The 56,854-nt window shown below is 63.4% G+C and carries 51 protein-coding genes (2 of these 51 only partly in view); 30 read left to right on the top strand and 21 right to left on the bottom strand.

All coding sequences use genetic code 11. The features are described 5' to 3' along the window. Together ACNFBR_RS07960 and ACNFBR_RS07955 are read left to right on the top strand one after the other, a co-directional pair. A protein-coding gene (locus tag ACNFBR_RS07960) for an APC family permease (RefSeq protein ID WP_416734385.1) crosses the window boundary here: on the top strand, positions 1–230 show its end. It extends 1,165 nt beyond the left edge of the window; the window shows 230 of its 1,395 coding nt (coding positions 1,166–1,395); its start codon lies beyond the left edge, outside the window; it ends in the stop codon at positions 228–230. A gap of 118 nt (positions 231–348) precedes the next feature. After that, positions 349–1,929: an aldehyde dehydrogenase (NADP(+)) gene (locus tag ACNFBR_RS07955; RefSeq protein ID WP_416734384.1), complete on the top strand. Its 1,581-nt coding sequence runs from the start codon at positions 349–351 to the stop codon at positions 1,927–1,929. A gap of 31 nt (positions 1,930–1,960) precedes the next feature. On the opposite strand, the gene ACNFBR_RS07950 is transcribed toward ACNFBR_RS07955, so the two are convergent. Further along, entirely contained in the window at positions 1,961–2,827 is an 867-nt protein-coding gene (locus ACNFBR_RS07950) for a LysR substrate-binding domain-containing protein (RefSeq protein WP_416734383.1), read from the bottom strand. A 112-nt stretch (positions 2,828–2,939) separates the two neighbouring features. Between ACNFBR_RS07950 and phnD the strand changes: the two genes are divergently transcribed. The 9 genes from phnD (at position 2,940) to ACNFBR_RS07905 (ending at position 13,121) form a co-directional block, all read left to right on the top strand. Next, a complete protein-coding gene (gene phnD, locus ACNFBR_RS07945; protein WP_416734382.1) occupies positions 2,940–3,809 on the top strand; it encodes a phosphonate ABC transporter substrate-binding protein in 870 nt (289 codons plus the stop codon). After that, on the top strand, positions 3,806–4,606 hold the full coding sequence (gene phnC, locus ACNFBR_RS07940) for a phosphonate ABC transporter ATP-binding protein (RefSeq protein ID WP_416734381.1): 801 nt from the start codon (positions 3,806–3,808) through the stop codon (positions 4,604–4,606). Before phnD ends, phnC begins: the two co-directional genes overlap by 4 nt. Further along, entirely contained in the window at positions 4,603–5,421 is an 819-nt protein-coding gene (gene phnE, locus ACNFBR_RS07935; protein WP_416734380.1) for a phosphonate ABC transporter, permease protein PhnE, read from the top strand. Before phnC ends, phnE begins: the two co-directional genes overlap by 4 nt. A gap of 202 nt (positions 5,422–5,623) precedes the next feature. Next, the gene (gene psrA, locus ACNFBR_RS07930; RefSeq protein ID WP_416734506.1) at positions 5,624–6,712 is read left to right on the top strand and encodes an iron-containing alcohol dehydrogenase PsrA; all 1,089 of its coding nucleotides are present in this window, start codon (positions 5,624–5,626) and stop codon (positions 6,710–6,712) included. Positions 6,713–6,800: 88 nt separating this feature from the next. Further along, positions 6,801–8,096, top strand: coding sequence for an MFS transporter (locus ACNFBR_RS07925; protein WP_416734379.1), 1,296 nt, complete (start codon positions 6,801–6,803; stop codon positions 8,094–8,096). Between the two features lie 42 nt (positions 8,097–8,138). Beyond that, complete coding sequence (locus ACNFBR_RS07920; RefSeq protein ID WP_416734378.1) at positions 8,139–9,005, top strand: LysR substrate-binding domain-containing protein; 867 nt, start codon at positions 8,139–8,141, stop codon at positions 9,003–9,005. Between the two features lie 81 nt (positions 9,006–9,086). Further along, the gene (gene phnX / locus ACNFBR_RS07915; RefSeq protein WP_416734377.1) at positions 9,087–9,914 is read left to right on the top strand and encodes a phosphonoacetaldehyde hydrolase; all 828 of its coding nucleotides are present in this window, start codon (positions 9,087–9,089) and stop codon (positions 9,912–9,914) included. A 205-nt stretch (positions 9,915–10,119) separates the two neighbouring features. Beyond that, positions 10,120–11,493, top strand: a complete 1,374-nt coding sequence (locus ACNFBR_RS07910) for an 8-oxoguanine deaminase (protein WP_416734376.1) — start codon at positions 10,120–10,122, stop codon at positions 11,491–11,493. Positions 11,494–11,615: 122 nt separating this feature from the next. After that, positions 11,616–13,121: a nucleobase:cation symporter-2 family protein gene (locus ACNFBR_RS07905; RefSeq protein WP_416734375.1), complete on the top strand. Its 1,506-nt coding sequence runs from the start codon at positions 11,616–11,618 to the stop codon at positions 13,119–13,121. A gap of 128 nt (positions 13,122–13,249) precedes the next feature. Here the strand turns inward: ACNFBR_RS07905 and ACNFBR_RS07900 are convergent, their stop codons facing one another. Next, positions 13,250–13,981 carry an SDR family oxidoreductase gene (locus tag ACNFBR_RS07900; protein WP_416734374.1) on the bottom strand — a complete coding sequence of 244 codons (732 nt, stop codon included), beginning with the start codon at positions 13,979–13,981 and terminating at the stop codon, positions 13,250–13,252. 122 nt (positions 13,982–14,103) lie between these two features. On the opposite strand from ACNFBR_RS07900, the gene ACNFBR_RS07895 reads away from it, so the two are divergent. Further along, on the top strand, positions 14,104–14,877 hold the full coding sequence (locus ACNFBR_RS07895; protein WP_416734373.1) for a LysR family transcriptional regulator: 774 nt from the start codon (positions 14,104–14,106) through the stop codon (positions 14,875–14,877). 17 nt (positions 14,878–14,894) lie between these two features. Here the strand turns inward: ACNFBR_RS07895 and ACNFBR_RS07890 are convergent, their stop codons facing one another. Continuing rightward, positions 14,895–15,386 carry a GNAT family N-acetyltransferase gene (locus ACNFBR_RS07890; protein ID WP_416734372.1) on the bottom strand — a complete coding sequence of 164 codons (492 nt, stop codon included), beginning with the start codon at positions 15,384–15,386 and terminating at the stop codon, positions 14,895–14,897. A gap of 262 nt (positions 15,387–15,648) precedes the next feature. Between ACNFBR_RS07890 and ACNFBR_RS07885 the strand changes: the two genes are divergently transcribed. The 4 genes from ACNFBR_RS07885 to ACNFBR_RS07870 all read left to right on the top strand — a co-directional run bounded on the left by ACNFBR_RS07885 (position 15,649) and on the right by ACNFBR_RS07870 (position 19,148). Beyond that, positions 15,649–16,719, top strand: coding sequence for an ABC transporter substrate-binding protein (locus ACNFBR_RS07885; protein ID WP_416734371.1), 1,071 nt, complete (start codon positions 15,649–15,651; stop codon positions 16,717–16,719). Continuing rightward, positions 16,700–17,695 (top strand): ABC transporter permease, encoded by a 996-nt coding sequence (locus tag ACNFBR_RS07880; RefSeq protein ID WP_416734370.1) that lies wholly within the window; start codon positions 16,700–16,702, stop codon positions 17,693–17,695. The genes ACNFBR_RS07885 and ACNFBR_RS07880 overlap by 20 nt, the downstream gene beginning before the upstream one ends. Further along, a complete protein-coding gene (locus ACNFBR_RS07875) occupies positions 17,689–18,480 on the top strand; it encodes an ABC transporter ATP-binding protein (RefSeq protein WP_416734369.1) in 792 nt (263 codons plus the stop codon). The genes ACNFBR_RS07880 and ACNFBR_RS07875 overlap by 7 nt, the downstream gene beginning before the upstream one ends. Before the next feature lie 74 nt (positions 18,481–18,554). Further along, complete coding sequence (locus ACNFBR_RS07870) at positions 18,555–19,148, top strand: biliverdin-producing heme oxygenase (protein ID WP_416734368.1); 594 nt, start codon at positions 18,555–18,557, stop codon at positions 19,146–19,148. 94 nt (positions 19,149–19,242) lie between these two features. Here the strand turns inward: ACNFBR_RS07870 and cydB are convergent, their stop codons facing one another. The 4 genes from cydB to ACNFBR_RS07850 are packed head-to-tail and all read right to left on the bottom strand — an operon-like array spanning position 19,243 to position 24,164. After that, positions 19,243–20,250 (bottom strand): cytochrome d ubiquinol oxidase subunit II, encoded by a 1,008-nt coding sequence (gene cydB, locus ACNFBR_RS07865; RefSeq protein WP_416734367.1) that lies wholly within the window; start codon positions 20,248–20,250, stop codon positions 19,243–19,245. 14 nt (positions 20,251–20,264) lie between these two features. Continuing rightward, positions 20,265–21,686: a cytochrome ubiquinol oxidase subunit I gene (locus tag ACNFBR_RS07860; protein ID WP_416734366.1), complete on the bottom strand. Its 1,422-nt coding sequence runs from the start codon at positions 21,684–21,686 to the stop codon at positions 20,265–20,267. A 2-nt stretch (positions 21,687–21,688) separates the two neighbouring features. After that, entirely contained in the window at positions 21,689–22,165 is a 477-nt protein-coding gene (locus ACNFBR_RS07855) for a DUF934 domain-containing protein (protein ID WP_416734365.1), read from the bottom strand. After that, on the bottom strand, positions 22,155–24,164 hold the full coding sequence (locus ACNFBR_RS07850; RefSeq protein WP_416734364.1) for a DUF2849 domain-containing protein: 2,010 nt from the start codon (positions 24,162–24,164) through the stop codon (positions 22,155–22,157). The genes ACNFBR_RS07855 and ACNFBR_RS07850 overlap by 11 nt, the downstream gene beginning before the upstream one ends. A gap of 129 nt (positions 24,165–24,293) precedes the next feature. Here ACNFBR_RS07850 and ACNFBR_RS07845 point away from each other — a divergent pair, with 129 nt between their 5' ends. Further along, positions 24,294–25,739, top strand: coding sequence for a PLP-dependent aminotransferase family protein (locus ACNFBR_RS07845; protein WP_416734363.1), 1,446 nt, complete (start codon positions 24,294–24,296; stop codon positions 25,737–25,739). Positions 25,740–25,900: 161 nt separating this feature from the next. Continuing rightward, positions 25,901–26,275, top strand: coding sequence for a hypothetical protein (locus tag ACNFBR_RS07840; protein WP_416734362.1), 375 nt, complete (start codon positions 25,901–25,903; stop codon positions 26,273–26,275). A 104-nt stretch (positions 26,276–26,379) separates the two neighbouring features. On the opposite strand, the gene ACNFBR_RS07835 is transcribed toward ACNFBR_RS07840, so the two are convergent. The 7 genes from ACNFBR_RS07835 to ACNFBR_RS07805 form a co-directional block, all read right to left on the bottom strand. Next, the gene (locus tag ACNFBR_RS07835; protein ID WP_416734361.1) at positions 26,380–27,108 is read right to left on the bottom strand and encodes a DNA-binding domain-containing protein; all 729 of its coding nucleotides are present in this window, start codon (positions 27,106–27,108) and stop codon (positions 26,380–26,382) included. Beyond that, positions 27,105–27,935, bottom strand: coding sequence for a DUF692 domain-containing protein (locus ACNFBR_RS07830; protein WP_416734360.1), 831 nt, complete (start codon positions 27,933–27,935; stop codon positions 27,105–27,107). Before ACNFBR_RS07830 ends, ACNFBR_RS07835 begins: the two co-directional genes overlap by 4 nt. Positions 27,936–28,004: 69 nt before the next feature. Continuing rightward, on the bottom strand, positions 28,005–28,445 hold the full coding sequence (locus tag ACNFBR_RS07825) for an EF-hand domain-containing protein (RefSeq protein ID WP_416734359.1): 441 nt from the start codon (positions 28,443–28,445) through the stop codon (positions 28,005–28,007). Positions 28,446–28,609: 164 nt separating this feature from the next. Next, positions 28,610–29,161 carry a DUF4174 domain-containing protein gene (locus ACNFBR_RS07820; protein ID WP_416734358.1) on the bottom strand — a complete coding sequence of 184 codons (552 nt, stop codon included), beginning with the start codon at positions 29,159–29,161 and terminating at the stop codon, positions 28,610–28,612. A 229-nt stretch (positions 29,162–29,390) separates the two neighbouring features. Continuing rightward, positions 29,391–33,887 carry an NEL-type E3 ubiquitin ligase domain-containing protein gene (locus ACNFBR_RS07815; RefSeq protein ID WP_416734357.1) on the bottom strand — a complete coding sequence of 1,499 codons (4,497 nt, stop codon included), beginning with the start codon at positions 33,885–33,887 and terminating at the stop codon, positions 29,391–29,393. Between the two features lie 79 nt (positions 33,888–33,966). Then, the gene (locus ACNFBR_RS07810) at positions 33,967–36,327 is read right to left on the bottom strand and encodes a DNA polymerase II (RefSeq protein ID WP_416734356.1); all 2,361 of its coding nucleotides are present in this window, start codon (positions 36,325–36,327) and stop codon (positions 33,967–33,969) included. 34 nt (positions 36,328–36,361) lie between these two features. Then, positions 36,362–37,552: an MFS transporter gene (locus tag ACNFBR_RS07805; RefSeq protein WP_416734355.1), complete on the bottom strand. Its 1,191-nt coding sequence runs from the start codon at positions 37,550–37,552 to the stop codon at positions 36,362–36,364. 117 nt (positions 37,553–37,669) lie between these two features. Here ACNFBR_RS07805 and ACNFBR_RS07800 point away from each other — a divergent pair, with 117 nt between their 5' ends. Beyond that, positions 37,670–38,566 carry a LysR family transcriptional regulator gene (locus tag ACNFBR_RS07800; protein ID WP_416734354.1) on the top strand — a complete coding sequence of 299 codons (897 nt, stop codon included), beginning with the start codon at positions 37,670–37,672 and terminating at the stop codon, positions 38,564–38,566. Here ACNFBR_RS07800 and ACNFBR_RS07795 read toward each other — a convergent pair. Next, the gene (locus tag ACNFBR_RS07795) at positions 38,547–39,467 is read right to left on the bottom strand and encodes a LysR substrate-binding domain-containing protein (RefSeq protein ID WP_416734353.1); all 921 of its coding nucleotides are present in this window, start codon (positions 39,465–39,467) and stop codon (positions 38,547–38,549) included. The two genes, ACNFBR_RS07800 and ACNFBR_RS07795, sit on opposite strands and share 20 nt — an antisense overlap. A 160-nt stretch (positions 39,468–39,627) precedes the next feature. Here ACNFBR_RS07795 and ACNFBR_RS07790 point away from each other — a divergent pair, with 160 nt between their 5' ends. From ACNFBR_RS07790 to ACNFBR_RS07755, 8 genes are all read left to right on the top strand, one after another. Then, positions 39,628–40,416 carry a YqcI/YcgG family protein gene (locus ACNFBR_RS07790; protein ID WP_416734352.1) on the top strand — a complete coding sequence of 263 codons (789 nt, stop codon included), beginning with the start codon at positions 39,628–39,630 and terminating at the stop codon, positions 40,414–40,416. Between the two features lie 2 nt (positions 40,417–40,418). Next, entirely contained in the window at positions 40,419–41,045 is a 627-nt protein-coding gene (locus ACNFBR_RS07785) for a LysE family translocator (protein ID WP_416734351.1), read from the top strand. Positions 41,046–41,083: 38 nt separating this feature from the next. Beyond that, positions 41,084–42,166, top strand: a complete 1,083-nt coding sequence (locus ACNFBR_RS07780) for a hypothetical protein (protein ID WP_416734350.1) — start codon at positions 41,084–41,086, stop codon at positions 42,164–42,166. Positions 42,167–42,304: 138 nt separating this feature from the next. Next, complete coding sequence (locus tag ACNFBR_RS07775) at positions 42,305–43,000, top strand: sel1 repeat family protein (protein WP_416734349.1); 696 nt, start codon at positions 42,305–42,307, stop codon at positions 42,998–43,000. A gap of 208 nt (positions 43,001–43,208) precedes the next feature. Beyond that, the gene (locus ACNFBR_RS07770; protein WP_416734348.1) at positions 43,209–43,901 is read left to right on the top strand and encodes an AzlC family ABC transporter permease; all 693 of its coding nucleotides are present in this window, start codon (positions 43,209–43,211) and stop codon (positions 43,899–43,901) included. Beyond that, a complete protein-coding gene (locus tag ACNFBR_RS07765; RefSeq protein WP_104835140.1) occupies positions 43,898–44,212 on the top strand; it encodes an AzlD domain-containing protein in 315 nt (104 codons plus the stop codon). Before ACNFBR_RS07770 ends, ACNFBR_RS07765 begins: the two co-directional genes overlap by 4 nt. Beyond that, positions 44,209–45,042: an AraC family ligand binding domain-containing protein gene (locus tag ACNFBR_RS07760; RefSeq protein WP_416734347.1), complete on the top strand. Its 834-nt coding sequence runs from the start codon at positions 44,209–44,211 to the stop codon at positions 45,040–45,042. The genes ACNFBR_RS07765 and ACNFBR_RS07760 overlap by 4 nt, the downstream gene beginning before the upstream one ends. A 72-nt stretch (positions 45,043–45,114) precedes the next feature. Continuing rightward, the gene (locus ACNFBR_RS07755) at positions 45,115–45,342 is read left to right on the top strand and encodes a hypothetical protein (protein ID WP_012271642.1); all 228 of its coding nucleotides are present in this window, start codon (positions 45,115–45,117) and stop codon (positions 45,340–45,342) included. 47 nt (positions 45,343–45,389) lie between these two features. On the opposite strand, the gene ACNFBR_RS07750 is transcribed toward ACNFBR_RS07755, so the two are convergent. The 5 genes from ACNFBR_RS07750 to ACNFBR_RS07730 form a co-directional block, all read right to left on the bottom strand. After that, entirely contained in the window at positions 45,390–45,872 is a 483-nt protein-coding gene (locus ACNFBR_RS07750) for a copper chaperone PCu(A)C (RefSeq protein ID WP_416734346.1), read from the bottom strand. Next, positions 45,873–46,481 (bottom strand): SCO family protein, encoded by a 609-nt coding sequence (locus ACNFBR_RS07745; protein ID WP_416734345.1) that lies wholly within the window; start codon positions 46,479–46,481, stop codon positions 45,873–45,875. Positions 46,482–46,665: 184 nt separating this feature from the next. Beyond that, a complete protein-coding gene (gene nfuA / locus ACNFBR_RS07740; protein ID WP_012271640.1) occupies positions 46,666–47,250 on the bottom strand; it encodes a Fe-S biogenesis protein NfuA in 585 nt (194 codons plus the stop codon). A 58-nt stretch (positions 47,251–47,308) separates the two neighbouring features. Further along, positions 47,309–48,343, bottom strand: coding sequence for an acyltransferase family protein (locus ACNFBR_RS07735; protein WP_416734344.1), 1,035 nt, complete (start codon positions 48,341–48,343; stop codon positions 47,309–47,311). Positions 48,344–48,552: 209 nt separating this feature from the next. Further along, a complete protein-coding gene (locus ACNFBR_RS07730; RefSeq protein WP_416734343.1) occupies positions 48,553–50,853 on the bottom strand; it encodes a fatty acid cis/trans isomerase in 2,301 nt (766 codons plus the stop codon). Positions 50,854–51,035: 182 nt separating this feature from the next. Between ACNFBR_RS07730 and metH the strand changes: the two genes are divergently transcribed. Both metH and ACNFBR_RS07720 read left to right on the top strand, forming a co-directional pair. Continuing rightward, positions 51,036–54,743, top strand: coding sequence for a methionine synthase (gene metH / locus ACNFBR_RS07725; protein WP_416734342.1), 3,708 nt, complete (start codon positions 51,036–51,038; stop codon positions 54,741–54,743). Positions 54,744–54,913: 170 nt separating this feature from the next. Next, a complete protein-coding gene (locus tag ACNFBR_RS07720; RefSeq protein WP_012271636.1) occupies positions 54,914–55,132 on the top strand; it encodes a DUF2970 domain-containing protein in 219 nt (72 codons plus the stop codon). A gap of 268 nt (positions 55,133–55,400) precedes the next feature. Here the strand turns inward: ACNFBR_RS07720 and ACNFBR_RS07715 are convergent, their stop codons facing one another. After that, on the bottom strand, positions 55,401–56,477 hold the full coding sequence (locus tag ACNFBR_RS07715) for an ABC transporter substrate-binding protein (RefSeq protein ID WP_416734341.1): 1,077 nt from the start codon (positions 56,475–56,477) through the stop codon (positions 55,401–55,403). A gap of 213 nt (positions 56,478–56,690) precedes the next feature. On the opposite strand from ACNFBR_RS07715, the gene ACNFBR_RS07710 reads away from it, so the two are divergent. Continuing rightward, positions 56,691–56,854: the start of a nitrite/sulfite reductase gene (locus tag ACNFBR_RS07710; protein WP_416734340.1), read on the top strand. Its footprint extends 1,489 nt past the window's final position; 164 of the gene's 1,653 nt are visible here — the first part of the coding sequence; its start codon is at positions 56,691–56,693; the stop codon falls past the right edge of the window.

The following is a 56,854-nucleotide window of genomic DNA, read 5'->3' as shown; positions in this document are numbered from 1 at the left end:
CGGTGGTCAAGCACTACCTGGTCGACCAGAAACTGCGCGGCGGCCGCAACTACCTGCTGTACGGTGCCATTCCTGGGCTGGGTTTTCTCAGCACGCTGTGGCTGTGGAGCAGCCTGACCAGCTTGTCGTTCACCATTGGCCTGTGCTGGCTGGGCATGGGCCTGGTGGTGCTGATGGGCCTGACTCGCGCCTTCCGGGTGAAATTGCCGGAGTTGCAGATGGCCGAGTGACGCCATACACCGGGTGATAACTAAACGTTATCACCTGATCCGCATTAATCATTATTCAGCCTCCCGTTCGCCCCCTACAGTCCAACCCCAACGACTGTCATTGCCAACGGGAGACGAAATGTCCATCGAACACCGCCTGAACCACATCGCCGGCCAACTCAGCGGCAACGGCGACGTGCTGCTGAACAGCGTCGACGCCCACACCGGCGAGCCGCTGCCCTACGCCTTCCATCAGGCCACCGGCGATGAGGTCGAGGCCGCCGTGCAGGCCGCCGAGGCCGCCTACCCGGCCTACCGCAGCACCAGCCCCGCCCAGCGTGCCGAATTCCTCGAGGCCATCGCCAACCAACTGGACGCACTGGGCGATGACTTCATCCAGCATGTGATGCGCGAAACCGCGCTGCCAGAAGCCCGTATCCGCGGCGAACGCGCCCGCACCAGCAACCAGCTGCGCCTGTTTGCCGAGGTGGTACGCCGTGGCGACTTCTACGCCGCTCGCATCGACCGCGCCCTGCCCCAACGCACCCCGCTGCCGCGCCCGGACCTGCGCCAGTACCGCATCGGCGTGGGCCCGGTGGCCGTGTTCGGCGCCAGCAACTTCCCACTGGCCTTCTCCACAGCCGGTGGTGACACGGCTTCGGCGCTGGCCGCCGGCTGCCCGGTGGTGTTCAAGGCACACAGCGGGCACATGCTCACGGCCGCCCACGTGGCCGCCGCCATCGACCGCGCGGTGGCCAGCAGCGGCATGCCGGCAGGCGTGTTCAACATGATCTACGGGTCTGGTGTGGGCGAAGCACTGGTCAAGCACCCGGCCATTCAAGCGGTCGGTTTCACCGGCTCGCTGCGCGGTGGCCGTGCCCTGTGCGACATGGCGGCGGCACGCCCGCAGCCGATCCCGGTGTTTGCCGAAATGAGCAGCATCAACCCGGTGATCGTGCTGCCCCAGGCGCTGCAAGCCCGTGGCGAGCAAGTGGCTGGCGAGCTGGCCGCCTCGGTGGTGCTGGGTTGCGGGCAGTTCTGCACCAACCCGGGCCTGGTGGTGGGCATCCAGTCACCGCAGTTCGAGCGTTTCGTGAACACGCTGGTGGCACGCATGGCCGACCAGGGTCCGCAAACCATGCTCAACGCCGGCACCCTGCGCAGCTACCAGAACGGTGTGCAGCACCTGCTGGCGCACCCAGGCGTCCAGCAGCTGGCCGGGCAGCCGCAAACGGGTAACCAGGCTCAGCCGCAGCTGTTCAAGGCCGACGTAAGCCTGCTGCTCAACGGTGACCCGCTGCTGCAGGAAGAAGTCTTCGGTCCGACCACCGTAGTGGTCGAAGTGGCCGATGCCCAGCAACTGGCCGAAGCACTGCGCCACCTGCAAGGCCAGCTGACGGCCACCCTGATTGCCGAGCCCGACGACCTGGAGGCCTTCGCCACGCTGGTACCGCTGCTGGAACGCAAGGCCGGGCGCCTGCTGCTCAATGGCTACCCGACCGGTGTGGAAGTGTCCGATGCCATGGTGCATGGCGGGCCTTACCCAGCCACTTCCGACGCACGCGGTACATCGGTGGGTACCTTGGCCATCGACCGCTTCCTGCGCCCCGTGTGTTTCCAGAACTACCCGGATGCGCTGCTGCCGGACGCACTGAAAAGTGCCAACCCACTGGGGATTGCGCGTTTGCTCGATGGCGTGAGCAGCCGCGACGCGGTGTAATACCGCATCGGCTGAACTGGCACGGCGCCCTTTAGCCGTGCCAGTCTCGAAGGCAGCGCTGAAACGAGGCAATGACCTGGCTACCCTGTCGCTCGGCCAGGTAATACAGGTAAGTCTCTGTGTACACCGGGTCCCGCGCAATGCGGACCACTTTCAAGCAGGGGTCGGCGATGTATTCCGCCTCGGACACCGCACCAATGCCAATGCCACGGATCACCGCCTCGCGCAGTGCCTCGCGGCTGCCGATCTCCATGACGATGCGCGGTGTTACCTGCGCAGCATCCAGCGCATTGTCCAACGCCAGTCGCGTGGTTGAACCCTGCTCACGGCGCAGCAACGGCTGCCCCTGCAGCGCCTGCAGCGCAACCTGGTCATGGCGGGCGAACGGGTGATCGGCGCGGACGAACAGGATCACCGCGTGCCTGGCATAGCGTTGAGCGACGAACGCCGGGTCATCATGCAGCCCTGCCAACACGCCGATATCGGTCACGTAGCCCTGAAGGTCGGCCAGCACCGACGCCGAGTTGCCCACACGGATCGACACATCGATTTGTGGATACGCCTGCCGGTAGCGGTCGACCATCTCGATCACATGGAACGGCCCCACTGCGCCGATCTTCAGTTCCCCCCGGTTAAGCTGGCCACTGTCGCGCAACAGGCTGGTGGCCTCCGCCTCGAGCATCGACATGCGCTGGGCAATCGGCAACAAGGCGCGGCCAACGGCGGTCAGCTCGATGCGCCGGCCACGACGATGGAACAGCTCGACGTTGAATTCGCGCTCCAGCCCCTGGATCTGGTTGGTCGCAGTCGGCTGGCTGAGGCCGATGGCCCTGGCGCCAGCACTGAAGCTGGCATGCCGGGCCACGGCAAGGAACGTACGCAGGCGAGCGGTGGACATCCATAGATCCTTTGAATGGTTGGCTGGCGAAACCCATATTGAATTGATGGCGTGACTGTCACATGACAGCCCTAGTTTTGGCACTACCGACAACAACCACTCCGGTAACGCCATGACGCCCCTCCCGAAACTGTTGCGCTATGCCCGCCTCGCCCTGCTGCCACTGCTGCTCACCCCCGCCGTGCAAGCCCAGCAGGCGCTTACCGTCGGCCTGATCCCGTCGGAAGACTCCCAGGCCATGATCAAGAGCAGCCAGCAGGTGCTCGACCAGTTGCAAGCGCGCCTGGGCATGCCGGTCAAGCCGTTCGTTGCCACCGACTACAACGGCGTGATCGAAGCCCTGCGCGCCGGCAAGCTGGACGTCGCCTACCTCGGCCCGTTCTCCTATGTCCTAGCCAACCAGGTAGCGGGCGCCGAAGCCTTTGCCGTGGCCGTGACCAGGAAGACCGCCAGCAGTGCCTACCACAGCCTGATCATTGCCCGCCAGGACAGCGGCATCCGCACGCTCGACGACCTCAAGGGGCATACCTTTGCCTTCGTCGACCCCAGCTCCGCCTCCGGCCACCTGTTCCCCAAGGCCGGCCTGGAACACGCCGGGCACGACCCGAAAACCCTGTTCTCGCGGGTGATCTTCTCAGGCTCGCACGACGCCAGCATCCTCGCCGTGGAAAACCGCAAGGTCGATGCCGCCGCCGTGGCCGATCGCATCCTGGCCGGCGCCGTGAACAGTGGTCAGGTCAGGCAGCAGGACTTCCAGGTGGTGTGGACCTCGCCAGACATTCCCGAATCACCGATGGTCTGGCGCAAGAACCTCGCCCCCCAACTGCAGGCCAAGCTGCGCAGCGCCTTTGCCGAGATCAAGGATGTCCCGTGGGGCGACCAGGGCATGCTCAATGGCTTCCAGCCAACCACCGATGCCAGCTACAACGTGGTGCGTGACACGGCCAAGGTGCTCGACCTCGACCTGCGGAGCCTGAAATGATCCGCATCCGCCAACTGGCCAAGCGCTACGCCGACAACCCAGTGCTGCGCGGCATCGACCTGGACGTTCAAGCCGGTGAATTCGTGGTGATCCTCGGCCAGTCCGGCGCTGGCAAGTCGACCTTGCTGCGCTGCATGAACCGCCTGGCCCAGGCCGACAGCGGCGAGCTGCAGGTGGCCGGGGTAAACGCCATGCGCGCAGCCGACCAACGCGCCCTGCGCCGGCAGGTGGCGATGATCTTCCAGCATCACAACGTGGTGCCGCGCCTGTCGGTGCTGAAGAACGTGCTAACCGGGCGCCTGGGCCATTGCAGCACCCTCGCCTCGCTGTTGCAGCTGTTCCGCCGCGACGACGTGGCACTGGCGCGTGACTGCCTGCGCCGGGTGGAGCTGGAGCACAAGGCCGACTCACGCACCGATGCACTGTCTGGCGGGCAGATGCAGCGGGTGGGCATCGCCCGGGCGCTGGCCCAGCGGCCCCAGGTGATCCTGGCCGACGAGCCGGTCGCCAGCCTCGACCCGAACACGGCGCAGGTGGTGATGCATTACCTGCGCGAAGCCAGCCGCACGCTGGGCATTACCGTGGTGTGCAACCTGCACCAGGTCGATCTGGCCCGGGCCTTCGCCGACCGCATCATCGGCCTGGCCAGCGGGCGCCTGGTGTTCGATGGCCCGCCCGGGCAACTGGACGAAGCGGCGCTGCAGCGTATCTATCACACAGCATCCGCCCTTGAGCCAGCGCTACCACTGGCCGTACCCCAGCCGATGCTGGCCACTGGCACAGGAGCCTCGGCATGAACTCACGAAGCCATCAATGGCTGGTCGATACACCCACCCGCGCTCGTGGCTGGCTGGGCACTGCCGCGCTGCTACTGGCAGTGCTCCTGGTGTTGCAGTGGAGCGCCGAAGGGGCACAACTAAGCTGGGGCGAGTTGGCCAACGGGCTGCCGCAGATCGGCGATTTTCTCGGTCGCTCGCTGCCGCCCGACCTGAGCATCCTGCCCAGCCTGTGGCGTCCGGCCCTGGAAACCCTGCAAATCGCCTTGTGGGGCACCCTGCTGGGGATCATCCTCGCCGTGCCACTGGGCTTTCTGGCGGCGCGCAACCTGCACGGCAACCGCTGGCTGTACCAGGCCACCCGGCAGGTGCTGAACGTGATCCGCAGCATCAACGAACTGATCCTGGCGCTGGTGTTCGTCTCGGCGGTGGGGTTGGGGCCCTTCCCGGGCGTACTGGCCCTGGCGCTGCATGGCGTGGGCATGCTCGGCAAGTTCTTCGCCGAAAGCATCGAGGAGATCGACCAAGGGCCGATTGAAGCACTGCAGGCGACCGGCGCACGGCCATTGCAGGTAATCGCTTTCGGCGTGCTGCCGCAGGTGATCACGGCCTGGATCGCCGTGGTGCTGTACCGCTTCGAGGTGAACCTGCGTTCGGCCACGGTACTCGGCATGGTTGGCGCCGGTGGCCTGGGCTTCGAGCTGGTCAGCAGCCTGAAGCTGTTCAAGTACCAGGAAACCGCCACGTGCATCCTGGTCATCACCGTGATGGTGGTACTGGCCGACCTGGCCTCCAACCGCCTGCGCCACGCGATCCAGGGCAACGCCCGCCACTGATTCGCGGCCCAGCCCTCAACACAAGCAACCTGCCACGTGCGCCCGCTGGGCGCGCGACGGGCAAACCATGCCTGGAGTTCACGCCATGCACGCACTTCCCGTTATCGGCCTGGCCGATAGCACCCTGCAATCAATCGATTGGAACGAAAACCGCCAGCCGTCGAGCATGGCCGCACCTTCCAACAACAATAAGGAACTGCCCATGCCTGCCTGCTTCCACAACCCGGTCACCACCGTTTTCGGCGGTGGCAGCCTGGACCAGATCGCCGAACACTGCCCCGGCAAAGTCGCCTTGGTCACCTTCCCCGAAGCCGCGCAGCTCGGCCTGCTGGCCAGGGTGCGCAGCCTGTTGGGCGAGCGCCTGGTGTGCGTGATCGACAACGTGCAACCCAACCCTGACGTGGCCTGGTTGCGCGGCGTGCACGAAGCGTTCTGGGCCGAGCATGGCGATTGCGACACCGTGCTGGCACTGGGCGGTGGCAGCGCGATCGATACCGCCAAGGCGCTGATTGTCGGTACCGACTCTGGCCGCTTCGACGAACTGCTTGAGCTACTGGCCAGTGGCAAGCCGTTCACGCCACCCCGGCACAAGACCTTGGTGGCCGCGCCGACCACGGCCGGCACCGGCAGCGAGGTGACGCCGTGGGCCACCCTGTGGGACGCTGGCCAGCAGAAAAAGTACTCCCTGCACCTGCCCTGCACCTGGCCCAGCGTGGCAGTGATCGACCCACAGCTGATGCTCAGTGTGCCGGCTGCCGTAACCGTGTCCACCGGGCTGGATGCCTTGTCCCACGCGCTGGAGTCGATCTGGAACCACAACGCCAACCCACTCTCCGATACCTTCGCACTGTCGGCCATCGAGGACATTCTCGACTGCCTGCCACGCCTGCAGCAGGACCTTGGCAACCCCGAACTGCGTGCACGCATGGCCTTGGCCGCGCTGAAGGCCGGGCTGGCTTTTTCCAACACCAAGACCGCGCTGGCCCACTCCATTTCCTACGAAATGACCTTGCGCCATGGCCTGCCCCACGGCATTGCCTGCTCGTTCACCCTGCCGCTGGTGCTGGGCCTGGCCTGGGGCCGTGATGCCGGGCGCGACCAGACCCTGCAGAAGGCCTTCGGCCACGACCTGGCGGCGGCGCAACAGCGCTTGCGGGCGTTTCTCCACCGCCTGGGCGTGCGCACCGAATTCGAAGATTACGGCGTGACAGCCGCCGAAGCCGAGGCGATGATCGACGCCGCCATGCAGGGCGCCCGCGGGCGCAATTTCATCGGCGCGCAAGCCGCCTGATTTTCTGCGTTTTTCCTGTAGCACCTTTCAAGAGTGCCGACTCGCCGAGCCCCATGGGCTGGCGCCAGAGAACAAAAAGGAAACCGTCATGAACCGCGCACAAACCCTGACTGGCACAATGCCCAGCACCCTGCCGTTTCGCCTTGCGCAATGGCGCATGCTGCTGGCCGCCATGTTCTGCTATTTGTTCTTCTACACCGGGCGGCAAACCTTCGGCTTCGCCATCCCTGGGATTCAGGCCGAGTTCGGCCTGAGCAAGGAAACCCTGGGCTGGGCCTCCACCGCCATGCTGTGGATGTATGCCGTTGGCCAAGCCATCAATGGCAACCTCGCCGACAAGTTCGGCGGCCGTAAAATCATGAGCATCGGTGCCGTGTTGTCGTGCGGCGCCAACTGGGTCACCAGCTTTGCCGGCGGTTTTCTCAGCCTGATCCTGCCTTGGGGCGTCAACGGCTACTTCCAGGCCCTGGGCTGGGCGCCCGGCAGCCGCCTGCTGTCGAACTGGTGGAGCGCAGCCGAGCGCGGCAAGGTCTATGGCTTCTATGTGTTCGCCGCCGGCTGTGCCTCGGTGCTGTCGTATGTCACCTCGGTGGTGGTGATCGATGTGCTGCACCTGGAGTGGCGCTGGATCTTCCGCCTGCCGGTGCTGTTGATGCTGGCCGGGGGCATCGTCTTCTATCTGGTAGCGCGGGAGCGCCCGCAGGACATGGGTTACCCGGCGCTGGACGACACCGGCGTGGCCAATGCCGAAGACCGTGCCAACGAGGCCAGCCTGGGCGGCGAAGAAACTTCGCGCCAGCGTTACCTGGCAGTGCTGAAGAACCCGCGCCTGCTGGTGGCGGCGGTGTCGCTGGGCTTCCAGAACGCTGCACGCTACGGCCTGATCGTCTGGGTGCCCGTGCATTTCCTTGGCGCCAACTGGCAGAAAGGTGACAGCTTCATCGACCCGAAATGGATCACCATCGCCTTGCCGGTAGGCATGGCCGTGGGCGCGCTGAGCAATGGCTGGGTGTCGGACAAGCTGTTCGGCAGCAAACGCTACCTGGCGATCATGCTGTACATGGTGCTGGGCGCGCTCACCAGCCTGTGGATGTGGAGCTTGCCGGCACACAGCGCGGTCGGCCTGCTGGCGCTGTTCCTCTGCGGCTTCTTCGTCTACGGCCCGGCATCGAGCTTCTGGGCGCTGTGCCCGGACCTGGTCGGCGCGCGCCGCGCCGGTACCGCCACCGGGATCATGAACTTCGCCTCGTACCTGTTCGCCGGGCTGGCAGAGCCGCTGATCGGACGTATGCTCGACACCACCGGCAACACCTCGCTGATTTTCGTCGTGGTCACCAGTGCCTGCGCCTGCAGTGCCCTGGTCGCCCTGTTCGTGCGCCGCTGAGGGTGCCTGCCATGTCGTCCATGCCATTGCCAAAGAGGTGTCATGTACCAGTACCACAAGTGGTTGCGCTCGTTTCATGCGGTGGCGCGCACCGGCAGCTTCACCCAGGCCGCCGAGTTGCTGAGCATCGGCCAGCCAACCATCAGCGAGCAGGTCAGCGGCCTGGAAAAGCGCTTTTGCGTGGAGCTGTTCCACCGCCGAGGGCGCTTTATCGAGCTCAGCCCGGCAGGCCGCCAGCTGTACGAAATTACCCAGGGCCTGTTCGGCCAGGAGGACGAAGCGCTGCAGCTGTTGCAGAGCTTCCAGCAGCGCAAGCAAGGCATGTTGCGCATCGGTGCGGTGTCGCCGCCGATTGCCATGAGCCTGACCTACGAGCTGATGCAGCGCTACCCGCAGATCGAGCTGGAAACCTCGTTCAGCAGCGAAGCCGGCACGCTGGAGCGGCTGTACAACTTCGACATCGACCTGGCCATCCTCGCCTTGTCGGAGTTCGACCAGCGCTTGAGCACGCGGCTGTACCGCACCTGCCCGATTCTGGCGGTGGTGCGCGACGACCACCCGTGGGCACGGCAAGCGAGTGTCAGCGTCAAAGACATCGCCGGTCAGCGGGTGGTGTTGCGCGAAGCGGCATCGCGCACCCGTCAACTGGTAGAAGAAGGCTGTCGCCAGCATGGCGTGACACTGGACTGCGCGATGCAGCTGAACAGCCGCGAGGCCATCGTGCATGCGGTGGTGCACGGTATTGGCGTGGGCTTCGTTTCGGCGGTGGAGTACGCCGACCGCCCCGGCACGCGCTCCATCGCCTTTGCCGAAGACCCGTTCCACATCAGCTACTACCTGTGCTGCCTGGGCATCCGCCGTAACCGGGCGATCATCGCTGAGCTGTTCGACGCGCTCAACGCGCACTGATACCTCCATGACCACCGCGAGCCTGCCCATGCGCCGGGCGGGCCGCACTCACCTTGCGTTTTCATCCACTGGAGTTTTGCCATGCACTATCAGCAACCCAAGCAACTGCAAGCCGCCATTCTCGACTGGGCCGGCACCGTGGTGGATTTTGGCTCGTTCGCCCCCACCCAGATCTTTGTCGAGGCCTTTGCCGAGTTCGGCGTGCAGGTCAGCCTGGAAGAAGCCCGCGGGCCCATGGGGATGGGCAAGTGGGACCACATTCGCACCCTGTGCAATGTGCCGGCCATCGCCGCGCGTTACCAGGCCGCCTTCGGCCACCTGCCAAGCGACGACGATGTGACAGCCATCTATGAGCGCTTCATGCCCTTGCAGATCGAGAAGATCGCCGACCATTCGGCGCTGATCCCCGGGGCGCTGGAGGCCATCGCCCAGATCCGTCAACAAGGGCTGAAAATCGGCTCGTGCTCCGGTTACCCGGCGGTGGTGATGGAAAAGGTGGTGGCCCTGGCTTTGCGCAACGGCTACAGCGCCGACCACGTGGTGGCAACCGACGAGGTACCCAACGGCCGCCCCTACCCAGCGCAGGCGCTGGCCAACGTGATTGCCCTGGGGGTAAGCGATGTGGCGGCTTGCGTCAAGGTCGACGACACCTGGCCGGGCATTCTCGAAGGCCGCAGCGCCGGCATGTGGACGGTTGCCCTGACCTGCTCGGGCAACGCGCTTGGGCTCACCTATGACCAGTACAAGGCACTGCCCGAAGCGGAACTGGACCAACAACGCCAGCGCATCGGCAACCTGTTCGAAGGCTCGCGGCCGCATTACCTGATCGACACCATCGCCGAGCTACCCGGGGTAATCGCCGATATCAACGCCCGCCTGGCACGTGGGGAAATGCCCCAGAGCAGTTGATACCTAAGCTGCACGGTCAAACCCGCACTCACAAGGATTGCGCCGACTTTCAAGGTTGTGCGACGCCCTTGTGGGAGCGGGCTTGCCCGCGAAGAGAACGGCACGGGCCTAGCAAAGCTGTATACAATCGGCAAAAACCTTGATTACAATGCCCTGCGCCTATGACATCGGTCATCGCCGATGCGTATTGCGACAGGCTTGCGCCATGTCATCTACAAACCCTGCAAAAACCCTACTCGTCAAAAACGCCGCACTGCTGGTCACCATGGACGGCGAACGCCGCGAGATCAAGAACGGCGGCCTGTTCATCGAAGACAACCTGATCAAACAGGTCGGCCCCAGCGATACCCTCCCGCAACACGCCGACGTGATTCTGGACATGGCCGGCAAAGTGGTCATCCCTGGCCTGGTCAACACCCACCACCACATGTACCAGAGCCTCACCCGCGTGGTACCCGCGGCCCAGGACGGCGAACTGTTCAACTGGTTGACCAACCTGTATCCGATCTGGGCGCGCCTGACCCCCGAAATGATCGCGGTGTCGACCCAGACCGCCATGGCCGAACTGATCCTTTCTGGCTGCACCACCTCCAGCGACCACCTGTACATCTACCCCAACGGTTGCAAGCTCGACGACAGCATCCACGCTGCCGCCGAGATCGGCATGCGCTTCCACGCCGCGCGCGGCAGCATGAGCGTGGGCCAGAGCCAGGGCGGCTTGCCACCTGACTCGGTGGTGGAAAAAGAAGCCGACATCCTCAAAGAGTCGCAACGCCTGATCGAGGACTATCACGATGCCAGCCACGGCTCGATGCGCCGCATCGTGGTGGCGCCGTGCTCGCCGTTTTCGGTGAGCCGCGACCTGATGCGCGAAGCTGCCGTGCTGGCGCGTCAGTACGGGGTATCGCTGCACACCCACCTGGCCGAGAACGTCAACGACATCGCCTACAGCCGCGAGAAATTCGGCATGACCCCTGCCGAGTACGCCGAAGACCTCGGCTGGGTCGGCCACGATGTCTGGCATGCGCACTGCGTGCAGCTCGACCAGCACGGCATCGAGCTGTTCGCCCGCACGGGCACCGGTGTCGCCCACTGCCCATGCTCGAACATGCGCCTGGCCTCGGGGATCGCCCCGGTGCGCAAGATGCGCGACCACGGCGTACCGGTTGGCCTGGGCGTCGACGGTTCGGCCTCCAACGACGGCGCCAGCATGATCGGTGAAGTGCGCCAGGCCCTGCTACTGCAGCGGGTGGGTTTCAGCCCCGACGCCATGACCGCCCGCGAAGCACTGGAAATCGCCACGCTTGGCGGCGCCAAGGTGCTCAACCGCAATGACATCGGCGCCCTGGCCCCGGGCATGGTCGCCGACTTCGTCGCCTTCGACCTGGGCCATGTGGCCTATGCCGGCGGCCACCACGACCCACTGGCGGCGCTGGTGTTCTGCACCCCGACCCAAGTGCACACCAGCGTGATCAATGGCCGCGTGGTGGTGAAGGATGGCCAGCTGGCCACCGTCGACCTGCCACGCGTGCTGGAGCGCCACAACCAGCTGGCACACCAGTTGGTCAGCGGCGCGTGATACCCCCGGGCCGCTGCGCCCCACACCGGGCGCAGCGGCGCACTCCTGCCTGTTGTTTTCTCAACGAATGCGACTGAGACCGTGCTGTTAGACGCATAAAATAAAAAAGCGAGCTACTCACCATGACTTCTCCCGCTTCAACTCGTCCAGAAGACGAGAACCTCGGCGTGGGCGCCAACCTTGCCTATGGCCTGCAGCATGTATTGACCATGTACGGCGGCATGATCGCCGTGCCGCTGATCATTGGCCAGGCAGCCGGCCTCAGCGCTGGCGACGTTGGGCTGCTGATCGCCGCCTCGCTGTTCGCCGGCGGCTTGGCGACACTGCTGCAGACCCTGGGCATCCCCTTCTTCGGTTGCCAACTGCCGCTGGTGCAAGGTGTGTCGTTTGCCAGCGTCGCCACCATGGTCGCGATCATCGGCAATGACGGCACCGGTGGCATGCAAGTGGTGTTCGGCGCGGTGATCGTGTCGTCGCTGGTCGGCTTGCTGATCACGCCGCTGTTCTCACGCATCATCAAGTACTTCCCACCGCTGGTGACGGGTATCGTCATCACCACCATCGGCCTGACTCTGATGCCGGTTACCGCGCGCTGGGCCATGGGTGGCAACAGCCAGGCCGCCGACTTCGGCAGCCCGGCGAACATTGGCCTGGCGGCCTTCACCCTGGCCTCGGTGTTGCTGCTGAGCAAGCTGGGCAGTGCCAGCCTGTCGCGCCTGTCGATTCTGCTGGCGATCGTGATCGGCACGCTGGCGGCGATGGCCACCGGCATGGCCGACTTCTCCCAGGCGTTGCAGGGGCCGTGGATGGCCATGCCCGAAGTGCTGCACTTTGGCGCGCCGCAGTTCCAGGTGGCGGCGATCCTGTCGATGCTCATCGTCATCGTGGTGACCATGGTCGAAACCTCGGCCGACATCCTGGCTGTGGGTGAAATCATCGGTACCCCGGTCGACTCCAAGCGGCTGGGCAACGGCCTGCGTGCCGACATGATCTCCAGCGCCCTGGCGCCACTGTTCGGCTCGTTCACGCAAAGTGCCTTTGCGCAGAACGTCGGCCTGGTGGCGGTGACCGGGGTGAAGAGCCGCTACGTGGTGGCCAGCGCCGGGCTGATCCTGGTGACCCTGGGGTTGCTGCCGGTGATGGGCCGGCTGGTCGCCGCAGTGCCTACCGCGGTGCTCGGTGGTGCCGGGCTGGTGCTGTTCGGCACGGTCGCGGCCAGTGGCATCCGCACCCTGGCGCAGGTGGACTACCGCAACAACATGAACCTGATCATCGTCGCCACCTCGATCGGTTTTGGCATGATCCCGATCGCGGCACCGGGCTTCTATCACCACTTCCCGGCCTGGTTCGAGACCATTTTCCACTCGGGCATCAGCTCGGCGGCGATCATGGCGATTCTGCTGAACCTGCTGTTCAACCACCTGCGCGCTGGCAACTCCGACCAGCAGTCGGTGTTCGTCGCGGCCAGCGAACGCACCCTGCGCTACCGGGATATCGCCGGCTTGAATGACGGCGATGTGTTCCGTGATGGCAAGCTGTACGACCGGGATGGCAACGAGGTGCCGATCATGGAGGTAGACGAGGGGCATTTGAAACCGGCCAAGGCGCCTGTGGCGCAGCTTCACTGACAGCGGGCTACCGCTGTAGGAGCAGCCTTGCGCTGCGAAGAGGCCAGTAAGGTAAAAGATTTTCTCCGCCTGTCAGGGCCTCTTCGCAGCACAAGGCTGCTCCTACACACAAATCGATGCGCGGCCGGTTATTGCTGCTGACGGGTGGCACACACCACGATTTCGCGGATGCACACCGATTGCGGTTGGCCATAGGCAAAGCCGATGGTCTCGGCAATGGTCTGCGCCGTCAGCACCCCGCCCATTTCCTGTTTCCATTCGTTGTAGCCCGCCTTGATGGCGTCATCGGTCGTGTGGCTGAGCAATTCGGTGTCGACTGCGCCCGGCTCGATGGTGATCACCCGCACGTTGCTCGGTGCCAGTTCTTCACGCAGGTTTTCCGACAGGCCGGTAACGGCGAACTTTGTACCGACGTAGGCGACATGGTTGGGGAAGGTCTTGCGCCCGGCCACGGAGCTGACGTTGATGATGGTGCCGTGCTTACGCTCGACCATGCCGCCAGCCACCGCATGTATACCATTGAGCAACCCACGCACATTGACGTCGAGCATGCGGTCCCACTGCTCTGGGTCCTGCGTGGCGATAGCGCCCAGCAGCATCACACCGGCATTGTTGATGATCGCATCGACCGGGCCAAAGCGCGCCTCGGCCTCGGCAACCGCGGCCAGCACAGCCGCGCGGTCAGTCACATCGACCGGCAGCGCCAGCGTGTTGGGCAGTTGCAGTTGTTGCATCGGCGCCAGTCGGCGAGACAGCAGCAACAGCGCATGGCCACGGCTGGACAGCAGCTTGGCGGTGGCCAGGCCAATGCCGGAGCTGGCACCGGTAATTACCACCAGAGGTTTATGGGAGTTGGTCATGGTCGCCATCCTGTTATCCGATTTGCCTATGGGTAAGAAGTAGAGCGAGTATAGAAGCCAGTTTTTCTGCCGAAAAATGGGAAATTCCTTTCGCAGCCATCGGCATCACTTATGGGTAAGCCATGGATTATCGCCAGCTTCGCGCCTTCATCGCCGTGTTCGAAGAGCGCAACATCACCGCCGCCGCGCGTTCGATACACCTTAGCCAACCGGCGCTATCAGGCAGCATCAAGGCACTGGAGGACGCCCTGGGTACCACGCTGTTCGTGCGCCAGGCCCGTGGCGTGGAGGTGACCGAAGATGCCCGCGCACTCTACCCCGAGGCGCAACGGATGGTCGCCGACGCCAACCGCCTGCTTGGGCGTTTCAAGGGCGATCGTGAACGTTCGCCGTTGCAGATTGGCGTCGAGCAGGATGTGAGCAAGGCGGTGCTGGCCAAGGTTGTACTGGCGGCGGCGGCCATCCAGCCCCCGGTGCGCCTGCAATTGGCGACCGGCTGCATGGGCGAGGTGCGGCTGGCCAGCGAAGAGCTGCGCTGTGAAGATGAGTTGTTCTTGCCGCTGCACAGCGACCCGTTCGTGCTGGCCCTCGCAACCCAGGCAAGCGCGGCCGAGCGCTGGATTACCTGCCCTGCGCAGCCGACCCATCAGCGCCTGCTGCCGTTCTACAGTGTGAGCCCGGTAGCAGAAGCCGACAGCTTTGTCTTGGCTCTGGAGTTGGTCGCCGCCGGGCTGGGCGCCGCAATCGTGCCGCAGTCACTGGCCGCCGAGCATCCTGGCGTGCGCTGCGAATCCTTGCCGCAACTGGACCTGCGTCGACGCATCGGCCTGTGCTATTCGGCCCAGGCGCTGGCGCTCGATGGCGTTATGCAGCTGCGCGATGCCTTGCAGCGTTGAATGGCCTGTAACGGCCTTCACAGGCACATGATCATCTCATGCCACGCCATGCCGCCGTGGTCCGATGGCGACGGCTTCACGTACTGGTAGCCCAGCTTCTGGTACAAGGCCACATGCTGCTCCTTGCACATCAGGTGAATGGTCTGCTTGCCCGCCGCCCGCATGCGAGCGATGAACGTGTCCATCAATAGCTTGGCGTAGCCTTTACCCTGGTGCGCCGGGTCTACCACCACCGACATGATCACCACGTTCGGCGCTGCCGGGTCATGGCCGACCAGTTCCTTGAACGCCTCGTCGGACATCACCACTTCGTGGGCGCAGCCGCTGTTGATGAAACCCACGATCACGCCGTCACGCTCCAGCACCAGGAACCCTTGCGGATACTGCGCGATACGCGTGCGGATTTTTTCCAGCGTGGCCGCCTCATCTCCCTCGTAGGCGCCGATTTCGATGGCATAGCAGCGCTCGGCATCTGCAGGGATGGGGGTGCGAAACTGGGGGGCGCTCATGGCAGGTTTCCTAGGGCAAAGTGATGGCAGCCAGCATGATAAATGAGCAGCGACCCTGCGCTCCATCATTGCGAACCGAGCCGGACGCGACAGCGCAGCGCAATAAATGCATTTTTTGCATATTAAGTTATATCTAAATTGAATTTTATTCTTGATCAGAAAGCCTTTACTGTCTAAACCACTCAGCCGGCCTTGAGCTGCCGGTTTCTCGCACGCTACCCGACCACGTGGTGCCTGCCCCCTGATCGCACATGGAGGCGCCATGCCCATCGCTTCATTCAACCGCCGTCAACTGCTGGCGTTGGCCGGCACTGCCACGGCGGCAACCTTGCTCGGCCGCCTGGCCTTCGCCGACAGCGGCCACGCCGGCCACAGCGCGCATGCCGCACAGCCCGTCGGCAGTGGCCTGGACCTGGAAAGCAGCCGCTGGGTGCTGCCCGAACCGCGCAAGGTCAGGCTGGCGACCAACCTCAATGCCGTGTGCCTGGCACCGGTGGCCGTGGCCGACAGCCAAGGCATCTTCAAACGCCACAACCTGGACGTGGAATTCGTCAACTTCGGTAACTCCACCGAGGTACTGCTGGAGTCGATGGCCACCGGCAAGGCCGATGCCGCCACCGGCATGGCACTGCGCTGGCTGAAAGCGCTGGAACAAGGCTTCGATGTCAAACTGACCGCCGGCACCCATGGCGGCTGCCTGCGCCTGTTGACCCTGGACGGCGGCCCGCAGGACTTCGCGGCCTTGAAAGGCACCACCATCGGCGTCACCGACATGGCGGCGGCCGACAAGAACTTCTTCTCGCTGATGCTCAAGCGCCATGGCGTCGACCCGGTGCGCGACGTGACCTGGCGGGTCTACCCGATCGACCTGCTCAGCGTTGCCCTGCAAAAGGGCGAGATCCAGGCGGCCAGCGGTTCGGACCCGCTGATGTATCGGGTCAAGCAGCAGCCAGGTTTCCGCGAGCTGGCGACCAACATGATCGAGGACTACGCCAACATGAGCTGCTGCGTGGTCGGCGTCAGCGGCCAGCTGGCGCGCAATGACACCCCGGTCGCTGCCGCCATCACCCACTCGATCCTGCAGGCCCATGCGTGGGCGTCGCGTAACCCGGACGCGGTGGCCGAAGAATTCCTCAAGTTCGCCATCAACACCTCCAAGGAAGAAGTCCGCGCCATCCTCACCGAGCACACCCACGGGTATTACTCGGTGGGCAACACCTTCGTGAAGGAAATTGCCGTGTACGCCCGTGACCTGAAGAACATCGAGGTGCTGCGCCCACGCACCGACCCGCTGGAATTCGCGGAGAGCATCCATGCCAACGTATTCGCTTGAGCAAGGCCGAACCGCCAAAGCGCCCGCCATCGCCGTATGGCGTGGCGGCCTGCTGGCGGCACTGGCTTGGGTCGCCTTCGCGCTGTTCACCCAGTTCTACCCGGACGGTGGCAAACCTTGGCCATTCACCCGTGAATTGGCATTGGCGGGCGCAGTGACCGGTGGGCTGCTGGCGTTGCTCGCACTGCTGCCGGGCGTGTTTGCCCGCAGCGTCGAGCGGCTCCGGCCAGCCGCTGCCTGGTTGGCCGCCCTGCCCCTGCTGCTTGGCCTGTGGTTGCTGGTCACGGCCAAGGTGGTACTGCTGCCGGTACCGTTTTTCGCACCGCCCCAGGCGCTGATCGAAGTGTTCGTCGATGACTGGTCGCGGCTTGGCGAAAGCCTGCTGCATTCGCTGTGGCTGCTGCTCAACGGTGTGGTCATCGGCGGTGCGGCCGGCTTCATCGCCGGCGTGGCGATTGGCTGGTCGCACCGGATCGGCTACTGGGTACACCCGGTGCTGCGCATCCTCGGGCCGGTGCCGTCCACGGCGCTGCTGCCAATCTGCTTTTTCTTCTTCCCGTCCAGCTGGAGCGCCAGCGTGTTCCTGATCGCCCTGGCCACCTGGTTCCCGGTCACGGTGCTGACCTGGTCCGGGGTGGCCAGCGTGGACAAAGCCTATTACGAAGTGGCGCGCACGCTGGGTGCAAGCGGGCGTTTCCTGGTCTGGCGGGTGGCGATCCCCGCTGCCCTGCCCCATGTGTTCGTCGGCCTGTTCATGGGCCTGGGGGCTTCGTTCTCGGTGCTGGTGGTGGCCGAAATGATGGGGGTCAAGGCCGGCCTTGGCTGGTACCTGCAATGGGCGCAGGGCTGGGCCGCCTACGCCAACATGTATGCGGCGCTGTTGGTGATGGCATTGCTGTGCTCGGGGCTGATCACGCTGTTGTTCCTGGTGCGTGACCGGGTGCTGGCCTGGCAGAAGGGGGCAGTGAAATGGTGAGTGGCGTACAAGCGGCGCTGGCCCAGGACACCGGCATGGCGCTGGATATCCGTGGGCTGAGTCACGCCTTTGAACTGGGCAGCGAGCGCCTTCCGGTACTGGACAAAGTCGACCTGCAACTGGCGCCTGGCGAGAGCGTGGCACTGCTTGGCCCGTCCGGTTGCGGCAAGTCCACCCTGTTGCGCCTGATCGCCGGGCTGGAAGCCGCGCAAAGTGGTAGCGTGCTGGCGGACGGCCAGGCCATTGGCGCCCCACACCACTCGCGCGTGCTGGTGTTCCAGGACCCGACGCTGTACCCATGGCGCAGCGTGTGGGACAACGTCGCCCTCGGCTTGCAAGCCCGTGGCCAGCTGAAGGCCCAGCGCCAGCGGGTGGACGAAACCTTGCACAAGGTCGGCCTGCTGCAGTTTCGTGATGCCTACCCGCGCCAGTTGTCGGGCGGTATGGCGCAGCGTGTGGCATTGGCCCGAGCGCTGATCAACGAACCTCGCCTGCTGCTGCTCGATGAGCCATTGGGCAAGCTTGACTCGCTGACCCGCATTGCCATGCAGGGCGAGCTGATCCGCCTGTGGCAGCAGCAAGGCTACAGTTCGTTGCTGGTGACCCATGATGTCGAAGAGGCGCTGTTGCTGTGCGACCGGGTGCTGGTGTTTTCGCCACGGCCAGCGCGGGTGCTGGCCGAATTGAAGGTCGAGCGGGGTTACCCGCGGCATCGAGATGACCCGCGATTGCTGGAGTTGCGTCAGCATGCGCTGGAATTACTGGGCCAAGGGCGGGATTGGTGAACGAGGTGATACTTGCTGCGTACCCGGGAAGGCAAGCATGATGGGCGCATTGCCTTGTTGCCACGGATACGCCGATGACCGCTGCCCTCTCCCCACTCACGGAGCCAAGCCGCTGCAAACGCCTGAAAGCGGCCAGCAGCCGGGACCATGACAGCGTCGATCAGCTGGTGATGGCGGCGCGGCCTTTTGCAAGCCGCGAGCGGTATGGCCGCTTCCTGCAGGTGCAGCACCGCTTTCATGGCAGCCTGCTGGCGCTGTATCAGGATGAACAGCTCAACCAGCGCTTGCCAGGGCTGATCGAGCTGTCGCGTTTTACGGCGGTAGAGGACGACCTGCGCGACTTGGGCCTACCCCTGCCATCAGCCCCTCGACAAGTCAGTGCCAGCCCGGCTCAAGCCTTGGGCTGGCTGTATTGCAGCGAAGGGTCGAACCTGGGGGCGGCGTTCCTGTTCAAGCACACCCAGCGTCTTGGCCTGGATGGCGAACTGGGCGCCCGCCACCTGGCGCCGCATCCGGATGGCCGAGCGCTGCACTGGCGTGAGTTTGTTGCCATGCTGGATGGGTTGGTACTGGATGAGCGGGAAGAGTCCGAGGTGGTGGCGGGGGTGATCGCTGCGTTCAATAGTTATCGGGGGCATCTGCGTAAAATATTCGCAGAAAACCACTAACGCTCGCTGTAGGAGCAGCCTTGTGCTGCGAAGAGGCCAGGAAGCCTTTCTCCATGCGGGCCTCTTCGCAGCGCAAGGCTGCTCCTACAAGCCCTCAATGATAGGCCTCGCCGTCCTTCACCTTGCCGCGAAACACGTAATAGGACCAGGCCGAATACCCCAGGATGAACGGGATGATCAGCAACGCCCCGACCAGGGCAAAGCCCAGGCTTTGCGGCGGCGCCGCCGCTTCCCAGATCGTCAGGCTAGGCGGCAGTACGTAAGGCCAGATGCTGATGACCAACCCGGTAAAACCGAGGAACACCAGCAGCAGCGACCAGACGAAAGGCCCGGCATGGGGTTCGCCACGCAGCGACTTGAGGATCGCCCAGGTGGCCACCAGCACCAGCACCGGTACCGGCAGGAAGAACCAGAAGTTGGGCAGGCTGAACCAACGGTCGAAAATCGCCGGATGCGTCAGCGGTGTCCAGATGCTGACGATCAGCATCGCCGCCACCGTCGCCAAGGTGATCGGTGAACAGGCTCGAATGATGCTCGCCTGCAGCCGGCCTTCGGTCTTCAGTACCAGCCAGGTGGCGCCCAGCAGCGCATAGGCCACCACCACCCCAACCCCGCAGAACACGTTGAACGGTGTCAGCCAGCTCATCAGGCCATTGGTGGCTACCCCGTCGACAATCGAGTGCCCCTCGATGAACGCGCCCAGCATCACCCCCTGGAAGAACGCCGCAGCGTACGACCCGGCCATGAACGCCCGGTCCCAGAACGGTTTGTGCGCCTCATCGGCCTTGAAGCGAAACTCGAACGACACCCCACGCCAGATCAACCCGGCCAGCAGGCCAAGCGCCGGAATGTACAGCGCACTGAGCAGGATGGCGTACACCTTGGGGAATGCCGCCATCAACCCTGCCCCACCCAGCACCAGCCAGGTTTCGTTGCCGTCCCACACCGGTGCCACGGTGTTGACCATGGTGTCGCGCTGCTCGCGGTCGGTGATGAACGGGAACAGGATGCCGATACCCAGGTCGAAGCCATCCATGATGACGTACATCATCACGCCAAAGCCGATGATCAAAAACCAGATCAGCGGAAGATCAATACCCATGACAGCGTCTCCGGTCAGTCAATGTGGTTGGGCGAATGCGAATACAGCGGCTCGTCCACCGCCGACAACGGGCGGGCCGGCCGCTGGTTGGCAGTCACCGGCTGTTGGTGGTCGTCGTGTACCTCTGGCCCCTTGCGCACCAGGCGCAGCATGTAGACGACACCTGTGCCGAATACCCCGATGTACATCACCACCAGCACCACCAAACCTACCGACAGGGTCAGCGCCGAATGGTCGGAAACCGCATCCTTGGTGCGCATCAGGCCGTACACCACCCACGGCTGGCGGCCAATTTCGGTGACGTACCAGCCGGCCAGCAAAGCCACCAGCCCCGACGGCCCCATCCACAAGGCAAACCGCGCCAGCCCCCGTGAGGTGTACAGCCGCCCGCGCCAGCGCAGCCAGGCACCATACAGGCCCAGTACAACCATCAGCATTCCGAGGCCGACCATTACCCGGAAGCACCAGAACACGATGGTCGAGTTGGGCCGATCTTCTTTGGCGAAATCTTTCAAACCAGGGATCTGCCCGTGCAGGCTGTGGGTCAGGATCAGGCTGGCCAGGTTGGGGATTTCAACCTTGTAGCGGGTGGTTTCCGCTTCCATGTCCGGGATGCCGAACAGAATCAACGGCACGCCCTGGCCCGGCGTGTTGCTCCAGTGCCCCTCCATTGCAGCGACCTTCGCAGGCTGGTACTTGAGCGTGTTCAAGCCGTGCATGTCACCGATCAGCACTTGCAGCGGCGCAGTGAACAAGAGCATCCACAGGGCCATCGAGAACATCCGCCGCACCGCCGGGGTGCGGTTGCCACGCAACAGGTGCCAGGCCGCCGAGGCGCCGACGAACAGCGCGGTCGACAGCATTGCCGCCGTCACCATGTGCGCCAGGCGGTACGGGAACGATGGGTTGAAGATGATGGCGAACCAGTCCACCGGCACCACCACGCCGTTGATCACTTCGTGCCCCTGGGGCGTTTGCATCCAGCTGTTCGACGCCAGGATCCAGGTGGCGGAAATCATCGTGCCCACAGCCACCATCACCGTGGCGAAGAAGTGCAGGCCACGGCCAACCTTGTGCCAACCGAACAGCATCACCCCGAGGAAGCCTGCTTCGAGGAAGAAAGCTGTCAGTACCTCGTAGGTCAACAAGGGGCCGGTGATGCTGCCGGCGAACTGCGAATAGAAGCTCCAGTTGGTGCCGAACTGGTAGGCCATGACCAGCCCGGAGACCACCCCCATGGCGAAGTTGACGGCGAAGATCTTCGACCAGAAGTGGTACAGGTCGAGGTAGGCGTTATCCTTTTTCCACAACCACAGGCCTTCCAGCACCGCCAGGAACGCCGCCAGGCCAATGGTGATGGCGGGGAAGATGATGTGGAAGGTAATGGTGAAACCAAACTGTATACGGGCCAGCTCCAGGGCTGTAAGGCTGAACATGACTATGCCTCGCTCCGTTGGGAAAGACGTTGCAGTAACGTGCGTGGTCGGGCCTGCCGATGGCTGGCCGCAGCATCCTGCCAGCGCTGCGCCGGTACGCTGGGGGAAACCAGTGCGCTGGTGAAGCCGCACTGCAGCAGCATGGCGAATTGGTCCGGCAGCAATGGCCCGGCGGCGCGCAGGTCGCCGGTAAAACCGTGGCGCTCGCGCAGCAGCCTGGCCAGGGTGAAGCCGCGGCCATCGCGTGACTTGGCGAACTCGATGACGATCAATGCCAGCTGGCCGAGTATCGTCAGTAACTGCGCCGGGTCCTGGTCGGCGTCCAGCCAAAGGCCCTCGGCCGGCTGACCGAAACGCATGTGGTAGTCGTCCCACTGCTGCGGCCGCAGCACCGTATGGGCAGCAAAGCTCGGCAGCGCATCGCTGCCCAGGTAATGCCAGGCGTCGTGCTGAACCAGGCCCTCATGATCAACGAGCATCACGCAGCACCTCCTTGAATGGCTCGATACCGACGCGGCGATAGGTGTCGAGGAAGCGCTCGTCGCCTTCACGCATTTGCAGGTAGATACCCACGATCGCCTCGACGATGTCGGGCACCTCCTCGAAGGGCACCGAGCGGCCCAGGATGGTCCCGACCGCGGCGTCCTCTTCGGCACTGCCACCCAGGGTGATTTGGTAGTTTTCGTGGCCAGCTTTATCCAGGCCAAGGATGCCGATATGCGCCACATGGTGGTGCGCACAGGCATTGATGCAGCCGGAGACGTTGAGCTTGAGCTCACCGATTTGCTGTTGCCGGGCGGCGTCGAAACGCTGCGCGATGCGCTGGGCGACCGGCACCGAACGGGCAGTGGCGAGGCTGCAGTAGTCCATGCCCGGGCAGGCGATGGAGTCGGACAACAAGCCTATGTTGCTGGTTGCCAGCCCGGCCTCGCGCAAGGCCTGCCACACGCTGTACAGATCACCCTGGCGAATGTGCGGCAGCACCAGGTTCTGCTCGTGGGAGACGCGAATCTCGTTCAGCGAGTAGGCCTCGGCCAGGTCGGCCACAGTGAGCATTTCTTCGGCGCTGATGTCGCCGGGGATACCACCCGGTGGCTTCAGCGAGATGACCGCACTGATATAGCCACGCTGCTTGTGCGGGTGGGTGTTGGTGCGTACCCAACTGGCGAATGCAGGGTCGTCCGCCCGTGCGCGCAGAAAACCGTCACACAGCCCGGGCAATGCCTCGAAGGCTGGCTGCACGAAGCGAGCACGAATGCCCTGGACGATGGCCGGCTCCAGGTATTGGTGGTGAGCCGGCAGGCTGGCGAACTCCTCTTCGATCATTTCGATGAAGCGCCCTGGCTTGAGTTCGCGCACCAGGATCTTGATACGTGCCTTGTACAGGTTGTCGCGCCGCCCCAGGGCGTTATACACCCGCAGAATGGCCTCCACGTAGCGCAACAATTCACGCTCTGGCAACCATTCGCGCACACGGGTGCCGACGATCGGGGTACGCCCCAGGCCACCGCCAGCATACACCTGGAAGCCCACTTCACCCTGGGCGTTGCACCGCGCCAGTATGCCAATGTCATGGAAGCGCACGGCCGCGCGGTCCTTGGGGCTACCGCTGATGGCGATTTTGAATTTGCGTGGCAGGTAGGTGAATTCCGGGTGGTCGGTGGACCACTGGCGGAGGATTTCGGCATGCACGCGCGGGTCGAGCACTTCGTCCTCGGCGGCACCGGCAAAATGGTCGGTGGTGACGTTGCGGATGCAGTTGCCGCTGGTCTGGATGCAATGCAGGTCGGCATCGGCCAGCACCGACAGAATCTGCGGCGTATCGGCCAGGCGCGGCCAGTTGAACTGGATGTTCTGCCGGGTGGTGAGGTGGCCATAGCCTTTGTCGTAGGTGTGCGCCACATAAGCCAGCTGACGCAGCTGCAGCGCGCTCAGGGTGCCGTAGGGGATCGCCACGCGCAGCATGTAGCCGTGCAATTGCAGGTACAGGCCGTTCATCAGCCGGTAGACCTTGAACGCCTCTTCATCCAGCTCGCCACTCAGGCGACGGGCAACCTGCTGCTCGAACTGGCGGGCACGGTCCTTGAGAAACTCACGCTCGAACGGATCGTAGCGGTACACCCCTGCCTGCCCCGCTTCGACCGGCAACAGCGGTCGCACGCGCTGCATGCGACTTGGCGGCATGCCCGCTGCCTGCTTGCCAAGGTCGCTGCGTACCGAAGGGCCACGGGCGCGCAGCCGTTCACGCAGGCTTTTCGGCTCTGGCCGTCCATTGACCAGCCAGGCTTCACAAGGCGTCGGCGCAACCACCTGGTTGGCCAGCACGGCAGCCTCGGCAGCGAGGGTTGCCGCTATCAGCGCCTGCGTATCGAAGGTGCCGGCTTGTTGCAGTGTCTCTACCCACTCATGCCCGGCATCAAGCCAGACCACAGCCCCATCGTCGAGGCGGTTGGCGCAGATCAGATGACAGTCATTCATCGAACATCTCCATGACTGGCAGCCCGGAAGCGCTTATCGTTGCAACCCTGCCGCGCCGTTCCGGTGCACATCATATAAACCATACGCTTTCCGTATTGTATGGATTTCTTAGTAACTGTATGCCATGATATGCTTATGCGTATGGACTTACAACCGAGAGGAAGACCTATGCCTGTTGCCGGCGAGCCGACGGAAACTGCTCAAATGCGCTGGACAAAGCCTTTCAAGCCAAAATCAGGGCCGCGATACATACAGATTGCAAACATGCTTGAAGAATCCATACAGTCTGGAATCTTGCAGGATGGCCAGCAAATTCCGCCGCAACGTGCACTGGCTGCGCACCTGGGCGTCGACCTGACCACGGTGACCCGCGCCTACGCCGAAGCGCGCGACCGTGGTCTGATTGCCTCCTACAGTGGCCGCGGGTCCTTCATCCTGGGTGCCCGTGAAACGACCCCCTTGGCAGGCATCGACCTGACCATGAACATCCCGCCGCAGCCGGCCAACGGCTCGATGGCTCAGTTGGTGAGCGCCGGGCTGGAACAGGCGCTGCAGCGCAACCGCATCGAAGCCCTGTCGCTTTACCAGGACGAGCCAGCCACCCGCTCGCTGCTGCAGGCCGCACAGGGCTGGCTGCAACCGGCACTGGGTGATCTGGACAGCCGCAACCTCGCGCTGTGCTCGGGGTCGCAGGCGGCCATCTTCGCCATCCTCAGCGCCCATGGCCGCGTGGGTGACGCCATCCTCTGCGACCCGCTGACCTACCCCGGCCTGCTGCTGGCCGCCCGGCAACTGGGGCTGCGCATTGTCGCGGTGGCCGGTGATGCCGACGGCATGCGCCCCGACCACCTGGAGCAGGCTTGCCAAGAAAGCGGTGCGCGCCTGCTGTACCTCAACCCCACCTTCCACAACCCTACCGCGCACACCATGCCCGTAGCCCGGCGTCAGGCAATTGCCGAGGTGCTGCTCAAGCGCGGCATCACGCTGATCGAGGACGACCCCTACCGCTATCTGCTTGACGACGCGCCGGCCCCCATCGCCTGCCTGACCGGGGGTGCCAACACCTACTACCTGGCTTCGCTGTCCAAGTGCCTGTGGCCCAGCCTGCGCACCGCCTTCGTGCTGCCACCGCGTGGCGATGACGGGCAAGGCCTGCTCAACGGCCTGCGTGCGTCGAGCATGGGCTGTTCGGCCCTGCTACTGGCGCTGGTCGAGCAGTGGATTCGCAATGGCACCGCCAAGGAACTGGTACAGGAAATTCAGCGCGAAGCGCGCGCCCGCCAACACCTCGCGCGCACCCTGCTGAGCCATGAGTTCCAGGCGCACCCCACCGGGCTGCACTTGTGGCTGCCGCTACCGGCACATTGGCAACAAGAGCGGTTCACCCATGCGTTGGATGATGTGGGGGTGAGCGTGGCGGGGGCGGACTCGTTCAGCGTGGCGCCACAGGGGCCGGATGCGGTGCGTATCTCGTTGGGTGGGGCGCCGGACCAAGCGGTACTGGGACAGGCCTTGCGCAAGGTTGAAGGGTTGTTGAAGGAAGACCGCCGGCGTGGCGGGCGGGCGTTTGTGTAAGTACCTGTTACCAGCAAAGTCCTACAAGTTGTTGCTGCAGCGAACTTTTTCTCGATTGCCTGTCTATGTGGGAGGCACAGAAAGGTAGCGGAACGCGAAAAAGGTTCGCCGACCACCTGCTGGCCAGATGGCTCAATTGTTATCAGAGGTTGGCTTCGCTCATGAAAATACATGTCGCAAGGTTGATGCTGCTCGGCCTGTTCTCGTTCGCGGCGTTGGGCACGGCATCGGCAACACAAATGAAAGCGGCCGAGGCAGTGGCCCCGGCCGTTCAATCACCGTTGCAGCCAGCCGGCAACCCCTGGTCGAGGGTGGCCAGTGTGGCCGCTCAACAGCCGGCCACGCTGCTGGCACATGATGACGACCGCTGGCATGACCACAGAAGCGACTGGCGCCGCGAACAGTGGCGGCGCGAACAAGCCCGACGGGATTGGGAGCGGCGGCGCGACTGGGAACGGCGCCGTGACTGGGAGCGCCGCCATGAGCGGGCCATGCACCAGCGCCACTACGACGAGCACCGTCACTACCGCCGCTAAGGCCAACGCGGCCTCTGTAGGAGCAGCCTTGCGCTGCGAAGAGGCCGGTACTGGCAACACGAATGCTGTGCCTGTACCGGCCTCTTCGCAGCGCAAGGCTGCTCCTACAAGGTCGGCGATGGCCTCAATACCACGTCTCGACGTGTACCGATGATAACGCCCTGCGCGCGCAGCCCTTCCAGCAATGCCACGCCCTGCTGCAGATCCCCGCTCAACGCCTGCAACCGTTCTTGTCCACTCCCCTGCCCCACCAGCAACTGGTACGCCATCGGTGCCAAGCGTGCAAAGCGCACCTGCAACCCGGCATCGCGATAAACCAGCAGCAAGGTCGGCGTCTGCGGTGCAACGGTTGGCAGATAATCGGCGCCAATACGTTCCACCGGCCAACGATAAGCCAGCACCCGCGCGACACAAGACAACAGCGGCTCCCCATCCAACAGGTCTCCCGCAGGGTCGTGCAGTGGGTCTTCGGCATCGCTCAGGTACAGCTGCGCCTCGACCCACTCATAGTGCGCCAGCTCCAGTTGCCAGGGCGTATCCAGCGCCACCCCTTGCAGGTAATCGACAAACGCTTCGGCAATCTCGGTAAACAACGGCGTTTGGCTACGGTAGTTGGCATAGAAGTCACGCACGCGAGCATGCCAGCGTCGCTCACCCAGGGCCTGGCGCATCACAGGAAAGCTGCCGGCCAGCAAGCCTTCGATGGCGCCATAGAACAACTCGCGGTAGATCTTCAGGCGCCGTGCCTCAACGCCCGGCGGCGGGGCGTTGCGCTGCGGGTCGCGCAGGTGGCGGGCCAGGGCGTATTGCTGTTCGCGCAAGGTCTCATTCATACCTTTGCACTCCCCCAGGCACTCTGCACATTGCGGATACGCGCCGTCTCCTCCAGCAATTGCGCCAGTGGCGGGTAGTTGAAGTCACGTTCGAGTACGGTCGGCTGCACTCCAAAACGTGCACAGGCAAAGGCGTACAGTGCCCATACATCTTCCTTGACGGGCGCCCCATGGGTGTCGACCTTCAGGTCCGGTGCCTCATCGTAATGGCCGGCAACGTGCATGCCGGTCACCCGCGCCTGGGGCAAGCCTTCAAGGAATTGCTGGGCGTCATAGCCGTGGTTGCAGGCATTGACGAATACATTGTTGACGTCCAGCAGCAGGTCACAATCGGCTTCTTCGAGTACCGCACGGATGAATTCGAGTTCGCTCATCGCCTGATAAGGGGCGGCGTAATAGCTGATGTTCTCCACGGCAATACGCCGTTCAAGGTGCGCCTGCGCCTGACGTATGCGTGCCGACACATGGCGCACCGCTTCATCGGTAAACGGGATGGGCATCAGGTCGTACAGGTGCCCGTCATCGCTGCAGTAGCTCAGGTGCTCGCTGTACAAGCGCACCTGATAACGGTCGAGAAACTGCCGGGTCTGGTCGAGAAACCGCAGGTCCAGCGGCGCGCTGCCCCCCAACGACAACGACAACCCATGGCAGGTGATGGGAAAACGCTCCGCCAACTGGGCCAGGCCTTTACCATAGGCACCGCCCACGGCAATCCAGTTTTCCGGTGCGCATTCGAGAAAGTCCACTGCGCCAGGCGCCATCGCCAGCAATTCCGGCATCAGGCCGCGACGCAAGCCTAGCCCGGTATTCAACATTGCAGGAAGCATAAACAGGTCTCCAACAGGCACAACGCCCCGCCTGGCCAGCAGGAGGGGCGTTGCATCGAGGGATCAAGGTCAGGACTTGCCGGTCAGGTGGCTGAACAGCCCTTCAGGCATGGTTTTGCCGTTGGCCTGGTAGATTGCATTCAGGTGATCCGCAGCTTCCTGTTCAGAGATGAAGCCATCATGGTTGCTGTCGATCTTGTCAAAGTCAGCGGCACGGTCCTTGGCCACAACCAGGAATTCCTCTCGCGAAACCTTGCCATCATGGTTACTGTCGGTCTTGGTGAACGAGGCGTCGCCACATTTGCCTTCGCCGCATTTGCCTTCGCCCTGGGTGGCCTTGGCGCTGCCACCGCATTTGCCTTCGCCACACTTGCCCTCGCCGGCCACCTTGGCCGAAGCCAGCTGGTAACCCTGGGCCAAGGGTTCGACGGCAAACGCGCTGCTGCCCAATGCCATGCTGCCGATCAGGGCGGCGCCGAGCAGGCCGAGGGTGGTTTTTGCTTGAGTCATGATGTAGCTCCACTGTGGTTTAAAAGTGGAGCCATTAGGCCGGCGCGGTTTGTCGTGGATGTATCGTGCAAAGCACGCTTTTGTATGGCAGTAGGTCTGCAACGCAGGCAGATACAGTGGGATACACGGTTGGCCCCAAGATGCCTTGGGGCCATGACGCGCGTTCAGTCTTCCAACGGTTTGGGCGGGGCTGCCGGTTTGGCAGGCTTGGCCGGCTTGCTGTCATTGGCCTTGGCTTGCGGAGCCGCCGCTACCGGCTCGGGCGCCGCCACCGCCTTTTCGCTGGCAGGCAGTTCATCGACCGCCTTGAAGATTACCTGCGGATCGATGGCCTCGCCTGTGTCGTCGTCCTTGAGCATGTGCCGTTCACCGTCCTTGCCTACCAGAATCACCTTGGTGCCCTTGCTCGCCCCCAGCTTCAACTCGCGAATCAGGGCCATGGTGGTCTGCTGTTCGAGGTTCTTGTCCTCGCGCTTGCCCATCATGTTGGCGACGCTGTACAGCACCAGGTTGCGCTCCTTGAAGGCGGCCTGGGTGGCCGGGTCCTCAAGTGCCTTGTTCAGCCCGCGCAAGGTCGGGTCGGCACTGCTCGGAGCGATAACCACCAATGGCCTGGCCTTGCCCAGTTCCTTGGCTAAAGGCGCATCACTGTCTGCGGCAAACAGGGGGCCGGCAACAGCAAGCAAGGTTGCGAGGGTCAGTGACCGGACGAGCATGCGTATCTCCTTATTGTCTCGATAAACCAATGACTGCAGATCACGGAGAAAAATCCGACAGGGAGCCTAAACCACTTCACGCAAGAACGGGCTGTGGAAAAGTAACCTACGATTTCCGAACCACCTGAAGCCACGGCAACGGCGCTGTCACGAACCACCGTCACCTTGACTGAGCATAGCCCATAGCCGCCTGGGTCAGGGCCAGCTAACCCCTTGCCCTGAGCTGTCGTCAACGCACCTGCATGCCTGGCGCCTCCGGTCCCACCTCCATCGCTCGAGCCGTCATATCCAGCATCAGCCCTCTACGCGCAGCGCGCTGCGCGTCACGAATGGCATCCGCCTGCTCGAGCCTTGCTGCCTCGGTGAGCGCTTCATCGTCGAGTACCGTTTCAAGCTGTTGCCTGAACGGCAGGTCGACCGCCGCGAACCGGTCAGGATGAGTACGCTCCAGGTGCGTCCGCCAGAATTCACGGTCAACCATCGAGCGGGCGATCTCGTCCATGGTTTCTGCCTCTCTCACCACAGCCTCTACCACTGCCAGGTCAGCCTCTGAAACACCTGAAATCGCAAGGAAGCTCATTTCTCCCACCTGCAGCGGCAAGTCGAGCCGCTCCCTCAGGCCAATCCTGAAAGCCAACCCCACCTCGCTTCCTTCCTGCGCCCGGCTGTGCTGCAGAGCCCATCGGGCAGCGAACCTGTCGACTGCATCCTGGCGCCATAAACGCCTTCCCAGGCTGAGCAAGGCACGTTCGTTGTTTGCCTGGGCGCCATGTTCAACCTGCCAAACGAGCAAATTCAGCTCGAGGTTGCTCAAGCACCAGGTTGCACCGTCCTGACAGCCCCACTCATCATTGGCCACGGACAACAGGTTCTGGCGCAACTCCGGCGTCATGGCCATCGCCTCCATTACCGCCATTACCCGATTGCCCAACGCCCGCGCGTTGATACGAAAATCCTCGGACAACAGCAACTGCGCTAGGACACGGAAAAAACGCTCGGCGTCTTGCCCTGTATCCAGTGAGTCCCAGGCTGCCAGCATCGACCCGCGCTGCTCCGGGGCCACCGCATCGCCCCATTCTTCACGCGCGTGTGCCTGCCGCAGTTGCATTTGCTCCTCGTCGACTACAGGAATGTCACTCCTCAGCGATGCCCGCAAGCGCCGCGCCTGGGCCTCGCCCAAGGGGTTCGCATGCAGACGAATCCGCCGCCGACGCCACACGGGCAACTGGTAGAAATGCTCCGGAATCTGCCTGATCCGGTTTTCCCTCAAGTCGACGGACACCAGTTGAGTACGGTCGAATACGCCCGGTGGCCATTGCGTGATCTGGGTGTCGCGCAGGTTCAGCCAACGCAGCTCGAGCAAACCGGCCAGCGTAAACGGACGCCCCAATGGGTTGTGGGACAGGTCGAGAGATTCGAGGGTCGTACAATTGGCCAGGGTAACGGTTTGCTCGATGTCCAGACGAATCCGGTTGTTGGTCAGACTGAGGTGGCGTAGTTGCGGCAGCTGCAGCACCGGCTGTGGTAGACGCGTCAACAGGTTGCCACCCAGATCGAGGGTTTGCAGGTTGGGAAAGGCCAGCAGGAAGCTGTTGGGCACGTCCGAAAGATCGAGATGCAGCAGTGACAGGCTGGTAACGCCTCTGAAGCTGACCTGCGCCGGGATGCCAGGCAAGCCCCGCAAGCCGAAATTGCAGAATATGGCATGCAGGTTTTCTTGTGCATCGATTCGCAGTTCCCCAACACCAACCGACCGCCTCCAGCAATCGAACAAGGTATGGCGCAGGGCCTCGCGATCCTCCCTGGCATCGGCCTGTCCCTGTGCCACCCATGTATCAAGTGTGTTGCGAAGCACCGTCAGTTCATTGTTCAGGTCGGTCAGTACCTGCTCAAGTTGACGCCCTGAGCCCCGGGCATGATCGGCGAAGGTCTCGATCTGCTCATCACTCAACCAAGGAAAGAGGTCTCGCAAGGTTGCCCTCAGGGCTCCACGTCTCGCCATGAAGCCGCTCACTCCTGCGCCACCCAGCGGGTAGCCCAAACGCCCATCGGCCAGGCGCAGGGGTTTGCGAACAGCACCCGGGCGTAGTGTGCCGAGCAAGCCTGCGATCTCATCACGGCGTCGGGCCGCTTGGCGCCCCAGCAGCACCCTGAGGTTGTGCGAAAACGGGTCGCCAACCCCCATCGCCTCACGCTGCGCATCGGTATAGGCTGGCGCCATGACATCGAACAACTCCCCCGCCTCACCAAGCCTCGCGCCTTGGTCGTCAAACAGTTGGAAGGCGCCGTTCAAATGCACCAGATCGAACGCCCGCTGCCCGTGTTCGACCTGCGCCAGCATCGGCCCTTCCAGGTAGCCTTCGAACAAGCGCCAGCACACGCCTTGCTCGCTGCCAGGCAGGTAGCGCAACAGGCCCAGGACCACCCGTGCCAGGTCGGCATTCTGTGGCGTATCAAGGAACAAGGCTTCAAATACCCTGACCTGACGAAGACCCGACAGACTGCCCCGGGCCGCCTCGGCCAGCCTCAACGCAACCCGGCCGCTGGCCAGCAGGCGCCTGCGATCGGCACCGTTGGCGGCCTGTACCAGCGCTCGCGCGGTGCGCACCTGCAGCCCCGGGAAGACCCGCCGCAGCGCTGCGCTGCCTGGGCTGTCGGTGGGCTGCAACGCTTCGTACAAACCTTGCAACAGTGTGCGGCGCTGCGTCCATGCCAACTCGGCCAGCGCCTGATCTGGCAGGCCATCGGCACCCGGCAACCGCCTTGCGTGATCAAGCACCGTCGTATCTTCCACCGGCTCGCCGCTGCGCAAACGGCCAATCATGCTGCGGATGCGCTGATCGAGCCTGACCCGCTGCACGCTGTCGAGCAGGCCTGGGCTTGGCGCCTGGGCATGTACATGCAAACCACGCACATCGTCGCCATCCAGGCCATGGAACAGCAGAACCTGATCGATCTGTTCGTCACCCAGCCGGCCAAATGCGTCGCCCAGGCGCCGGAACATGCGGTATGTGTCGGGCCATTGAGCCGGTTGCTCACTCCACAACCGCCAAGCGCCTGCACCATTGTGACGCAGTAACGGCCCATGCCCGTCGAGCGGGCACAGTTGCCACTGACCGTCGCCGGCCGGCGCCTCCACGCGATAGTGATGCCCGTCCATTTCGATCCAGGCCTGCCCATCCAGACGCCGAATGCCCAAGGCGTCCCGGCTTGCGGCCGCAACGGGGGCCTGGCTTTGAAACGGGGTCAAGTCTTGTTGCCAGAGTTTGACGGTGCCGTCCTGCAGACGGGCCGGCACCATGGCATCGACCCGCGTGGAACGTGCCCAGATCCGTCGAGCCACACCAACCCCGGCTACCGTGGTCGCAAGCACGGCAAGGTCGGTGGCCACATGGGTCAAATGCTCGAGCGCCTCTTGGCGATCCCCTTCATGCCAGGCCTCGAAGCCATGATAAACCTCGCCCAGCAACTCCCAGGCCGTCACGGCAAGCAATGCCAGGCCAAGGCCCGGTACGAAGAAGCTGGCCAGACTGAGCAGTGCCCATCCTTCGGCTGCCAGGCGCTGGTCATGCTGGCGCTGAACCTCGCGATCTAGCCGCGCCACAGGCACCGCGATCATCGCCGCATCTTCCTTGATCTGGCGGATGCGTGCCTGTGCCAGGCTGTTGAACAATGGGTACGGGTAAGCGTGCAAACGCGGTTCGAGATCGCGAAAAGCCCAACCCGCCAGGTCATCGAACAGCGCCGTGACCTGAACGAAAAACGCCAGGCTGTCGCGGCGTAGCACGAAGCGGCTGAAGAAACGCTGGTAGGCCTTGTCTCGAAAACGACGACCCAGCTCCCGGTTCAGTTGGTCGATGCTCTCGAACGCGCTCCAGGGAGCCTCGGGATCCCCTGGCACGTAGAGCAATACACGGCGCGTGGTGTTGAAAAGAACACCCTGATCAATCACCTCGAACGCTATCACCTGCTCGATAGGGCAACCCAGTAGCTTCAGCTGCCTGGCTTGCACAAGATCGCCCGCCAGGCGCGGCAGTGTGCCATCCGCGCACAAGGTCACCATCAAGCCGAGTTCGCTGTCATCCAGCTTGCCTTCGTGCCTGGCTTTGTAGGCGTCCACCAGCATGGCATTGCGGTTGGCATCCATGAACTGACACTCCACGCGCCGGGCATCATCAGCGGGCTGTAAAATGGAGTCCAGATGACGTTGATAGCACTCCCCCAAGTCCAGCTCGCGACACAGTGTGGCAAGCTCGATGCTTGTGGGCGGCGTAACCCCGCCCTGGCTCGGAACCAGCAGGCGGTTGCCGCGCGGCTGGCCACCCGCCTGGGCCTGCTCGGCAGTGAAGTTGCGCAATGCCACTTCGAGCAGAGGCTTTTCTTCATAGATCACTTCGATGAGGTGCGCGCCGACTGGCTGGCTGTTGATCACAGGCTCTCGACGGCCCTCCATGAACGTGATCGAGCGCGAATTGCAGCCAAGCCCGTAACGCTCACCAAGGGCCTTATCCAAGCTCGATGCAACGAAACTGTCGATGCTCTCGATGCCCCGCAAGGTCGCAGTTACCTGTTCGCGGCTGCGAAGGCTGTTGGCCAATGCCTTGCTGATTTCAGGCAATTGCTCGGAAGAAACCTGACGCAACCAGCGTGGCAGGCGCTTGCCGATGATGCCGTCCTGGAAAGCATCGATGGCTGCTTGTGCGCTTGATGGCGGTGTAGTTTGCATGGCTCGAGGCCTCTTCATGAAAAGAGGCCAGACTAAGGAGCAGGCTTTGCACCATGCGCTAGATAGCTAGCACCTGCGGTCAGAACAGCTGTAGCTGGCGGCCGGTCAAGGTGGCGAAATCATCGCCAACGAACGGCAGGATGGCGTCGGCTACCGGTTGCAACTGCCGGCTGAGGTAATGTTCGTAGTCGATCGGCGATTGCAGGTTCTCCATCGGCTCGGGGCCTGCGGTAGTGATGACGTAACTGATCCAGCCACCGCGCTGGTACTGGCGAGGGCGACCGAGGCGGCTGTTGTATTCATCGGCCTGGCGCGCGGCACGCACATGGGGCGGCACATTGCGCAGGTATTCGGCCAGCGGCCGGCGCAGGCGCTTGCGGTAGACCAGCTGGCTATCCAGCTCGCCCGCCAGGGTCTGCTGCACATAGTGCCGCACATAGTCGCGATACGGCTGGCCGCGAAAGATCCGCCCATACAGCTCCTGCTGAAACTGCTGTGCCAGTGGCGACCAATCGGTGCGCACCGACTCCAGGCCCTTGTAGACCACATCCTCACTGCCGTCGGCGCGCCGCACCAAGCCGGCATAACGCTTCTTGCTCCCCTCATCGGTGCCACGGATGGTCGGCATCAGAAACCGCCGATAATGCACTTCGAACTGCAACTCCAGCGCACTTTCCAGGCTCATCTGCTGACGCAATTGCTCACGCCACCACTGGTTGACCTGAGCCACCAGTTCACGGCCGATCTGCGCTGCAGCCGCTTCGTCATGGGCACCCTTGAGCCAGACGAAGGTGGAGTCGGTATCGCCATAGATGACCTCATAGCCCCTGGCTTCGATCAGTGCGCGGGTCTGGCGCATGATCTGGTGGCCACGCATGGTGATCGACGAGGCCAGGCGCGGGTCGAAGAATCGGCAACCGCTCGACCCCAACACCCCGTAGAAGGCATTCATGATGATCTTCAGCGCCTGCGACAACGGCGCATTGCCCTCACGTTTGGCCGCTTCACGGCCCTGCCAGACGCGCTCGACGATGGCCGGCAGGCAATGCTGGCTGCGCGAGAAACGCCCACCACGAAAGCCCTCCACCGAGTGTTCATCGTCGGGCAGGCGCAGGCCTTCGACCAGCCCCACCGGGTCGATCAGAAAAGTACGGATGATCGACGGGTAGAGGCTCTTGTAGTCCAGCACCAGCACCGAGTCGTACAGGCCTGGGCGCGAATCCATGACAAATCCACCAGGGCTGGCTTCATCGGGACGGCTGCCGAGGTTGGGGGCGACAAAGCCCAAGCGGTGCATCTGCGGGATGTACAGGTGGCAAAAAGCTGCCACCGAGCCACCGCTGCGGTCTACCGCCAGCCCGGTGACCGAAGCGCGCTCCAGCAGGAATTCGAGCAGACGGGTATGGGCGAAGATGCGTGTGACCAGCTCGCAGTCCTTGAGGTTGTAGCGTGCCAAAGCGGGTTTGTCTTCGGCAAAACGGCGGTTGATTTCGTCCATGCGCTGGTAGGGCGTGTCGATGGCCTTGCCTTCACCGAGCAGGGTCTGCGCGACACTCTCCAGGCTGAACGACGGAAAGCTCCAGGTTGCCGAGCGCAACGCTTCGATGCCATCGATCAACAGCCGCCCCGGCGCGTCGGCAAACACATGGCCACCTCCGGAGTGGCTACGCAGCGTCAGGGGGGCGCCGTTACGGCCCAGTACCAGGGGCACCTGCAGCTGCTTGGCATGCTCATGCAACAGGCGCAGGTCGAACTGAATCAGGTTCCAGCCGATGATGGCGTCCGGGTCGTGCGCGGCCATCCACTGGTTCAGGCAAATCAGCATCGCGGCACGGTCATCGCAATACTGCAGATCGAAATCGACGCCATCAGGGTTGCCGTTGGCCGAGCCAAGCATGTACACCTGACGCTGGCCACAGCCTTCCAGGGCAATGCTGTACAGCTCGCCCCGTTCACTGGTCTCGATATCCAGCGACACCAGCCGCAGTGCCGGGCGATAGCCCGGCAAGGGCTTGAGCTGGGCGTCGCAATACACGCCCTGGGCATTCGGCTGCCCCGCGAACTGCACCGGTGCGGTGATGAAGCGCTCCATCAGATAACGCTCGGGCGGGCGGATATCGGCCTCGTACACCTCGATGCCCGCTGCACGCAGGCGCTGTTCCAGTTGCATCAATTGCCGGTGCTGGCGGCAATACAGGCCAAGCACCGGACGTTGGTCGAAGTCCTTCAGCCGCAGTGGCTTGAGCTGTATCCCATCTTCCTTGGACAACAGTACCCGCGCATGCTCGGCCTGCGCCTGGGGAATGAACGCCACCGACTCCTGAGGCGCCAGGCGCAGCTGCCGCGGCCCCTGGTCGGTGGCCAACCAGAACTCCACGCAGGTGCCTTCGGGCGTGTCATGCCAATGCCGGGTCAGGACAAAGCCCTGCTGCAACTCCACTGCGTCGACCTCTGCTCAAAAACGCAATTCTACGCTAGCGCGACCCCGCCACGAAGCCACTTCTGCGTGCTGCCAAGGCCATCAGCCAAGCCACCGCGATCAACGCCAGCACCACCGCGCCAAACCCTTGCACCCCCGCCCCGCTCAACAACAAACCGCCAATGATCCCGCCCAGGGCAATGGCACTGTTCCACACCGTCACCAGCATCGACTGCGCCACATCCCCCCCTTCGCCCGCGGCATCGGCGCACGCGGTCTGCAGCAGGGTCGGCGCGCCGCCGTAGGTCACACCCCACAAAGCGATGCTCAGGTACATCAGCCACGACGAGGCCTGCCCCAATGCCAGCGTAGCCAGGGCAAAACCCGCCAGGCTCAACAGCACCAGCGTGCGCAGATGGCGGTCGACCAGCAACTCCACCAGGCCAATCCCAGCCAGGGCCGACAGGCCAAACACCATCAGCACAGGGCCAATGTCCGCAGCCATGCCGGCCGCTGCCAGCAGAGGCACGATGTAGGTGTAGAGAATGTTATGGCCGAGGATCCAGCAAAGGATCACCAGCAGCACAAGCAACACCCCCGGAGTACGCAGTACCTGCATGGCTGCAGGTCGCTTGCCGGCAGCGTGCCCTGGGTAGTCCGGCACCGACCGCAGTACCCACACCACCAGCAGCAACGCCACCAGGGTGACCACCACGAACGTCGCGCGCCAGCCCAACCCTGCCCCCAGCCAGGTAGCGATCGGCAACCCGAGCGACAAGGCAATCGGTTGGCCGAGCATGGCCAGTGCCATGGCCCGCCCCTGCTGTGCCGCTGGCACCATGCGCCGGGCGTGGCCGGCGATCAACCCCCAGGCCAGCCCGGCCGCGGCGCCGGTGAAAAAGCGCAGCACCAGGGTCAGGCTGTTGGTGCTGGACAGGGCGGTCAGCCCATTGAACAGCACAAAACCGATGATCGCCAGCAACAGCGCCCGGCGTCGATACCAACCTTGGGTCAGGGTTACCAACGGAATGGCGGTCAGCAACGAGCCCAGGGCATACGCCGTGACCCATTGCCCGGCCATGGCCTGGCTGATGTGCATGCCTTCGGCGATCTGGTCGAGCAGGCCGGCCGGCAGGGTTTCGCTGAGGATAGCGATGAAGCCGGTCATGGCCAGCGCCAGCAGCCCGCTGAGGGGTAAACGTTCGTTACTGGCAGCCAGCAACGGGGCGGAAGATGTCTGAGACATTGGATAAGCCTTGGGTGGGGAAACGAGGCGAACAGTCTGCAAGGGAAGGTATTGCGGAAAAAGGCGGTTACAATGCCATTCACCCAGGACAACAGTGTCCGCAATCAGGAATGCAGCATGGACAGCCTCAGCGGCTTCGTGGTCTTCAATCGGGTGGCCGAAACCCGCAGCTTCGTCGCCGCCGGCCAGTCACTGGGGATCAGTGCCTCGGCAGTGGGCAAGCGTGTAGCACGCCTGGAAAGCCGCCTGGGCGTACGCCTGTTCCATCGCAGCACGCGCAGCATCACCCTCACCGCCGAGGGCACGTTGTTCCTTGAGCGCAGCCGGCGCATCCTCGCCGAAATCGAGGCCACCGAACAGGAACTGTCGCAAGCCAGCGAAACCCCGCGCGGGCGCCTGCGGGTGAGCATGCCGCAGGTCACCGGGCTGGTGATGCCGGCGCTGGCCGAGTTCATGGCGCTGTACCCGCAAGTGGAACTGGACCTGGACTTCTCCGACCGCATGGTGGATATCGTCGGCGAAGGCTTCGATGTGGTGATGCGCGGCGGGCAACCGGTGGATTCACGGCTCAATGCCAAGTTCCTGGGGCACTTTCAGCACTGCCTGGTCGCCTCGCCCGATTACCTTCGCGAACGCGGCACACCCCAGCATCCACGCGACCTGGCGGCGCATACCTGCCTGCATTATCGCTTCCCCAGCAACGGCAAGCTGGAAACCTGGCCGCTGCGCCAGGAGCACCCCGAACAAGCCTATGACATCCCCATTTCGATGGTGTGCAACCACGTCGAGACACGCGTCTGCTTTGCCGTGAACCACCGCGGCATCACCTGCCTGCCGGACTTCACCGTAGGCCGTGAGCTGGGCAACGGTTCGCTGGTCAGCGTGCTCGACGACTTCATGGAGCGGCGCGGCAGCTTCTACTTGCTGTGGCCGTCCGGGCGGCATATGCCGCCGAAGTTGCGGGTGTTCATCGACTTCATGCTGGAGCGGGTGTTCAACCGTACAGGTAGTTGATGTCCTTGTAGGCCAGGGGCGGTACCTGGCCTAGCAGGAAGTCGCGCAGCTTGTGCATCTGCCGCGCTTTTGGGCTGGCCTTGAGCCAGGTCATGTAATAACCGTCGCCAGTGGCCACCGCATGCTTGAAGGGTGTGGCCAGGCGCCCGGCCGCCAGGTCGGCACTGGCCAGCACCAGGTCGACCACCGAAATGCCCAAGCCTTGCTGGGCGGCCGAAATGCCTTGGTCGAGGGTATCGAACACCTGCCCCTGGTCGATGCTGATGTCCAGTGCGTCCATGCGCGCCAACCAACGCCGCCAGTCACGCCGGTCGGGCGACGGGTGCAGGAACTCGCATTGGGTCAGGTCGGACAGCTCCGGTTGCGCCGTGGCCAGGTAGTCGGGGTGACACACCGGGATCAGCCACTCATCGAACAGCTTGAAGCTCTCGATATCGGCCGGAAACCGCCCATTGGCCAGGAGGATAGCGCAGTCGTAGGGCTCGGAGTAGAAGTCCACGCTGTCGATGTCCATCCACACGCTCGACAGCTGCACACTGCAGTTGTCTTCGATCTTCTTGAACGCGTCCAGCGCCCGTAGCAGCCAGCGCACGGTCAGTGTGGAGGGGGCCTTCAGGCGCAGGCCATAGCGGTCCTGGCGCAGCAATGCGCAGGCATTTTCGATGATCTTGAAGCCGACTTTCAGCTCCTGCGCCAGCAGGCGACCGTGCTCGGTCAGGCTCAGTTTCGGGCCCCGGCGCTCGAACAGGTCGCAGCCAAACATGGCTTCGAGGGTCTTGATGTGATGGCTGACCGCACCCTGGGTCAGGGCCAGCTCTTCAGCTGCACGGGTGAAAGAGCCGTAGCGAGAGGCCACCTCGAAGGCACGCAGGGCGTGCAAGGCCTGAATCCGTTCCGACATGGCGGCGTCCCGAGCATGAGTGAGACTAATAGTAGGTCATAGTTCCACGCGTTTTACAACGTCAGAAGCGTCTCGGAAAATGCAAGTAAATAACAAACATAACCAAGATCCTGCCTGCATATGACTGGAACGTTCACTTAAATCAACGCCTGGGGAAATCATGTTTACGGGATATGGAAATTGCTATCGCCTGGATGCGCTAGAGCTAGCCGCTGAACATGGTCACAACATGCAACACTGGACGTACAAAACCATAGAACACTTTCGCAGTATTCTCGCCAACCCCGAGTTCCCCTGCCTGTTCGGGCGCAAGGCTGTAAACGGCCAAACCTGCCATATTCTCTTCGCCCGCGCCGAGCAACTGGCCGATGATATCGCACAGGGCTTGGCCGATTATGTGTGCACCGTCGCAGTGATCACAGCCAAGCAGCGCATCGGCAGCCCTTTGGTGGTGTTTCTCGAAACCCCTGCTGGCAGCAACCTCGCCGAGCAGCAGGCGTTGGCCTGGAAGGTACTGCGCGGCGTGCATGCACGCGACCCTCACCCTTGGCCACAGGGCATCCCGACCGACCCCGACGATTCAGGCTGGTCGTTCTGCTACGCCGGCATGCCACTGTTCATCAACATGAACTTCCCCGGTCATCAGCAAATGAAAAGCCGCAATCTGGGCCAGCACATCACCTTCGTCATCAACCCACGAGAAAACTTCGACGAAGTGGCCAACGCCAATACCGAAAGTGGCAAGCGAATCCGCGAGCGCATTCGCGAGCGCGTGCACCATTACAACGACGGCGTCGTGCCCGACACCCTTGGCGCCTTCGGCGATACCGACAACTACGAATGGAAGCAGTACCAACTGCAGGAGGCAGGTTCGCTCAACCCGTCGCGCTGCCCTTTCCACGCCCATGCCGCACACCTGGCGACATCCGACACACTGATCGAGAACTGACCGTGAATACCGCACTCACCGCCACTTATGCCCTCACTGTCCTGCTGCTCATCGCCACCCCCGGGCCGGTGGTGGCTTTGATCGTCAACACTGCGGCAGCCTCCGGCTCACGCAAGGCCATGTTCACCGCCGTCGGCACCAACTGGGCGTCACTGGTGCTGATCGGCGCCGCCGCCTGGATCATCCTCACCAGCGCCGCCATCGACAAGGCATGGCTCAGCACCATGAGCCTGCTGGGCTGCCTGTTCATTGGCTACATTGCCGTGGGCACACTGCGGGACGCCCTGCAGGCGCCTGCCCCGGAAGCGGCGAGCGACACGCCAAAGACCGGGCGTGGCGGGCTGCTACAAGGTTTCATGGTGGGTATTTCCAACCCCAAGGACATCATTTTCTTCATCGCATTCTTCCCCCAGTTCATCCAGATCACCGAGTCGTTCGGCAAGAGCATGGTGGTGCTGTCGCTGCTGTGGGTGGCCATCGACTTCGCCGTGCTCAGCCTGTACATCTTCGCCATCGGCAAGATCGCCTCACAGCGCAGCAACCGCATTATCAGCCTGGCCTCGGGCGTCGCCCTGCTGCTGATTGCCGCCGGTGGCCTGCTGTACAACCTCAAGGAACTGGCGGCCTGAACGTGAAACGCAGCATTCGGCAAAGCGCAGGAGAGAGCATGACCGCAAATGACACGAGCCCGTCTCCTTCGCCGCTGCAACAGGACTACCAGCGATTTCTGCTGCTGGGCAATCGACGTGCCCCGCACACCGTGCATGTGCACGAAACCGGCTACCGCTCCGGCACCATCAATACCGATGCCCTCGGCCTGCGCTACAGCCATTGCGCCGGCAAGCGCTTTTCGCCGGCCGAGCGCGGTGGTGCCTCGCGCATCAACCTGCTGGTCGGCGGCTCCACGGCGCTGGGCATTGGCGCCAGCTCCGACGAACACACCGTGGCCTCGCACCTGTCGATGCTCACCGGCGAAGTCTGGCTGAGCCTGGCCGGCTGCGGGCTCAATGCCAGCCAGGAATTGCTGATGTTCCTCACCCACCAGCACCGCCTTGGCCAGCTCGGCCACGTGGTGGTGCTCAGCGGCCTCAACAGCCTGGCCCACGAGGCCCTGTGCGAAGTCCTCGCCAGCCCCAACGACCCGCAGCACGCCAAGGCCTACCAGGCTTTTCTCAACAGTTTCAGCGAAGGCATGCAGGCCGCCGCACCACCTCGTCGGCAATCGCTGTGGCAGCGCATCGGCCAGGCCCTGACCACGCCAGCGGTCGAAACCCCGGTCAGCTGGCCGCTGTCGCCCCCGGAAAAACGCCTGGCCCGTGCCGCCGACAACATTGGCCGCACCTTGCGCCAATGGGACCGCCTGCTGGCAGACAGCCACGCCACCCTCACCTTCATCCTGCAACCGCTACTGCCCTGGTGCCGGGATACCCTGCCCGCTGGCGAACAGGCCATGCTGGCCGCGCTGCAGCAACAACCGGCGAACTTCGGCCGGCTACTGGAAGGCGCCTTCGACAGCCAGCTGCACTCGGCGTTTTTCCGCCGCATCAAGAGCCAGGCGGACCCGGTGCCCTGCTACGACATGAACTGCATGCTCAACAGCTCGCCCGTGTTCGGTGCCGACCTGTTCATCGACCGCCTGCACCTCAACGATCTGGGCAACAATGCCCTGGCCAAGGTAATCACCGCCAAGCTTGGCCTGGCGCAGGAAAAACACGCCCAGCGCAAGGTCACACCAATCAAGCTCGTCTGACAAATGCCCAGTGGTCTTCCGGCCACCCCCCTTGGGTGGCTAGAATACGCCGTCGTTCCGATTTGCCCGAGGCGTACGCTTGACCGCCATGAACATCGAAGCCGTCCATTCTTGTCTGGCCGCCCCTGGGGCTTGCCTGTGAGCCGCATGCGTCGCTTGCCCCCGCTGTTGATCGCCCTGATGCCGCTGGCCGCGCACGCGCTGGAAGTGCACATCGACCCTCATGCCGACCTGCTCTATCGCCAGGCCTTACCCCTGCTGGAGCAAGCCGACAACCAGGATGACGGCGCCAGCACACTGCGAACCGCCGTGGGCGGCGACCCCGAGCTTAGCCGCCAGGGCCAGGCCATGGCCCACACCTTGCCGACAGCGGTTGCCCTGCTGAAAAAATCGGTGGAGCTGGGCCACCCGGTCGCGCAGTACCGCCTGGCGCTGTACTACATGACATACCTGCCCGCCGGGCAAATTCCAGAGGCGGCCTGCCCGCTGCTCGAAGCCAGCCTGCAGCAGGGATTTGCCGCACCCGCGCCAGCCATTGCCACCTGGTGCCGCCCCTACAACATCAGCAGCGAGTACCGCGCCGCGCTGGAGGCGGTCCCCAGCATGGCCACCGTGTACGCCCCCTACTACCCGCAACCGGCCACCCGCCTGGCCTGCAACCGCAGCCGGCCACAGGGCCTGGAAATGCTGTGGGGCCGCCAGCGTGACTACCAGGCCGAGGTGTACCGCCTGCTCGGCGACCTCGACCCACAGCACCGCGCTGGCCTGCTGCAGAAGGCCGTGGACATCAACGGCTGCGCCACGGCGCAACAGCACCTGAGCAGCCGTCCATAACCCTCAGCCGGACGCGACCCTTGTAGGAGCAGCCTTGTGCTGCGAAGAGGCCCGCAAGACAAAAGTCTACTTTCACCCGTCATGGTCTCTTCGCAGCACAAGGCTGCTCCTACGGAGGTAGGTTGAGTTGTGGGGGCAGCAAGATCGTTCAAGCCATAGCGTGTTCCGTCTGGCATGCTGGCCAGCCACCTACAGCAATGCAGCCATCATGCCCCACATCGCCCGCCAAGCCTTTCTCCACGGCGCCATCGCCATCATGCCGCTGTCCCTGGCCGTCGCCCCCTGGGGCCTGCTGGCAGGGTCCATGGCCATCGAGGCCAACCTCAGCGCCTGGCAGGGGCAAGGGTTGTCGGCCATCGTCTTCGCCGGCGCCGCGCAACTGGTAGCCATCGGCATGCTCAAGGGCGGCGCGAACCTGGCGTCGATCCTGCTCACCACCCTGCTGCTGACCTCGCAGCACCTGCTGTACGGCCTGTCGATGCGCCCGGTACTGTCCAACCAGCCGCTGCGCTGGCGTTTGGGCCTGGGCTTTCTGTTGACCGACGAATTCTTCGCCCTGACCAGCCAGTACGACCAGCAGCAATTCAACCGCTGGTACGCCCTGGGGGTTGGCCTGACGTTCTACATCGCCTGGAACCTGTTCACCTTGGCCGGTATCCTGCTGGGCAAAAATATTCCCCATCTGGACCAGTTCGGCCTGGACTTTTCCATCGTCGCCACCTTCGTCGCCCTGATCGCCCCGCTGGTGCGCAACCTGGCCACCGTGGTGTGCGTAGCCGTGTCGTTGTTCTGCTCGGTGCTGTTCAGTCACTGGCACTGGGAGACCGCCCTGGTGGCCGCAGGCCTGCTGGGTATGAGCGCCGGTTTCATCTGTCAGAAATTCAGCGGAGCGCGAGCATGACCTGGATCTTGATTTTCGCCATGGGCGCCATCGTGTTCCTCAACCGCTACGCGTTCCTGGAGCCGCGCCTGCCCTTGCGCCTGAGCTCCAATGCCCGGCAGTTTCTTGGCTTTGCCGTGCCGGGCATGCTCACGGCCATCTGCGGCCCGATCATCTTCATGCCCGAGCACCAGCTCAACCTGAGCCTGCTCAACCCCTACCTGCTGGGTTCGCTGGTGGCCATCGCCCTGGTGCTGTTGACCCGCAGCGTATTGCTGAGCATGCTGGTGAGCATGTTGATCTTCTTCTTCCTGCGCAGCTGGCTGGCATGAGCACGCCCCTGCGCGAGCAGACACACCTCTGGCAGGCGCCGGCCCTTGGCGACGTCGAGATGCTGCACGCGCGCTACTTCCAGCAGCGCTTTGCCCCGCATGTGCACGAAGGCTATGTGTTCACCGTGATCGAATCCGGCGCCCAGCGCTTCTGGCACCGTGGCAGCGAGCACCTGGCGCCGGTCGGCAGCATGGTGCTGATCAACCCCGACGAGCTGCATACCGGCGCCACCGCCCATGAAGCTGGCTGGCGTTATCGCGGCTTCTACCCCGAGCACGAGCGGGTCACCGGCGTGCTCGACGAGCTGGAACTGGGCCGCCACGGCATGCCCAGCTTCAAGGACAGCGTGATCCACGACCCAGCCCTGGCCCTCGCCTTCAGCCAGCTGCACCAGCTGTCCGAAGCCGGCGCCAGTGCCCTGCAACAACAGACTGCCTGGCGCCAAGCGGTGCTGGCCCTGGTACAACGGCACGGGCAAGGCGCCGAACCCTCGGCCCCAGGCAACGAGCCACTGGCCGTGGCCCGCGCCCGTGAACTGCTGGAAAGCCAGTTGGCCGACCCACCTTCGCTCGAAGCGCTGGCAGCGGCGGTAAACCTGTCACCGTTTCATTTCGCCCGGGTGTTCCGCCAAGCCACCGGCCTGCCGCCGCATGCCTGGTTGAAGCAACGACGCCTAGCCCGCGCCCGGGAAATGCTGAAGCGCGGCCTGGTTGCTTCGCAGGTGGCGTTCGACCTGGGGTTTGCCGACCAGAGCCATTTGAGCCGACAGTTCAAGCAGGCATACGGGGTGACGCCTGGGGTCTATCGCAGCGCTTGCCTGCAAAGCTGAGCTGCGACACCTAGCCTCAGGCAAGCCGGCCAGCCACTGCTACACTGACATGGCTGAATGGAGGATCCTGCCATGTCCGAAAGAGATCTCACCACCCTGCTATCGCTGATGAACCAGCGCCAAGCCTGCCTGAGCAGTGCCTGCAAGGAGATTGCCGACTGGATCGACCGGCAGGGCGATGTGCCCGCAGCCGGCAAGATCCGCGCCAGCCTCAAGGCCCTGGAGGCCGACGAAGCCCAGGTCCGCAAGACCTTGACCTCGCTGACCCTCGACAGGCCACTGCCACGCTTTCGTAGCTGAAAGGCGCAGCTGAAAAAAAGGGCCGCTAAACGCGGCCCTTTGATTTGTCAGTGCTTCATGTGCATGTGGTCATGCCCACCGCCCGCCTCGGCGTTGAGCGCACGCACTTCAGCCTGTACGTCCAAGGTTTCCTTGGCACCCTTGGCATCTTCGATGGTCAGGGTCAGTGGCACTTTCTCGCCTTCCTTCACCTGATCGTTCAAGCCCATCAGCATCACATGCAGGCCATTCGGGTCCAGGGTCACGGCCTTGCCGGCTGGCAATTCAACGGCCTTGACCTCACGCATGCCCATCACGTCGCCGTTCATGGTCATCTCGTGCACCTGTACGGTCTTGGCCACGGGCGAAGCCACACTCACCAGCTTGCTGTCGCTGCTGGCGGTCAGGGTCATGAAGGCACCGGTGGACTGCTGGTGCGGCACGCTGGCACGTACCCAGGCATCGCTCACGGTGGTCTGGGCCAGTGCAGGCAGGGCCAGCCCCATCAGTACCAGGGCAGCCAAACCGCGTTTGATCGGTTGCATCGACATTCAGCAGATCTCCATCAGGGTGACCAGGTCTTCAGCGCATTCCTTGGCGTTCAGGGAATGGCCCAGGCTCAGGCGCAGGGTGCCACGTGTATCGTAGACGTAGCTGGTGGACGAATGAGAAATGGTATAGGTGTCTCCGGCCGGAACCTTCTCGTAGAACACCTTGAACTCCTTGGCCACTGCGGCGATTTCTTCGGGGGTGCCGGTCAGCGCGGTGAACGTCGGGTCGAAGGCCTTTACGTAGGCATCGAGCACCTCGGGGGTGTCGCGCTCCGGGTCCAGGGTGATGAACACCACCTGGAACAGGTCGCGATCACGGCCGCGCAGCAACTTGCGAATTTGCGCCGCGCGCGCCAGTGTCGTCGGGCAAACCGCCGGGCATTGGGTGAAACCGAAGAAGATCATCGGCATGCTGCCGTAGAAGCTCGACAGGGTGCGCACATTGCCTTGGGGGTCCTTGAGGCGGAACTTGCGCCCAAGGATCTCGTTGCTCATGTTCTTGCCGTACTTGAACTCAAGCCCCCGGGCCGGGCTGCAGCCTGCCAGCAGGCCAAGCCCAAGAACGCCCATCCCGGCGACAACTGCGCGCCGGGTAAATAGATCATTCATGAAACCATCCTTTACAGGGAAGGTGCCGGCCCTCGGGACGGACCGGCTGAAAAACCGGGGCATTCTTGCATGACACCCCGTGGGCATCTACCCGACGAAGGCGCTGATGGCCTGCAGCCCTGCAAATACGGGCTGCGGCCTGTTGTCGCAGGGGTTGAAACCGTAACAGTTTGTTGCTAGCGCATCAGTAATACGCGTTTTCTTTCTGGGTGTGGTCAGTCACGTCACGCACGCCCTTCAGCTCCGGAATGCGCTCGAGCAAGGTGCGCTCGATACCTTCCTTCAGGGTGACATCCGCCTGGCCACAACCCTGGCAGCCACCACCGAACTGCAGCACGGCGATGCCGTCGTCGACCACGTCCACCAGGCTCACCTGGCCGCCATGGCTGGCCAGGCCGGGGTTGATCTCGGTCTGCAGGTAGTAGTTGATACGCTCGTTGATCGGGCTGTCTTCGTTGACCATCGGCACCTTGGCGTTCGGTGCCTTGATGGTCAACTGGCCACCCATGCGATCGGTGGCGTAGTCGACCAGCGCGTCTTCCAGGAATGGCACGCTGACGGCGTCCAGGTAAGCGGTGAAGCTCTTCAGACCCACGGCGGTGTCGTCAGGCTTCTCTTCGCCCGGCTTGCAGTAGGCAATGCACGTCTCTGCGTACTGGGTGCCCGGCTGGGTGATGAAAATGCGAATGCCGATGCCAGGCGTATTCTGCTTGGAGAGCAGATCGGCCAGGTAGTCATGGGCGGCGTCGGTAATGGTTATAGCGCTCATGTAGGTTCCTCACAGACTTGCCGCCAAGTGTACGCCAACCCAGCCTTCGAACAAAGTCCTAGTATTTGACTCGGGAAAGCGCATATTTCCCGTTCAGCCCCCGTGGCGTCGCCAGCCAGGCCTGCATGCGCCGGTACAGGCCGCGCTCCAGCCACTGGTAGCTGAACCACGACATTAGTCCAATGGACGGCACGCACAGGGCGAACACCAGGTACGGGTTCAACGGCAGGCGCTGGCTGGCGAACCAGCCGGCGTACAGCACCAGCACATGGATCAGGTACACCGAATAGGAGCAGTCGCCCAGCGCCTTGAGCAGCCGGTTGCCTTGGAACACCGGCTCCAAGGCCACGAAAGCCAGCACGATCATCGCGCTGGGCACGCCCCAGTGCAGCAGCCGCTGCGATGCATCCAGGTGATAGATGGCCAGGCCTGCCACCCCCAGCACGATCAGCGGCAGCCACCGCCCTTGACGGATCAGGCCACGGCGGTACAGCACGCCCAGGCCGATGCCGAGCAGAAACTCGTAGATGATGTCGTTGTTGTAGAAATGGCTCAGCACACCCAGCCGCCCCAGCACTTCGCAGACCAGCAACAATGCACCAGTGACCAGCAGCAGGTGATGCCGTTGGCGCACCAGGAATGCCAGGCCGAACAGCAGGTAGAAGAACATCTCGAAGTTCAGCGTCCAGCCCACGTTCAAGGTCGGGTACAGGCCATAGCCCCCGGGGTTTTCTGCCGGGATGAACAGCAGCGACAGGAACAGGTGGCGCCAGGCGAATGCCTGATGTGGCATCCATTGGCTGAAGGCCAGCAGCAACATGGCCATCAGTGCTGTGTAGAACCAGTAGGCCGGGACGATACGCATAACCCGATTGAGCAGGAATTGGCGCGGCTCGATGGATTTGTCGCGGGTCGACAGGTAGATGACCAGCCCGCTGATGACGAAGAAGATGTCGACGCCTACCGCGCCACGGTCGGTGAGCAGTTGGCCGATGGGGCCTGTGGCATGGAAGTCGAAGAAGATCTGCATGAAATGGTGGCAGACCACCACCCAGGCGGCGAACGCCCGCAGTGCCTGAAGCGAATACAGCATGAAATACCCTGCGATTGCCGGTGCATTGAGGCCCGGCGAGCGCACTGCGCTCGTTCGCGGGCTTGCCCGCTCCCACAGGGTTCATGCCATGCCCGAAAGCACCACATATCCTGTGGGGGCGGGCAAGCCCGCGAATGGGGCTGCAAGACAGCCCCCGGACCACCCACCGTTTCCGACCGCAGGGTATTAGGAAAGATCAGCTGACCCGATCAGAGGTTCTCGTAGCGGTTCATGTCCAGTACACCCGCCTCGACCGGCTGGGTCTCTTTGATGAAGCTGTTCAAGTCATGGAAGTAGCGCCAGAACTCGGGGTGACTGCGGCGCACGCCCCAGCGCATGACAATGCGCTCGAACTTGGCCGGGTCATCTTTGGCATATTCCATATCCTCGACGAACTCCGGCACATCCTTGGTCGGGATATTGAAGATGAAGTTCGGGTAACTGCTGAGCACGCCTGGGTACAGGGTCAACGTGTCCAGCCCCGGTTGGTAGCGGTACGCCTCGCCCAGCAGGAACGCCACGTTGCTATGTGCGCGGTTGCGCAGCAGGCTGTATACCTGGCGCTGGCCGCCCTGCCCTTCGATGCGCAACATGGTCGCCTCGGGCAACTGGTTGATCACCTTCAGCCCGGCAGCCGGGCGCGACACCAGGCGGCTGAGCGACTGCTCGGCATTGCGGAACTCTTCGCTCACCTGCGGCCGTGAGCAGAACGCGCCCTGGCAGCGGTTGATCGGGTCGGGCGCGGCATTCAGGCTGCCGGTGCGCTGCAGCAGCTTCAAGCCAAAGTCACGCTTGGGGTTGTGCGCGTCGAGCGTGATGCCGCTCGGGGTATCGGTGTCGATGTCTTCATAATCCATCCACATCTTCACCTTGCCGCTGTTCTGGTACCAGTCGCCGAGGATCGCCTTGCGCTGGTCGGCCGGCATCAGGCGCAGGAAGTTGACCTCGGCACCATTGCGGATCAGGTCGAAGTACAGGCGCGTCTGCAGTTGGTGCGAGACGTTGCCGAACACATCGAAATTGACCGCCAACTGGTAATAGGTGCGCTCGAACAACGGGTAGTCGAACAGCCACACAGTCAACGGCACATCACCGATCAGGCCCTTGGTCACCGAGGCGCTGTCGAAGTGGCGGAAGATGCTCAGCAACGCGTTGTCGTTACCGGCCCACAAGGTCGACCAGCCCGGTGCCGGCATATCGGCATAGGCTTCACGGCGCAGTTTCTCGTACTCGTTGCGCTTGTCGCGGTAGGCGTGCCACAGGCTCAGCACACTGCCCACGTCATCGATCTGGCCAGGCATGGCCAGCAGCGGCGTGGCCTCACCCCGGTATTTGGCGTCGGTGATGTAGCGATCGAAGGCCGGCTCCTGGAACAGTGCCCAGAAGTTGTCGCGGATCACGTCGGTGGCGATCTGCCCGCGGCACACCGGGCCACGGATGAAGGTACGCACGAAGTACTCGGCGTTATCCAGCATGAACTGGTAACGCGCCACTGCCGGAATCGCCTCGAAGGTTTCGAACGGGTTGGCTCGGTGGCGCGGGCCGTAGCCTGGCAGCGCGGCGGCATGCCAGTCGCCGGCGTAGAACAGCTGCTTCACGCGCTTGAGCTTCTGCGGCCCCATTGGGTAGGTGATGTGCGTCTTGTGCACGATCACGCCCTGCACCGGGACCAACCGGTAGTAGAAGTCGGTACCTGGCGGGTCGTTGGGACGGCGGGTGGCAATGACGTCGACCGGCTTGCCACTGGGTGTGCGCGAGCGCACCCACTGGAAGAAGTGGCCCTGCTCGCCGCCAACGAAGTAGATGTGCGCCAGGAACAGGTGCTCGTACAGCCAGCGACCGACCAGCGCCTCGGTGGAACCCGGGCGGTTGAGCAGCTCTTCCCAGTCAGCGATCTGCCTGGCTTCAGCAGCGCTCGGCTGGATTGGCTGGTACTCCACTGGCGCACCGGCCGCCAGCCAGCGGCGCATGGTGTCGTATTCCTTGTCGGTCAGCCCGGTCACCGCCAGCGGCATGCCCTCTTTGGGGTGGGCGCCAGCATAAGCGTCGAACTCATGGGGCAACGGGCACATGTTGTTGCGGTTCAGGCCCAGGACGATTTCCTCGGGCAGCTTGGCGTTGGGCGTGAGCGGGGTCTTGTGGCCCAGCTCCAGCATGCGCGCCATCAGCGCGGCCTGGCTGCCCTGGTTGTCGAGCACCGAGTAGAAGCCCTTCTTGCGCCATTGCTCTTCGCTGTGGGCGTCGTAGAACAAGCGCGTGGTAGGCACCGCCTTGCTGCGTTCGCCCTGGTACACCGGGACCTTGCTGGCCCCGCGCACCGCGCCTTCGGGGCTTTCCAGCTTCAACTGGCAGGCGGCGTCGTTGCAGGCGTGGCAGGCCACGCACTTCTCGGTGAAGATCGGTTGAATGTCCCGGGTGTAGGAAATGGCCGGGCTCGACTGGGGGGCTTGCCCGAACACCGCGCCACTGATGAGCAGGGCGAAGGCGCCGGCAAGGATACGATGCACCATGTGCGGAAAGTCCTGGTTCTTGAAAGCCATCACGATTTGTTGCCTGGTCGTCCTTGGGTGCTCTGCACTGCCAACGCTGCCCAACATGAGCAGTTTTCATGCAAATGGGCGATGCGCCTAAAAACCGCGCAGCTTTGTTATGATTCCGCACCTTCTGATATTTGCCCGACCAGGTAGTTCCTATGTCCGACCGCAGCGCTCGTCTCCAAGCACTCCAGAACGCACTCCAAGAGCGCATCCTGATCCTCGACGGCGGCATGGGTACTATGATCCAAAGCTACCGTCTCGAGGAACACGACTATCGTGGCACGCGTTTCGCCGATTGGCCAAGCGATGTCAAAGGCAACAACGACCTGTTGCTGCTCAGCCGCCCGGATGTGATCGCCGCCATCGAGAAGGCCTACCTGGATGCCGGTGCCGATATTCTCGAAACCAACACCTTCAACGCCACGCAGATTTCCCAGGCCGACTACGGCATGGAGTCGCTGGTTTACGAGTTGAACGTCGAAGGCGCGCGCATCGCCCGCCAGGTGGCCGACGCCAAGACCCTGGAGACGCCAAACAAGCCACGTTTCGTCGCCGGCGTGCTCGGCCCTACCAGCCGCACCTGCTCGATTTCCCCGGACGTCAACGACCCCGGCTACCGCAACGTCACCTTCGACGAGCTGGTAGAAAACTACATCGAGGCCACCCGTGGCCTGATCGAGGGCGGCGCCGACCTGATCCTGATCGAAACCATCTTCGACACCCTCAACGCCAAGGCGGCCATCTTCGCCGTGCAGCAAGTGTTCGAGGACGACAACGTCGAATTGCCGATCATGATTTCCGGCACCATCACCGACGCCTCCGGCCGTACGCTGTCGGGCCAGACCACCGAAGCGTTCTGGAACTCGGTGCGCCACGCCAAGCCGATTTCCGTGGGCCTGAACTGCGCCCTCGGCGCCAAGGACCTGCGCCCGTACCTGGAAGAGCTGGCGACCAAAGCCGATACCCATGTGTCCGCCCACCCCAACGCCGGCCTGCCGAACGCCTTCGGCGAGTACGACGAAACCCCGGCCGAGATGGCCGCGGTGGTCGAAGAATTTGCGGCCAGCGGCTTCCTCAACATCATCGGCGGTTGCTGCGGCACCACGCCCGGGCACATCCAGGCCATTGCCGAAGCCGTAGCCAAGTACAAGCCGCGCGAGATCCCGGAAATCGCCAAGGCCTGCCGCCTGTCGGGCCTGGAACCGTTCACCATCGACCGCCAGTCGCTGTTCGTCAACGTTGGCGAGCGCACCAACATTACCGGTTCCGCCAAGTTCGCCCGGCTTATCCGTGAAGAGAACTACACCGAAGCCCTGGAAGTCGCCCTGCAGCAGGTCGAGGCCGGCGCCCAGGTGATCGACATCAACATGGACGAAGGGATGCTCGACTCCCAGGCGGCCATGGTCCGCTTCCTCAACCTGATCGCCGGTGAGCCGGACATCTCGCGCGTGCCGATCATGATCGACTCGTCCAAGTGGGAAGTGATCGAGGCGGGCCTCAAGTGCATCCAGGGCAAGGGCATCGTCAACTCCATCTCCATGAAAGAAGGCGTCGAGCAGTTCAAGCACCACGCCCGCCTGTGCAAGCGCTATGGCGCTGCCGTGGTGGTCATGGCCTTCGACGAAGTCGGCCAGGCCGACACCGCCGCGCGCAAGAAGGAAATCTGCCAGCGCAGCTATGACATCCTGGTCAACGAAGTGGGCTTCCCGCCGGAAGACATCATCTTCGACCCGAACATCTTCGCCGTCGCCACCGGCATCGAAGAGCACAACAACTACGCCGTCGACTTCATCGAGGCCTGTGCCTATATCCGCGATCACCTGCCCCACGCCTTGAGCTCGGGCGGTGTGTCCAACGTGTCGTTCTCGTTCCGAGGCAACAACCCGGTGCGTGAGGCGATCCACTCGGTGTTCCTGTATCACGCGATCCAGAACGGCCTGACCATGGGTATCGTCAACGCCGGCCAATTGGAGATCTACGACGAGATCCCGGCCGAGCTGCGCGAAAAGGTCGAGGACGTGGTGCTCAACCGCACCCCGCATGGCACCGATGCCCTGTTGGCCATCGCCGACGACTACAAGGGCGGCGGCGCAACCAAGGAAGTGGAAAACGAAGAGTGGCGCTCGCTGCCGGTGGAAAAGCGCCTGGAGCATGCACTGGTCAAGGGCATCACCGCATTCATCGTTGAAGACACCGAGGAATGCCGCCAGCAGTGCGCACGCCCGATCGAAGTGATCGAAGGCCCGCTGATGAACGGCATGAACGTGGTCGGCGACCTGTTCGGCGCAGGCAAGATGTTCCTGCCGCAGGTGGTCAAATCGGCCCGCGTGATGAAGCAGGCCGTTGCGCACCTGATCCCGTTCATCGAGGCCGAGAAAGGCGACAAGCCGGAAGCCAAGGGCAAGATCCTGATGGCCACGGTAAAAGGCGACGTGCACGACATCGGCAAGAACATCGTCGGCGTGGTACTGGGCTGTAACGGTTACGACATCGTCGACCTGGGTGTGATGGTGCCGGCCGAGAAGATCCTGCAAACCGCCCGCGAGCAGCAGTGCGACATCATCGGCCTTTCCGGCCTGATCACCCCGTCGCTGGACGAAATGGTCCACGTCGCCCGCGAAATGCAGCGCCAGGGCTTCCAGCTGCCGCTGATGATCGGCGGCGCCACCACCTCCAAGGCGCACACTGCAGTCAAGATCGAACCCAAGTACAGCAACGACGCGGTCATCTACGTCACCGACGCCTCGCGTGCGGTCGGCGTGGCCACCCAGCTGCTGTCCAAGGAGCTCAAGCCGGGCTTCGTCGAAAAAACCCGCCTGGAATACGTGGACGTGCGCGAGCGCACCGCCAACCGCAGCGCCCGCACCGAGCGCCTGAGCTACGCCCAGGCCGTCGCCGCCAAACCGCAGTACGACTGGGCCGGCTACCAGCCAGCGGTACCCTCCTTCACCGGCGTCAAAGTGCTGGAAGACATCGACCTGCGCACCCTGGCCGAGTACATCGACTGGACCCCGTTCTTCATCTCCTGGGACCTGGCAGGCAAGTTCCCGCGCATCCTCACCGACGAAGTGGTCGGCGAGGCGGCCACCGCGTTGTACAAGGATGCCCGCGAGATGCTCGACAAGCTGATCGACGAGAAGCTGATCAGCGCCCGTGCCGTGTTCGGCTTCTGGCCGGCCAACCAGGTGGCCGATGACGACATCGAAGTGTACGGTGAAGACGGTCAGGCACTGGCCACCTTGCACCACCTGCGCCAGCAAACCATCAAGCCGGACGGCAAGCCCAACTGGTCGCTGGCCGACTTTGTCGCGCCAAAAGCCAGCGGCGTCACCGACTATGTGGGCGGGTTCATCACCACCGCCGGCATCGGTGCCGAGGAAGTGGCCAAGGCTTACCAGGACAAGGGCGACGACTACAGCTCGATCATGGTCAAGGCCCTGGCCGATCGCCTGGCCGAAGCCTGTGCCGAATGGCTGCACGAGCGGGTGCGCAAAGAGCACTGGGGCTATGCCCGCGACGAGCACCTGGACAACGAGGCGCTGATCAAGGAGCAGTACAGCGGCATTCGACCTGCCCCGGGCTACCCGGCCTGCCCTGACCATACCGAGAAGGAGACCCTGTTCCGCCTGCTCGATGGCACCGCCATCGGTGAAACCGGGCCGAGCGGTGTCTTCCTCACCGAGCATTTCGCGATGTTCCCCGCAGCGGCGGTCAGCGGCTGGTACTTCGCCCACCCACAGGCGCAGTATTTTGCCGTGGGCAAGGTCGACAAGGACCAGATTGAGCGCTACAGCGCGCGCAAAGGCCAGGATGTGAGCGTGAGCGAGCGCTGGTTGGCGCCGAACCTCGGGTACGACAGCTAAGGCCGCGCTACATTCTTCGCGGGCTTGCTCGCTCCCACAGGGACCGCACCGTTTTTGAAACCTGTGCAGTACTTGTGGGAGCGGGCTTGCCCGCGAAGAGGCCAGTCCAGGCAGTCCCTTTTTCATTGCCTACACTGTCCCTGATTGCCTCTGATTTTCCAGGAGCCACCATGGACGATTCCAGCCAGGGCAAACCGCCAACCTTCTGGCAAATGCTGCACAGCATCCTCGCCGCCGCCTTTGGCGTGCAAAGCGGCAAAAACCGCGCCCGCGACTTCACCCACGGCAAGGCCAGCCATTTCATTGCGCTGGGGACGCTGTTCACCCTGGTGTTCATTGCCGTGTTGATCGGCCTGGTGCAACTGGCCCTGCACCTTACCGCCCGATAGAAATGAAAGCGCCTACGGGGATTCCCTCCCCGCAGGCGCTCTGGCTGCATCACGGTCTAAAAGACAAGTCTACTGGTGGCTGACCCAATACACGGCAGTGACCACCACCAGAACGATCAGGCAGAGGATCGCCCAGGCATCGACGCTGCTGTCAGCTTTGCGGACCTTGGTTGAGTTTCCCATTGCATTGCCTCTTGTAGTGGTTATGGGAATGCACTTCACCACCAGCAGTTAAGACGAGCAATGCCCTTCACTCAAGCAGGGTCTTTCAATATTCGACCGGTGACGTCAGAAACGGGTAGCGGTAGCCGGGCGGCCGCCCTTCGGCGCTGTAACGCTGAAAATCGATGCCATAGTCGTCCTGTTCCAGCAGTTTCAGCCAGCGCCGGGCCTTGGCCTGGTCGATCGCCTGCAATACCGGGGCACTGTGCTCGCGCAGGCCGTCGCGGTTCAACGCCAGCCCTTGGGCATCATCGTGCAGCATGACCATGGCCCAACCGCCGAGGGTGAAATGCCCTCCCATCAGCACGCTCAGGCGCCCATCGATACGCGCACGCAGGGCCTCGGGCGAGCTGTTGACGGCACCGAACAGCACGTCGCGCCCCGCTACGTGCCCGGCCTCCTCGAATGCCTGCATGGCGCCAAAGGCCATTTCGTCATTGGCCGACCACACCAGGCGCGTGGCCGGGTAACGTTCCAGCAACTGCTGCGCCTGTTCATAGGCGCGCTGGCGACTCCAGCCACCGTACACCACCTGACGCAAACGTACCTGAGGGAAGTCGGCCAACGCACGGCGCATGCCCTCCTCGCGCAACTGCGAGGCTGGGGTGGTCTTGATTCCGGAAAAGGCCACCAGATCCACAGGAAAGCTGTCGCGAGGCAACTGTGCAACCATCTGATGCAGCATCTGGAAGCCCGCCTGCTCGTCGTTGCCGATCAAGGTGCCCAGTGGCTCGGCATACTTGTCGGACTGGGCCTGAATGCTGCGGACCTGGCTGGCGGTCAGGCCGTTGTTGACCAGCAGCAGCTTCACCCCCGTACCACGCGACAAGCGCAGGATTTCCGGTGCCACGTATTGCTCGTTGACCAGCACCAGGTAATCCGGTGGCTTCGGCCCACTCAGAATCGCCCGGGCCTGGGTCAGCGCCAGATCGGCACGGCGCTCGCTGTATTCCACCCGCAGGGTCATGCCCAGTTCGTTGGCGGCGGCCTGCATGAAGCGGCTGTAGCTGGTCCAGAACGTCTCGGTGGACAGCCCTGGGTTGAGGAACACCACCGAAGCCGGTTGTGCACTTGCCGCCAGTGGCAGGGCAAGACACAAGCTTTGGCACAGGGCCTTGAGCATGGGGTCACATCTCTGCGAAGCAAACGCCGGATTATAAACGCCTGACCAGGACCCGCGCACAAATGGCAGTCAGTCTCACATAGTCCATTTGGTTCTTTTCATATGCAAAAACATCACTTTAGCGCATAACTGCAACCTGATATCGTTCCCCGGCTCCGTACCGGAGTGCGCGGCCGTGCGCGCGAATAGCTGCATGCCTGAGACAGGACTTTTATGTACGTATACGACGAGTACGATCAGCGGATCATCGAGGACCGCGTCAAGCAGTTCCGTGATCAGACCCGCCGCTACCTGGCCGGTGAGCTGAGCGAAGAAGAATTCCGCCCTCTGCGCCTGCAGAACGGCCTCTACATCCAACGTTTCGCGCCGATGCTGCG

Source organism: Pseudomonas sp. NY11955, from assembly GCF_048068035.1.
Taxonomy (GTDB): Bacteria; Pseudomonadota; Gammaproteobacteria; order Pseudomonadales; family Pseudomonadaceae; genus Aquipseudomonas.
Note: the sequence above shows the minus strand (reverse complement) of the source record. Positions and strands in the feature narration are given on the sequence as shown.

Excerpts from the sequence above, each read along its gene's own strand:
- ACNFBR_RS07760 (WP_416734347.1), top strand. The coding sequence starts at position 44,209 with ATGAGCACGCCCCTGCGCGAGCAGACACACCTCTGGCAGGCGCCGGCC.
- ACNFBR_RS07820 (WP_416734358.1), bottom strand. The coding sequence starts at position 29,161 with ATGCTCGTCCGGTCACTGACCCTCGCAACCTTGCTTGCTGTTGCCGGC.
- ACNFBR_RS07715 (WP_416734341.1), bottom strand. The coding sequence starts at position 56,477 with ATGCTCAAGGCCCTGTGCCAAAGCTTGTGTCTTGCCCTGCCACTGGCG.
- ACNFBR_RS07900 (WP_416734374.1), bottom strand. The coding sequence starts at position 13,981 with ATGACCAACTCCCATAAACCTCTGGTGGTAATTACCGGTGCCAGCTCC.
- ACNFBR_RS07755 (WP_012271642.1), top strand. The coding sequence starts at position 45,115 with ATGTCCGAAAGAGATCTCACCACCCTGCTATCGCTGATGAACCAGCGC.
- ACNFBR_RS07840 (WP_416734362.1), top strand. The coding sequence starts at position 25,901 with ATGAAAATACATGTCGCAAGGTTGATGCTGCTCGGCCTGTTCTCGTTC.
- ACNFBR_RS07925 (WP_416734379.1), top strand. The coding sequence starts at position 6,801 with ATGAACCGCGCACAAACCCTGACTGGCACAATGCCCAGCACCCTGCCG.
- ACNFBR_RS07805 (WP_416734355.1), bottom strand. The coding sequence starts at position 37,552 with ATGTCTCAGACATCTTCCGCCCCGTTGCTGGCTGCCAGTAACGAACGT.
- ACNFBR_RS07885 (WP_416734371.1), top strand. The coding sequence starts at position 15,649 with ATGCCCATCGCTTCATTCAACCGCCGTCAACTGCTGGCGTTGGCCGGC.
- ACNFBR_RS07955 (WP_416734384.1), top strand. The coding sequence starts at position 349 with ATGTCCATCGAACACCGCCTGAACCACATCGCCGGCCAACTCAGCGGC.
- cydB (WP_416734367.1), bottom strand. The coding sequence starts at position 20,250 with ATGGGTATTGATCTTCCGCTGATCTGGTTTTTGATCATCGGCTTTGGC.
- ACNFBR_RS07730 (WP_416734343.1), bottom strand. The coding sequence starts at position 50,853 with ATGGTGCATCGTATCCTTGCCGGCGCCTTCGCCCTGCTCATCAGTGGC.
- phnD (WP_416734382.1), top strand. The coding sequence starts at position 2,940 with ATGACGCCCCTCCCGAAACTGTTGCGCTATGCCCGCCTCGCCCTGCTG.
- nfuA (WP_012271640.1), bottom strand. The coding sequence starts at position 47,250 with ATGAGCGCTATAACCATTACCGACGCCGCCCATGACTACCTGGCCGAT.
- ACNFBR_RS07860 (WP_416734366.1), bottom strand. The coding sequence starts at position 21,686 with ATGTTCAGCCTTACAGCCCTGGAGCTGGCCCGTATACAGTTTGGTTTC.
- ACNFBR_RS07790 (WP_416734352.1), top strand. The coding sequence starts at position 39,628 with ATGTTTACGGGATATGGAAATTGCTATCGCCTGGATGCGCTAGAGCTA.
- ACNFBR_RS07830 (WP_416734360.1), bottom strand. The coding sequence starts at position 27,935 with ATGCTTCCTGCAATGTTGAATACCGGGCTAGGCTTGCGTCGCGGCCTG.
- ACNFBR_RS07835 (WP_416734361.1), bottom strand. The coding sequence starts at position 27,108 with ATGAATGAGACCTTGCGCGAACAGCAATACGCCCTGGCCCGCCACCTG.
- ACNFBR_RS07875 (WP_416734369.1), top strand. The coding sequence starts at position 17,689 with ATGGTGAGTGGCGTACAAGCGGCGCTGGCCCAGGACACCGGCATGGCG.
- ACNFBR_RS07905 (WP_416734375.1), top strand. The coding sequence starts at position 11,616 with ATGACTTCTCCCGCTTCAACTCGTCCAGAAGACGAGAACCTCGGCGTG.
- ACNFBR_RS07800 (WP_416734354.1), top strand. The coding sequence starts at position 37,670 with ATGGACAGCCTCAGCGGCTTCGTGGTCTTCAATCGGGTGGCCGAAACC.
- ACNFBR_RS07745 (WP_416734345.1), bottom strand. The coding sequence starts at position 46,481 with ATGAATGATCTATTTACCCGGCGCGCAGTTGTCGCCGGGATGGGCGTT.
- ACNFBR_RS07910 (WP_416734376.1), top strand. The coding sequence starts at position 10,120 with ATGTCATCTACAAACCCTGCAAAAACCCTACTCGTCAAAAACGCCGCA.
- ACNFBR_RS07880 (WP_416734370.1), top strand. The coding sequence starts at position 16,700 with ATGCCAACGTATTCGCTTGAGCAAGGCCGAACCGCCAAAGCGCCCGCC.
- ACNFBR_RS07950 (WP_416734383.1), bottom strand. The coding sequence starts at position 2,827 with ATGTCCACCGCTCGCCTGCGTACGTTCCTTGCCGTGGCCCGGCATGCC.
- phnC (WP_416734381.1), top strand. The coding sequence starts at position 3,806 with ATGATCCGCATCCGCCAACTGGCCAAGCGCTACGCCGACAACCCAGTG.
- ACNFBR_RS07750 (WP_416734346.1), bottom strand. The coding sequence starts at position 45,872 with ATGTCGATGCAACCGATCAAACGCGGTTTGGCTGCCCTGGTACTGATG.
- phnE (WP_416734380.1), top strand. The coding sequence starts at position 4,603 with ATGAACTCACGAAGCCATCAATGGCTGGTCGATACACCCACCCGCGCT.
- phnX (WP_416734377.1), top strand. The coding sequence starts at position 9,087 with ATGCACTATCAGCAACCCAAGCAACTGCAAGCCGCCATTCTCGACTGG.
- ACNFBR_RS07735 (WP_416734344.1), bottom strand. The coding sequence starts at position 48,343 with ATGCTGTATTCGCTTCAGGCACTGCGGGCGTTCGCCGCCTGGGTGGTG.
- ACNFBR_RS07845 (WP_416734363.1), top strand. The coding sequence starts at position 24,294 with ATGCTTATGCGTATGGACTTACAACCGAGAGGAAGACCTATGCCTGTT.
- psrA (WP_416734506.1), top strand. The coding sequence starts at position 5,624 with ATGCCTGCCTGCTTCCACAACCCGGTCACCACCGTTTTCGGCGGTGGC.
- ACNFBR_RS07825 (WP_416734359.1), bottom strand. The coding sequence starts at position 28,445 with ATGACTCAAGCAAAAACCACCCTCGGCCTGCTCGGCGCCGCCCTGATC.
- ACNFBR_RS07870 (WP_416734368.1), top strand. The coding sequence starts at position 18,555 with ATGACCGCTGCCCTCTCCCCACTCACGGAGCCAAGCCGCTGCAAACGC.
- metH (WP_416734342.1), top strand. The coding sequence starts at position 51,036 with ATGTCCGACCGCAGCGCTCGTCTCCAAGCACTCCAGAACGCACTCCAA.
- ACNFBR_RS07815 (WP_416734357.1), bottom strand. The coding sequence starts at position 33,887 with ATGCAAACTACACCGCCATCAAGCGCACAAGCAGCCATCGATGCTTTC.
- ACNFBR_RS07795 (WP_416734353.1), bottom strand. The coding sequence starts at position 39,467 with ATGTCGGAACGGATTCAGGCCTTGCACGCCCTGCGTGCCTTCGAGGTG.
- ACNFBR_RS07780 (WP_416734350.1), top strand. The coding sequence starts at position 41,084 with ATGACCGCAAATGACACGAGCCCGTCTCCTTCGCCGCTGCAACAGGAC.
- ACNFBR_RS07770 (WP_416734348.1), top strand. The coding sequence starts at position 43,209 with ATGCCCCACATCGCCCGCCAAGCCTTTCTCCACGGCGCCATCGCCATC.
- ACNFBR_RS07765 (WP_104835140.1), top strand. The coding sequence starts at position 43,898 with ATGACCTGGATCTTGATTTTCGCCATGGGCGCCATCGTGTTCCTCAAC.
- ACNFBR_RS07720 (WP_012271636.1), top strand. The coding sequence starts at position 54,914 with ATGGACGATTCCAGCCAGGGCAAACCGCCAACCTTCTGGCAAATGCTG.
- ACNFBR_RS07855 (WP_416734365.1), bottom strand. The coding sequence starts at position 22,165 with ATGCTCGTTGATCATGAGGGCCTGGTTCAGCACGACGCCTGGCATTAC.
- ACNFBR_RS07920 (WP_416734378.1), top strand. The coding sequence starts at position 8,139 with ATGTACCAGTACCACAAGTGGTTGCGCTCGTTTCATGCGGTGGCGCGC.
- ACNFBR_RS07850 (WP_416734364.1), bottom strand. The coding sequence starts at position 24,164 with ATGAATGACTGTCATCTGATCTGCGCCAACCGCCTCGACGATGGGGCT.
- ACNFBR_RS07890 (WP_416734372.1), bottom strand. The coding sequence starts at position 15,386 with ATGAGCGCCCCCCAGTTTCGCACCCCCATCCCTGCAGATGCCGAGCGC.
- ACNFBR_RS07895 (WP_416734373.1), top strand. The coding sequence starts at position 14,104 with ATGGATTATCGCCAGCTTCGCGCCTTCATCGCCGTGTTCGAAGAGCGC.